63 protein-coding genes and 1 pseudogene (2 of these 64 cut by a window edge) are annotated in these 55842 nt (G+C 47.3%); 33 read left to right on the plus strand and 31 right to left on the minus strand.

Features of this window, described 5'->3' with window-relative positions; translation table 11 throughout:
- Window positions 1-112, plus strand: the 3' end of a protein-coding gene (locus LEPBO_RS0113215) for a DUF1997 domain-containing protein (RefSeq protein WP_017288048.1). The gene continues 467 nt to the left of window position 1, outside the view; only the last 112 of its 579 coding nucleotides appear in the window; its start codon lies off the left edge, out of view; it ends in the stop codon at window positions 110-112.
- On the opposite strand, the gene LEPBO_RS0113220 is transcribed toward LEPBO_RS0113215, so the two are convergent.
- Window positions 96-737, minus strand: coding sequence for a ribonuclease HII (locus tag LEPBO_RS0113220; RefSeq protein ID WP_017288049.1), 642 nt, complete (start codon window positions 735-737; stop codon window positions 96-98). The two genes, LEPBO_RS0113215 and LEPBO_RS0113220, sit on opposite strands and share 17 nt — an antisense overlap.
- Window position 738: 1 nt before the next feature.
- The gene (locus LEPBO_RS0113225; protein ID WP_017288050.1) at window positions 739-2874 is read right to left on the minus strand and encodes an Rne/Rng family ribonuclease; all 2136 of its coding nucleotides are present in this window, start codon (window positions 2872-2874) and stop codon (window positions 739-741) included.
- A 40-nt stretch (window positions 2875-2914) separates the two neighbouring features.
- Between LEPBO_RS0113225 and LEPBO_RS0113230 the strand changes: the two genes are divergently transcribed.
- The gene (locus LEPBO_RS0113230) at window positions 2915-3118 is read left to right on the plus strand and encodes a hypothetical protein (RefSeq protein ID WP_017288051.1); all 204 of its coding nucleotides are present in this window, start codon (window positions 2915-2917) and stop codon (window positions 3116-3118) included.
- A gap of 216 nt (window positions 3119-3334) precedes the next feature.
- Here LEPBO_RS0113230 and LEPBO_RS0113235 read toward each other — a convergent pair whose 3' ends face one another.
- From LEPBO_RS0113235 to LEPBO_RS0113245, 3 genes are all read right to left on the minus strand, one after another.
- Window positions 3335-5893: a TIGR03960 family B12-binding radical SAM protein gene (locus LEPBO_RS0113235; protein ID WP_017288052.1), complete on the minus strand. Its 2559-nt coding sequence runs from the start codon at window positions 5891-5893 to the stop codon at window positions 3335-3337.
- A 77-nt stretch (window positions 5894-5970) separates the two neighbouring features.
- Entirely contained in the window at window positions 5971-6306 is a 336-nt protein-coding gene (locus LEPBO_RS0113240; protein WP_017288053.1) for an STAS domain-containing protein, read from the minus strand.
- Between the two features lie 262 nt (window positions 6307-6568).
- A complete protein-coding gene (locus LEPBO_RS0113245; RefSeq protein ID WP_017288054.1) occupies window positions 6569-6928 on the minus strand; it encodes a hypothetical protein in 360 nt (119 codons plus the stop codon).
- Between the two features lie 243 nt (window positions 6929-7171).
- Here LEPBO_RS0113245 and clpS point away from each other — a divergent pair, with 243 nt between their 5' ends.
- The 4 genes from clpS to LEPBO_RS0113265 are packed head-to-tail and all read left to right on the plus strand — an operon-like array spanning window position 7172 to window position 10107.
- Complete coding sequence (clpS, locus tag LEPBO_RS0113250) at window positions 7172-7453, plus strand: ATP-dependent Clp protease adapter ClpS (RefSeq protein WP_017288055.1); 282 nt, start codon at window positions 7172-7174, stop codon at window positions 7451-7453.
- A gap of 15 nt (window positions 7454-7468) precedes the next feature.
- Complete coding sequence (locus tag LEPBO_RS0113255; RefSeq protein WP_017288056.1) at window positions 7469-8293, plus strand: CPBP family intramembrane glutamic endopeptidase; 825 nt, start codon at window positions 7469-7471, stop codon at window positions 8291-8293.
- Between the two features lie 9 nt (window positions 8294-8302).
- On the plus strand, window positions 8303-9193 hold the full coding sequence (gene lipA, locus LEPBO_RS0113260) for a lipoyl synthase (RefSeq protein ID WP_287455557.1): 891 nt from the start codon (window positions 8303-8305) through the stop codon (window positions 9191-9193).
- Entirely contained in the window at window positions 9190-10107 is a 918-nt protein-coding gene (locus LEPBO_RS0113265; protein WP_017288058.1) for an NAD(P)H-dependent glycerol-3-phosphate dehydrogenase, read from the plus strand. Before lipA ends, LEPBO_RS0113265 begins: the two co-directional genes overlap by 4 nt.
- 66 nt (window positions 10108-10173) lie before the next feature.
- Here LEPBO_RS0113265 and LEPBO_RS0113270 read toward each other — a convergent pair whose 3' ends face one another.
- Window positions 10174-10434 carry a hypothetical protein gene (locus LEPBO_RS0113270; RefSeq protein ID WP_017288059.1) on the minus strand — a complete coding sequence of 87 codons (261 nt, stop codon included), beginning with the start codon at window positions 10432-10434 and terminating at the stop codon, window positions 10174-10176.
- Between the two features lie 359 nt (window positions 10435-10793).
- Here LEPBO_RS0113270 and LEPBO_RS37040 point away from each other — a divergent pair, with 359 nt between their 5' ends.
- The gene (locus LEPBO_RS37040) at window positions 10794-11837 is read left to right on the plus strand and encodes an IS110 family transposase (protein WP_263970825.1); all 1044 of its coding nucleotides are present in this window, start codon (window positions 10794-10796) and stop codon (window positions 11835-11837) included.
- A complete protein-coding gene (locus LEPBO_RS44415) occupies window positions 11834-12055 on the plus strand; it encodes a hypothetical protein (protein ID WP_017288060.1) in 222 nt (73 codons plus the stop codon). Before LEPBO_RS37040 ends, LEPBO_RS44415 begins: the two co-directional genes overlap by 4 nt.
- A gap of 226 nt (window positions 12056-12281) precedes the next feature.
- Here the strand turns inward: LEPBO_RS44415 and LEPBO_RS0113280 are convergent, their stop codons facing one another.
- From LEPBO_RS0113280 to LEPBO_RS0113315, 8 genes are all read right to left on the minus strand, one after another.
- Entirely contained in the window at window positions 12282-12647 is a 366-nt protein-coding gene (locus LEPBO_RS0113280; protein WP_017288061.1) for a hypothetical protein, read from the minus strand.
- 441 nt (window positions 12648-13088) lie between these two features.
- A complete protein-coding gene (gene trpE, locus LEPBO_RS0113285) occupies window positions 13089-14615 on the minus strand; it encodes an anthranilate synthase component I (protein WP_017288062.1) in 1527 nt (508 codons plus the stop codon).
- Between the two features lie 137 nt (window positions 14616-14752).
- Window positions 14753-15175: a photosystem I reaction center subunit II PsaD gene (gene psaD, locus LEPBO_RS0113290; RefSeq protein ID WP_017288063.1), complete on the minus strand. Its 423-nt coding sequence runs from the start codon at window positions 15173-15175 to the stop codon at window positions 14753-14755.
- Between the two features lie 210 nt (window positions 15176-15385).
- On the minus strand, window positions 15386-17374 hold the full coding sequence (locus LEPBO_RS0113295; RefSeq protein ID WP_017288064.1) for a DICT sensory domain-containing protein: 1989 nt from the start codon (window positions 17372-17374) through the stop codon (window positions 15386-15388).
- Window positions 17375-17545: 171 nt separating this feature from the next.
- On the minus strand, window positions 17546-18025 hold the full coding sequence (gene ispF / locus LEPBO_RS0113300) for a 2-C-methyl-D-erythritol 2,4-cyclodiphosphate synthase (protein ID WP_017288065.1): 480 nt from the start codon (window positions 18023-18025) through the stop codon (window positions 17546-17548).
- A 161-nt stretch (window positions 18026-18186) separates the two neighbouring features.
- On the minus strand, window positions 18187-19590 hold the full coding sequence (locus tag LEPBO_RS0113305) for a TldD/PmbA family protein (RefSeq protein WP_017288066.1): 1404 nt from the start codon (window positions 19588-19590) through the stop codon (window positions 18187-18189).
- A gap of 258 nt (window positions 19591-19848) precedes the next feature.
- Window positions 19849-20124: an Npun_R1517 family heterocyst differentiation transcriptional regulator gene (locus LEPBO_RS0113310; RefSeq protein WP_017288067.1), complete on the minus strand. Its 276-nt coding sequence runs from the start codon at window positions 20122-20124 to the stop codon at window positions 19849-19851.
- A 971-nt stretch (window positions 20125-21095) separates the two neighbouring features.
- On the minus strand, window positions 21096-22244 hold the full coding sequence (locus LEPBO_RS0113315) for a histidine kinase (RefSeq protein ID WP_017288068.1): 1149 nt from the start codon (window positions 22242-22244) through the stop codon (window positions 21096-21098).
- A 272-nt stretch (window positions 22245-22516) separates the two neighbouring features.
- Between LEPBO_RS0113315 and LEPBO_RS0113320 the strand changes: the two genes are divergently transcribed.
- The gene (locus LEPBO_RS0113320; protein WP_017288069.1) at window positions 22517-24811 is read left to right on the plus strand and encodes a cation:proton antiporter domain-containing protein; all 2295 of its coding nucleotides are present in this window, start codon (window positions 22517-22519) and stop codon (window positions 24809-24811) included.
- A 17-nt stretch (window positions 24812-24828) separates the two neighbouring features.
- Here the strand turns inward: LEPBO_RS0113320 and LEPBO_RS0113325 are convergent, their stop codons facing one another.
- From LEPBO_RS0113325 to LEPBO_RS0113340, 4 genes are all read right to left on the minus strand, one after another.
- Entirely contained in the window at window positions 24829-25422 is a 594-nt protein-coding gene (locus tag LEPBO_RS0113325; RefSeq protein ID WP_026148620.1) for a pentapeptide repeat-containing protein, read from the minus strand.
- Between the two features lie 15 nt (window positions 25423-25437).
- Window positions 25438-25896, minus strand: coding sequence for a type II toxin-antitoxin system VapC family toxin (locus tag LEPBO_RS0113330; protein WP_017288071.1), 459 nt, complete (start codon window positions 25894-25896; stop codon window positions 25438-25440).
- On the minus strand, window positions 25893-26162 hold the full coding sequence (locus tag LEPBO_RS0113335) for a hypothetical protein (protein WP_017288072.1): 270 nt from the start codon (window positions 26160-26162) through the stop codon (window positions 25893-25895). Before LEPBO_RS0113335 ends, LEPBO_RS0113330 begins: the two co-directional genes overlap by 4 nt.
- 108 nt (window positions 26163-26270) lie before the next feature.
- Window positions 26271-26486, minus strand: a complete 216-nt coding sequence (locus LEPBO_RS0113340) for an Hfq-related RNA-binding protein (protein ID WP_017288073.1) — start codon at window positions 26484-26486, stop codon at window positions 26271-26273.
- A 78-nt stretch (window positions 26487-26564) separates the two neighbouring features.
- Between LEPBO_RS0113340 and dapF the strand changes: the two genes are divergently transcribed.
- On the plus strand, window positions 26565-27404 hold the full coding sequence (gene dapF / locus LEPBO_RS0113345) for a diaminopimelate epimerase (protein WP_017288074.1): 840 nt from the start codon (window positions 26565-26567) through the stop codon (window positions 27402-27404).
- A 57-nt stretch (window positions 27405-27461) separates the two neighbouring features.
- Here the strand turns inward: dapF and LEPBO_RS0113350 are convergent, their stop codons facing one another.
- Both LEPBO_RS0113350 and pdxA read right to left on the minus strand, forming a co-directional pair.
- Window positions 27462-27683, minus strand: a complete 222-nt coding sequence (locus LEPBO_RS0113350; protein ID WP_026148621.1) for a DUF4327 family protein — start codon at window positions 27681-27683, stop codon at window positions 27462-27464.
- A gap of 311 nt (window positions 27684-27994) precedes the next feature.
- The gene (gene pdxA, locus LEPBO_RS0113355) at window positions 27995-29014 is read right to left on the minus strand and encodes a 4-hydroxythreonine-4-phosphate dehydrogenase PdxA (RefSeq protein WP_051077796.1); all 1020 of its coding nucleotides are present in this window, start codon (window positions 29012-29014) and stop codon (window positions 27995-27997) included.
- Between the two features lie 82 nt (window positions 29015-29096).
- Between pdxA and petM the strand changes: the two genes are divergently transcribed.
- Window positions 29097-29201: a cytochrome b6-f complex subunit PetM gene (gene petM, locus LEPBO_RS0113360; RefSeq protein ID WP_017288077.1), complete on the plus strand. Its 105-nt coding sequence runs from the start codon at window positions 29097-29099 to the stop codon at window positions 29199-29201.
- 29 nt (window positions 29202-29230) lie between these two features.
- On the opposite strand, the gene LEPBO_RS0113365 is transcribed toward petM, so the two are convergent.
- The gene (locus tag LEPBO_RS0113365; protein WP_017288078.1) at window positions 29231-29608 is read right to left on the minus strand and encodes an ArsR/SmtB family transcription factor; all 378 of its coding nucleotides are present in this window, start codon (window positions 29606-29608) and stop codon (window positions 29231-29233) included.
- Window positions 29609-29797: 189 nt separating this feature from the next.
- On the opposite strand from LEPBO_RS0113365, the gene LEPBO_RS0113370 reads away from it, so the two are divergent.
- From LEPBO_RS0113370 to LEPBO_RS0113415, 10 genes are all read left to right on the plus strand, one after another.
- Entirely contained in the window at window positions 29798-30781 is a 984-nt protein-coding gene (locus LEPBO_RS0113370) for an SDR family oxidoreductase (protein WP_017288079.1), read from the plus strand.
- Between the two features lie 36 nt (window positions 30782-30817).
- Window positions 30818-31720 carry an NAD(+) kinase gene (locus LEPBO_RS0113375; protein ID WP_017288080.1) on the plus strand — a complete coding sequence of 301 codons (903 nt, stop codon included), beginning with the start codon at window positions 30818-30820 and terminating at the stop codon, window positions 31718-31720.
- Window positions 31721-31818: 98 nt separating this feature from the next.
- Window positions 31819-32508, plus strand: a complete 690-nt coding sequence (gene nblR, locus LEPBO_RS0113380; protein ID WP_017288081.1) for a response regulator transcription factor NblR — start codon at window positions 31819-31821, stop codon at window positions 32506-32508.
- A complete protein-coding gene (locus tag LEPBO_RS0113385) occupies window positions 32505-33017 on the plus strand; it encodes a DUF192 domain-containing protein (RefSeq protein ID WP_017288082.1) in 513 nt (170 codons plus the stop codon). The genes nblR and LEPBO_RS0113385 overlap by 4 nt, the downstream gene beginning before the upstream one ends.
- A gap of 499 nt (window positions 33018-33516) precedes the next feature.
- Window positions 33517-33714, plus strand: a complete 198-nt coding sequence (locus LEPBO_RS0113390; protein ID WP_017288083.1) for a DUF2949 domain-containing protein — start codon at window positions 33517-33519, stop codon at window positions 33712-33714.
- A gap of 17 nt (window positions 33715-33731) precedes the next feature.
- The gene (locus LEPBO_RS0113395) at window positions 33732-34862 is read left to right on the plus strand and encodes a glycosyltransferase (RefSeq protein ID WP_017288084.1); all 1131 of its coding nucleotides are present in this window, start codon (window positions 33732-33734) and stop codon (window positions 34860-34862) included.
- A gap of 91 nt (window positions 34863-34953) precedes the next feature.
- Entirely contained in the window at window positions 34954-36099 is a 1146-nt protein-coding gene (locus LEPBO_RS0113400; protein ID WP_017288085.1) for a glycosyltransferase, read from the plus strand.
- Window positions 36077-37159, plus strand: a complete 1083-nt coding sequence (locus tag LEPBO_RS0113405; RefSeq protein WP_017288086.1) for a glycosyltransferase family 4 protein — start codon at window positions 36077-36079, stop codon at window positions 37157-37159. The genes LEPBO_RS0113400 and LEPBO_RS0113405 overlap by 23 nt, the downstream gene beginning before the upstream one ends.
- 16 nt (window positions 37160-37175) lie before the next feature.
- Window positions 37176-38618 carry a polysaccharide biosynthesis/export family protein gene (locus tag LEPBO_RS0113410; protein WP_017288087.1) on the plus strand — a complete coding sequence of 481 codons (1443 nt, stop codon included), beginning with the start codon at window positions 37176-37178 and terminating at the stop codon, window positions 38616-38618.
- A 250-nt stretch (window positions 38619-38868) separates the two neighbouring features.
- Window positions 38869-39888 carry a pentapeptide repeat-containing protein gene (locus LEPBO_RS0113415; RefSeq protein ID WP_017288088.1) on the plus strand — a complete coding sequence of 340 codons (1020 nt, stop codon included), beginning with the start codon at window positions 38869-38871 and terminating at the stop codon, window positions 39886-39888.
- Between the two features lie 6 nt (window positions 39889-39894).
- Here LEPBO_RS0113415 and LEPBO_RS37045 read toward each other — a convergent pair whose 3' ends face one another.
- Window positions 39895-40935, minus strand: a complete 1041-nt coding sequence (locus LEPBO_RS37045) for a tetratricopeptide repeat protein (RefSeq protein WP_017288089.1) — start codon at window positions 40933-40935, stop codon at window positions 39895-39897.
- Window positions 40935-41627 carry an RNA polymerase sigma factor gene (locus LEPBO_RS0113425; protein ID WP_017288090.1) on the minus strand — a complete coding sequence of 231 codons (693 nt, stop codon included), beginning with the start codon at window positions 41625-41627 and terminating at the stop codon, window positions 40935-40937. Before LEPBO_RS0113425 ends, LEPBO_RS37045 begins: the two co-directional genes overlap by 1 nt.
- Before the next feature lie 183 nt (window positions 41628-41810).
- Between LEPBO_RS0113425 and LEPBO_RS0113430 the strand changes: the two genes are divergently transcribed.
- From LEPBO_RS0113430 to LEPBO_RS44835, 6 genes and pseudogenes are all read left to right on the plus strand, one after another.
- Complete coding sequence (locus tag LEPBO_RS0113430; RefSeq protein WP_026148622.1) at window positions 41811-42329, plus strand: VOC family protein; 519 nt, start codon at window positions 41811-41813, stop codon at window positions 42327-42329.
- 75 nt (window positions 42330-42404) lie between these two features.
- Window positions 42405-43025: a Uma2 family endonuclease gene (locus tag LEPBO_RS0113435; protein WP_017288092.1), complete on the plus strand. Its 621-nt coding sequence runs from the start codon at window positions 42405-42407 to the stop codon at window positions 43023-43025.
- Between the two features lie 70 nt (window positions 43026-43095).
- Complete coding sequence (locus LEPBO_RS0113440; RefSeq protein WP_017288093.1) at window positions 43096-43698, plus strand: hypothetical protein; 603 nt, start codon at window positions 43096-43098, stop codon at window positions 43696-43698.
- A 66-nt stretch (window positions 43699-43764) separates the two neighbouring features.
- Window positions 43765-43983 carry a hypothetical protein gene (locus LEPBO_RS0113445; protein WP_017288094.1) on the plus strand — a complete coding sequence of 73 codons (219 nt, stop codon included), beginning with the start codon at window positions 43765-43767 and terminating at the stop codon, window positions 43981-43983.
- Window positions 43976-44098: a hypothetical protein gene (locus tag LEPBO_RS45080; RefSeq protein WP_017288095.1), complete on the plus strand. Its 123-nt coding sequence runs from the start codon at window positions 43976-43978 to the stop codon at window positions 44096-44098. The genes LEPBO_RS0113445 and LEPBO_RS45080 overlap by 8 nt, the downstream gene beginning before the upstream one ends.
- Window positions 44099-44110: 12 nt before the next feature.
- Window positions 44111-44395: pseudogene (locus LEPBO_RS44835) on the plus strand (hypothetical protein); the annotation flags it as partial.
- A gap of 137 nt (window positions 44396-44532) precedes the next feature.
- Here LEPBO_RS44835 and LEPBO_RS40965 read toward each other — a convergent pair.
- Window positions 44533-45501, minus strand: a complete 969-nt coding sequence (locus LEPBO_RS40965; RefSeq protein ID WP_017288097.1) for a HEAT repeat domain-containing protein — start codon at window positions 45499-45501, stop codon at window positions 44533-44535.
- 54 nt (window positions 45502-45555) lie between these two features.
- The gene (locus LEPBO_RS0113465) at window positions 45556-46620 is read right to left on the minus strand and encodes a DMT family transporter (protein WP_017288098.1); all 1065 of its coding nucleotides are present in this window, start codon (window positions 46618-46620) and stop codon (window positions 45556-45558) included.
- 119 nt (window positions 46621-46739) lie between these two features.
- Between LEPBO_RS0113465 and sppA the strand changes: the two genes are divergently transcribed.
- Window positions 46740-47579, plus strand: coding sequence for a signal peptide peptidase SppA (gene sppA, locus LEPBO_RS0113470; protein WP_017288099.1), 840 nt, complete (start codon window positions 46740-46742; stop codon window positions 47577-47579).
- Window positions 47580-47657: 78 nt separating this feature from the next.
- Window positions 47658-48068, plus strand: coding sequence for a chorismate mutase (gene aroH, locus LEPBO_RS0113475; protein ID WP_017288100.1), 411 nt, complete (start codon window positions 47658-47660; stop codon window positions 48066-48068).
- Window positions 48069-48159: 91 nt separating this feature from the next.
- Here the strand turns inward: aroH and LEPBO_RS0113480 are convergent, their stop codons facing one another.
- Window positions 48160-48384 carry a chlorophyll a/b-binding protein gene (locus LEPBO_RS0113480; protein WP_347276257.1) on the minus strand — a complete coding sequence of 75 codons (225 nt, stop codon included), beginning with the start codon at window positions 48382-48384 and terminating at the stop codon, window positions 48160-48162.
- Window positions 48385-48614: 230 nt separating this feature from the next.
- Between LEPBO_RS0113480 and LEPBO_RS0113485 the strand changes: the two genes are divergently transcribed.
- Together LEPBO_RS0113485 and LEPBO_RS0113490 are read left to right on the plus strand one after the other, a co-directional pair.
- On the plus strand, window positions 48615-50051 hold the full coding sequence (locus LEPBO_RS0113485) for a folate/biopterin family MFS transporter (protein WP_017288102.1): 1437 nt from the start codon (window positions 48615-48617) through the stop codon (window positions 50049-50051).
- Between the two features lie 14 nt (window positions 50052-50065).
- A complete protein-coding gene (locus LEPBO_RS0113490) occupies window positions 50066-51586 on the plus strand; it encodes a carotenoid oxygenase family protein (protein ID WP_017288103.1) in 1521 nt (506 codons plus the stop codon).
- Window positions 51587-51633: 47 nt separating this feature from the next.
- Here the strand turns inward: LEPBO_RS0113490 and LEPBO_RS0113495 are convergent, their stop codons facing one another.
- Both LEPBO_RS0113495 and LEPBO_RS0113500 read right to left on the minus strand, forming a co-directional pair.
- On the minus strand, window positions 51634-52212 hold the full coding sequence (locus tag LEPBO_RS0113495; protein ID WP_017288104.1) for a rhomboid family intramembrane serine protease: 579 nt from the start codon (window positions 52210-52212) through the stop codon (window positions 51634-51636).
- 53 nt (window positions 52213-52265) lie between these two features.
- Entirely contained in the window at window positions 52266-53144 is an 879-nt protein-coding gene (locus LEPBO_RS0113500) for a M48 family metalloprotease (protein ID WP_017288105.1), read from the minus strand.
- A gap of 103 nt (window positions 53145-53247) precedes the next feature.
- Between LEPBO_RS0113500 and LEPBO_RS0113505 the strand changes: the two genes are divergently transcribed.
- A complete protein-coding gene (locus LEPBO_RS0113505; RefSeq protein ID WP_225885698.1) occupies window positions 53248-54078 on the plus strand; it encodes a DUF72 domain-containing protein in 831 nt (276 codons plus the stop codon).
- 25 nt (window positions 54079-54103) lie between these two features.
- On the opposite strand, the gene LEPBO_RS0113510 is transcribed toward LEPBO_RS0113505, so the two are convergent.
- The 3 genes from LEPBO_RS0113510 to LEPBO_RS0113520 form a co-directional block, all read right to left on the minus strand.
- Entirely contained in the window at window positions 54104-54364 is a 261-nt protein-coding gene (locus tag LEPBO_RS0113510) for a hypothetical protein (RefSeq protein ID WP_017288107.1), read from the minus strand.
- A gap of 68 nt (window positions 54365-54432) precedes the next feature.
- Entirely contained in the window at window positions 54433-54702 is a 270-nt protein-coding gene (locus tag LEPBO_RS0113515) for a hypothetical protein (RefSeq protein ID WP_017288108.1), read from the minus strand.
- A gap of 25 nt (window positions 54703-54727) precedes the next feature.
- Window positions 54728-55513, minus strand: a complete 786-nt coding sequence (locus tag LEPBO_RS0113520; protein ID WP_144056194.1) for a hypothetical protein — start codon at window positions 55511-55513, stop codon at window positions 54728-54730.
- A gap of 324 nt (window positions 55514-55837) precedes the next feature.
- Between LEPBO_RS0113520 and hpsJ-B the strand changes: the two genes are divergently transcribed.
- On the plus strand, window positions 55838-55842 hold the start of the coding sequence (hpsJ-B, locus tag LEPBO_RS0113525; protein WP_017288110.1) for a hormogonium polysaccharide biosynthesis protein HpsJ. 814 nt of this gene lie beyond the right edge of the window; only the first 5 of its 819 coding nucleotides appear in the window; the start codon lies at window positions 55838-55840; the stop codon falls past the right edge of the window.

Raw genomic sequence — 55842 nt, forward strand, 5'->3', positions numbered from 1 at the left:
GATTAAGCAAAGATTAATGCAGCAGTTATTGACTGATTATCGGAACTGGGTTGCAGTGCAAGTGGGAACTAATTCTGTGCAAGATTCGGTTGTGCTTAAGCCTCTAAATTAAGCTCGAATTGCTGAATGACTTTCTGTACCGGAGCATAAGTTTTGCGGTGATAAGGAGTAATTCCCAAGGATTGAATCGCGGCAAGATGCTGCTTTGTTCCGTATCCTGCGTTTTTCTCCCAGCCGTACCCTGGATATCGTTGTGCCAAACGGCGCATAAAGCGATCGCGTCTGACTTTAGCAATGATCGAGGCAGACGCGATCGCGTAGCAGGTCGCATCTCCGTCAATGATTGCAGTATGTGAGCCTAAAGCCGTTTGCCGAATTGGACGACCATCAATCAATGCGTGATCATAAGGTGCAACTCGGCTTAAAGCGCGTTGCATTGCGAGATAGGAAGCGCGGAGAACATTGATTTGCTCAATTTCTCGAACTGTGGCAATGCCAACTCCAATCGCGATCGCATTTGATTTAACTATGTCAAATAGTCGCTCTCTCTGAGATGCAGAAAGCAGCTTAGAATCTCTGACTCCGGCAATCATTTCGCAATGCACAGGTAAGAGAACCGTTGCAGCCACAATTGGGCCAGCAAGACATCCTAATCCGGCTTCATCTACACCCGCGATCCGAAGCAGTCCTTGCTTCCACAAAGACTGCTCGATTTCTAGGGTCGGATTCTGAGGCATCTTACTCGTTTGTCGAAGCAGACGATCGACGACGACGACGACGAACGGTCGTGTCTTCTTCGAGTTCCGCCGGAGCTTCCTCAACTGCGGGTGGCTCTGGTTCTGCAATTTCTGCAAATGTTGGAACTTCAAACGCAGGTTCTTCAAACGCAGGTTCTTCAAACTCTGGAGCTTCAAACACTGGTTCTTCAAACGCTTCGAGATCCTCTACTGGAGAAGAGTCTACGTCAACAGATGGTAGAGATTGAACTGCTTCAGGAGGTGGAACTTCACCGGGTAAAAGAATGGACACGATCGCATTTTTGGGATTCTTCACTTCTTGATTCGAGAGAATCAGCGGTGAAATTCCCATCCAGGCGTAAACATCCTGTTCATCGGGAGTCATTTCGACATAAACCGATTCGGGCGGTTCGGATGGCGTTTTATTAAAGCGATCGCGTCTTTGAGAACGTCCACCGCGACGTTCTTCGTATCGATTTTCGCGGGGGGCTTCTTCGGTTGGGGGTTCTGCAACGGGTTCTACGGGGAAATCGCTATTTGATCGCGACACCAAAGTGGGTGCAGAAACGGGGGGACGGCTGCTGCCGGATTCTTCCCAACGAGAAGGTCTGGGGGCAGATTCGCGCACAGGAGCTTCGGATCGACCCGATTCGCGTGGGGCATCTTGGCGACGATGACGTGTTCTTTTCGCGGATCGACCCCGTTCTTGATAACTCGGATGATGCAGAAGTTCGAGGTCAGAATCGCCCGAATCGCCTTCCAAATCGTCGCCTTCCCAGAATGACTCTGAAGCGGCTGGAGCTTCGCGACGTGATTCGATGCGACGAACTGAAGCATCTCGCTCAGTGTAACGAGCCGCCGGACGCTGCTCTAAAGTCTCAAACTCTTCAGCAGAATCGGTTTCACCCGGCAAGTGAACGACATGACCTAAACCGCCGCAGGTCGGGCAAGGACGACCAAAGAGTTCGTAAATGTTTTTCCCTTGACGTTTCCGGGTCAGTTCGACGAGTCCGAGTTCGGACAATTGAGAAATTTGCGGTTTTGCTTTGTCCGATCGCAAGGCTTTATTGAAATGCTCCAAGACCTGCAATTGGTCGCGGCGCGAGTCCATATCGATAAAGTCTACGATGATCACCCCGGCAATGTTGCGGAGCCGGAGTTGTCGAGCGATTTCGGTTGCCGCTTCGCAGTTTGTCCAGAGAACTGTTTCTCTTGCCGTTGCAGATCGCGTAAATGATCCAGAGTTAACATCAATGACCGTTAAAGCTTCGGTGCGTTCAATAATGATGTAACCGCCAGAAGGTAGGTCTACTCTCGGTTTGAGCGCTTCTCGAATCGCGGCATTGACCCGGAAATAATCGAGAATCGGAATGCGATCGCGGTGATGATCGATCAGAACTCCTTGCGGCGTTTTGCCACTGCCCCAGTTGAGCAGTTGTTGTTTGACGCGCTTCAGCCCGGTATGCGAATCGACCACAATCCGGTTCACGTCTGAACTGTAGACATCGCGCAGCACTTTTTGAATGAAGTCGTCATCTCGATTCAAGAGCGCCGGGGCACGGGTGGAGCTTGCTTCTTGCAGAATCGCTTCCCACTGCCGTTGCAGCGCTTCCAAGTCCTCGATGATTGCCTCTTCGGGCATTCCTTCGGCTTCGGTGCGGATGACAATGCCCATTCCAGCAGGCTTCACTAGAATTGCCAATGCCCGTAATCGGTTTCGTTCATTCTCGTTGCGAATCCGACGAGAGAGATTAACGCCGCGACCGTACGGCATCAAGACTAAATAGCGACCCGGCATAGAAATATTGCCCGTCAGGCGAGGCCCTTTATTTCCGGTCGGCTCCTTCATCACCTGAACTAAAACTTTCTGCTGCGGGGCAAGCAATTCGGTAATCGAACCTGCCGCACGCTTTAAACGTAAGGGGCCGAGATCCGAGACATGAATAAATCCGTTCCGTTCTGAATCACCGATGTTGACAAATGCGGCATCGATTCCGGGCAAGACGTTCTCAACAATTCCTAAATAAATGTCACTAACCTGATGACTTCCGGTTGCAACGATTAATTCTTGAATTTGATCTTCTGAAAATACAGCAGCGATTCTATGCTGCTCAGCAATCACAATTTGCTTAGGCATTCAATTTCCTCAAAACTGAGCGCGATCGAAGCTTTGAAGTTTGACTTCTTTCGCGTTAACAAACAAAAATACAGGCGCACAAAATCACACAAATCTGGGCGGTTTCTGGCTGAAGTGGTTTCTGAAAAACCGACAACCTCAAGCCACTTCTCGCCAAATGACGATAGGCATCCAACGAGTGAACTTCGATCAAGCTAGCAGCGGTGGTAAAGAGTTACGCATGCTGCATCCGGATGAAGAATAGCGAAAATCTGGCAGACAAGATGAGCAAAGACTCTAAGACTATCTCCCGACAGCATCTACGGGGATTCCTAGCTTGCTTCAGCTTGTGATGCAAAGCATTATAACGTGCGAATCTGCATCCGTACCATTTTTAACAATTGGATTCAAAAAGGGGGAGTAAAAGCGTGGCTTATGACCGTGTTCTTATTGCCTAACTCCCCCTTTTGGGGATGACAAATTACGCTAAAACTAGCTGAATTCGATGAATGGTTAACAAGTGGAGTTCTTGCTGGCTCACCTGTTCAAAGATTGAAACCAGTTGTTCAGGTTTCAACAATGTCCCGTCATTCTGACAGCTTCCGACATAACGAACGATCGCTCGATCTGAAGACGATTCGAGTAATTCCAATTCAAATAAGCGATCGCGCATGTTCAACGGATAGGTCTTACCCGATTTCGTCGTATGTTCTAGGAGAATCTCAGATTTCGCCAAAATTTGCTCGATCCAATCTTGCCAATTTCCCTGATCACCCGCAATTTCAAGCCGATATTCAGCTTTCTGTAGCAAAACTGCGGCGGCAGGTTGTTTCGGATCTACGTCTTGCACTTCATAGATGGGCATGTCAGCCGGAAGTTGAGCCGCGAGTTTAGTGCGGAATTCTTCGATCGACATTGGCTCAGTCAATTCAAAATCCACAATTTCACCAGAACTACTGACCCCAAGCGGCAACGCACTCGCGGGCACAATTCTAGGTTGAGGATGAAATCCGCCTGTAAAGGTAAGTGGAATCGAAGCGCGGCGAACGGCTCGATCGAATAATCGCATTAAATCCAAATGACTCAATAACGCCATTTCTCCTTCTTTGCCCATCCGTACCCGAATTCGTTGAGCGCGGGTTTGATTGGGAACAAAGTGCCCGGTGAACTCTGGAATTTCTGGTGGCGGAATCACAATATTGTGTCCAAAATCAACGCCACAAACGCCACAGTGAGAACAGCCTTCAAACGAGCAATCCGGCACGATCGCGGCTTCTAATGCCTTCTGCAAATCTTCTTGCAGCCATTTCTTATCGATTCCGGTATCCAAATGATCCCAGGGCAGAGGTGCATCGAGCGAAATGGATTCACTCGCCTCAAAAATATTCCACTCACCGCTATCGACTTGGCGATATTTCCACGTTAAGCCTGATTCTTCAATGGATTGTGTCCAAGCTCCAAATGCTTTTTCGACACTTTCCCACCAGGAATCCATCCCTGCACCGAGTTCCCAAGCCCGTTTCACAACTGGCGCTAATCGTCGATCGCCTCTGCCGACAAAATCTTCCATTGCCGAAATCCGCGTGTCGGTGAAATTGACCTTTGTGCCTCTAATCGCTCGAAACGCTTCTTTCAATAATTCTTGCTTGCGCTTGAATTCTGAGGTCGAAACAGAGTGCCATTGGAACGGCGTATGGGGTTTCGGTGTGAAATTAGAAATCGTAATGTTGAAATCCAACCGTCTGCGCCCCTGTTTACTGCACTCGCGGCGCAACCAGCGAATCGTATCTGCAATGCCCAAAACATCTTCGTCAGTCTCACCGGGAAGCCCAATCATGAAATAAAGCTTCACCTTGTCCCAACCTTGCTCAACGGCGGTCTTCACGCCTCTGAGCAGTTCTTCATTGGTCAAACCTTTGTTCACAATGTCGCGCATTCGCTGAGTTCCAGCTTCCGGCGCAAAGGTAATCCCGATTTGACGAGTTCCGCCAATGATATTGGCGATATTTTCATCGAAGCGATCGACTCTCTGACTCGGTAAAGACAACGAAATATTCTCACCGTGCAACCGATTCTTAATCTCAACCCCAACGGCTGGAAGGGCTAAATAATCCGAACAACTCAAGGAGAGCAGCGAGAATTCGTTATATCCGGTGGCTCTCATGCCGGATTCGATCGCTTCGACCACTTGTTCTGGTTCAACATCCCGTGCCGGACGCGTGAGCATACCCGGCTGGCAGAATCGACAGCCGCGAGTACAGCCGCGCCGGATTTCGATCGTTAAGCGATCGTGAACAGTTTGCACATAGGGCACTAAGCCAATCGAATACGCTGGAATCGGAGTTGCAACGCGTCTCAAAATTCGTTTGGGTACGTCTGGGCGATTCGGGTGCACCGAGCCATCTGCCGCCATGTCATAAAATCGCGGCACATAAACCCCTGGAATCTGTGCCAGATCGAATAAAAGGTCTTCGCGGCTCAGTCCTGCAAGCTTCCCTTCTTCAAGAACTAATCCAATCTCTGGGAGTAATTCTTCGCCATCGCCTAAAGCGACGAAATCAAAGAAATCCGCGTAAGGTTCGGGATTGGAAGTTGCAGTTTGTCCACCTGCAAAAATCAGGGGGTCAGATTCGGATCGTTCTCTCCAGGTCAAAGGAATGCCAGCGAGGTCGAGCATTTCGAGAATATTAGTTGCGCCCAATTCGTAGCTGAGGCTGAAACCAAGAATATCGAAATCGGTGAGAGGGCGACGCGATTCAACTGCAAAGAGTGGCGTTTGCGTTTCCCGAAGTTTTGTAGAGAGATCGGGAGCGGGGAGATAAGCGCGATCGCACAATTGACGCGGCTGGGTATTAAGAATGCTGTAAAGAATGATGTGACCGAGATTCGATGCCCCGACTTCATAAACTTCTGGGTAAGTCAGCACCCATCGAACGACCGTGGTTTCCCAATCTTTGTGAACTGCGCCCAATTCGTTCCCAAGATATCGAGCGGGGCGCAGAATATCGGTTGTTAAGAGGTTTTCTACTGCAATTGCCACGATTCCACCTTGCGTTCCTAAATCAGATGCGTTCGAGTCTTTTAGTATAGCGACGAACGCAAGGTGAATTCGGGAAATTAGGCTGCGGCAAGTTCAAATCCAGAAATGCTCTCGAAGATTTCAAATACGCGATCGAGTTGAGTCAGTTCAAATACGATCCGGACTGAGGAGGAAACAGAACACAGACTGAGACGCTTTTGATGCACTTTTGCTAAGTTCAAAGTGGAAACCAGTGCCATCAAGCCAGCGCTATCTAAGGCTTCAACCTGGCTCATATCAACCACAAGGGCGTTATTTTGCTCTGAGAGAACGGCTGCATTTAGTTGCTGTTGAAATTCTGCGGCATTCGCAGCATTGAGAGAACCGCAAGGACGGATGATGACAGCCTGTGGACGAACGAGCAAACTCTGCATAACTACTTACCCTTTAAGCTCTCAAACACAACTTTCATGTGAACGCTTTGACGATAACTGTCGGCATCCGCGAAAGCCTAGAGAGAACTACGAGTTTCGCAGAAACTTCACTTGATTACCTCAATTGTTTAAATTTTTCAGTAAGCTTGAAATCCAAAAATGTGTAAAATTACACATTTTGGCAGTAAAAGTATAAGCTAAATCGTTATATAACCAACTATTTTGGCTGAGATATTTACGTATTATTCACTACACCGTAGAGTTACTGAAATGCTTCAGGATGCGCTTGCCAAATCTCGTGGATGAATTGATGTAAATCTGAGGATTGAGGTTTAGAATCTTGCAGTTGATACAGTCGATCGAGTAAGGGCAATACCTCGGTATCTAATGCTTCATGAAAGAGACGAGCCGGACACATCAAATCGGAGCCATCTCGCAGATCTTGAATCATCCAGTACTGATAATCTGTCCACCTCTGTTCTGGATCGGTGACGAGTGCGATCGGGCGCACCCAGCAGAGCTGCCTTGACTCTACGAATTGCACCACTTCAGCATAGAGGCGTGAATGCTCGTGTTCGAGGAAAACAACTTGGGAGGCATGGAACTTGATCAGCGCGGTCATAGAAAACGGTTGAAGGTTGCTATTTCTAATTCTAGAGGTCTGAAAATTAGATCTGCTACTCTTGAGTCGCGTCTGGGAGCTTCAAGCTAGAATACGATCGCTAGATTAAATTTGTTTAAACCCGGATTGTTCAAATAATCCATCTGATTTCGCCAATTTTGGTCGAAGTCATTAAAATTAGGTGGGTGGATTTGCCCACAACATTGTAGTAAACCCCTAATTGCTTACCGAGAGGAAAGACTTGTGTCTGTTGAAACGATTGAACAGCGCTCAACAACCCGTAAACTTGCCCCTCGCTATCGTGTTTTGCTTCATAACGATGACTACAACACGATGGAATACGTGGTGCAAGCTCTGATGGAAACGGTGCCCAGTCTGACCCAGCCCCAAGCGGTCAATATCATGATGGAAACGCACAATAGTGGCGTTGGACTCGTGATCACCTGTGCTCAGGAACATGCGGAGTTTTATAGCGAAACGCTGAAAATGAAGGGCTTAGATAGTACGATCGAGCCTGACGAATAAACCTCAGAACTCGACTTGAAGCTTAATTTTGCCAACCTTGCTCACCGCCCAACTCCGATCCGGATTGGGCTATTTTTGCTGATGTTGTTGGCAATTTGGTTGCCTGTGAAGCTCCCAATCGAGTGGGTGATTTCTGTTCTTTATGGCGTAAATGATGCGGCTCGAAATCTTGCTTCGATCGTGACGCTGGTGATTTTGTATCTCGAATTCATTGTCTTAGTGAGAGTTTGGAGTCGAGCGGTTTACCACGAGAATCTCTTCAAAACATATGGACTCAGGCAGCCTCGTCAAACTATTCGCGATTTGCTGAAAGGACTCGCGATCGGGCTTGGCAGTTTGATGCTGATGTTTTTACTGCAAGGTCTGTTGGGCTTGGTGCAGTGGCAAACTCCACAAAGTTCGTTTCCCCGAATTCTGCTCGAAGGTTGGGTGATGGCGATCGCAGTTGGTTTTGCAGAGGAATTGCTGTTTCGCGGCTGGTTGTTGAATGAACTCGATCGGGATTATTCGCCTCGGATTTCCTTGTGGGTGAGTAGTTTAATTTTTGCAATCGTTCATGGCACTCGACCGCAGTTTTTTGCGCTGGTGCTGCTTGGAGTAGCTTTAGTTTGGGCGAAACGAGGAACAGAAGGGCGATTAGGTCGATCGATCGGACTTCATGCTGGATTGGTGTGGGGCTATTACTTAGTGAATGTCGGGCAATTGGTGAAGTATACGAATCACGCTCCGGAGTGGGTGACGGGAATGGATCGAAATCCGTTGGCAGGGCTGATTGGGATTTTGGCATTGAGCGCGATCGCGTTCAGTATCAAAAAAGCGAGTGTAAGAGCGTTAAGATAGATCACGCAAATCGCACATCGGGTTAAAAACGTGGTTGTTAAGCCAGAGTGGTTGAGAGTTAAGGCTCCGCAGTGGGAACGAGTCGGCAGCGTTAAAGAAATTTTGCGAGATCTCGAACTAAATACAGTCTGTGAAGAGGCATCTTGTCCCAACATTGGCGAATGTTTCAATGCAGGGACAGCGACGTTTTTGATTATGGGTCCAGCTTGTACGCGGGCTTGTCCGTATTGCGATATTGATTTTGAAAAGAAGCCGAAAGCGCTCGACCCGACAGAGCCAACTCGATTGGCAGAAGCCGTTCGGCGGATGAATCTGAACCACGTTGTCATTACTTCTGTGAATCGGGATGATTTGCCCGATGGAGGCGCATCGCAATTTGTTCGCTGCATTGAAGGAATTCGAGCCGTTTCACCGAAAACCACGATCGAACTGCTCATTCCTGATCTCTGTGGCAACTGGGACGCTCTGGCAACGATTCTCAGCGCATCTCCAGAGGTCTTAAACCACAATACTGAAACGATTCCTCGGCTTTATCGTCGGGTGCGTCCGCAAGGGGATTATGCGCGATCGCTAGAACTCCTGCAAAAAGTTCAAGAACTCAATCCCCACGTTTATACGAAATCGGGAATTATGGTTGGGCTTGGCGAAACCGATGAAGAAGTGCGCGAAACGATGCGAGATTTGAGAGCATCGAACTGCGATATTTTAACAATCGGGCAATATCTCCAACCGACTCAGAAGCATTTAGACGTAAAAGACTTCGTGACTCCAGAGCAATTCGATGCTTGGCGAGAATATGGCGAGTCGATTGGCTTCTTACAAGTTGTTTCGACTCCGTTGACTCGTAGCTCGTATCACGCAGAGCAAGTTCGTGCATTGATGGAACAATATCCGCGATGAAGATTGCTGTGATTGGAGCGGGGGCTTGGGGGTCAACGCTGGCAGGATTAGTCCGCGAGAATGGGCATGACGTGTCGATTTGGTCGCGTCGGAGTGAGCGATCGCTCAATGACACGATCGCGAATGCTGAACTGGTCATCTCTGCTGTGTCGATGAAAGGGGTGCGTTCTGTAATTGAACAGATCTCTACTCCGATTCCCGCAATTGTGACCGCTACAAAGGGGCTAGATTCACAATCAGGTAGCGATCAGGCTTTGCCATTGTTACCGTCCCAGGTTTGGCAATCTGCATTTGCAAAGAGCGCGATCGCAGTTTTATCAGGCCCAAATTTATCGAAAGAAATTCAGCAAGGTTTACCCGCTGCGAGTGTGGTTGCAAGCCAGGATCAAACGCTTGCAGATCAGGTGCAACGAGCATTTTCATCGAGTCGATTTCGGGTCTATACCAACTCTGATCCGTTAGGTGTTGAACTGGGTGGCACGTTGAAGAATGTGATTGCGATCGCAGTCGGTGCCTGTGATGGTCTGCAACTGGGCACAAATGCAAAATCAGCCTTGGTTACACGCGGATTGGCTGAAATGATTCGTTTGGGGACAACTTGGGGCGCGAAATCAGAAACGTTTTACGGATTGTCAGGATTAGGGGATTTGCTGGCGACTTGTAGCAGTGCGTTGAGCCGCAATTATCAAGTAGGGTTTGGGCTGGCTCAAGGGCGATCGCTTGATGAAATTCTCACAAATTTGGAAGGGACAGCCGAGGGAATTAATACCTCTCAGGTCTTAGTCAGATTGGCAACAGAGCAAGGAATTTCGATGCCGATTTCGACCCAAGTCGATCGTTTACTGCGAGGAGAAATTACGCCTCAACTGGCAGTGAATGAACTGATGCAGCGTGATAGTAAACCCGAGGGGTAAGAAAATTATTTAGGAACCTCGACCATCTGTGCGATCGGTGTTTGTAAGCGGGTGAAGTGCTTGGGATTAAGCGAGCGTTTGCTCTGAGTCAGCTTCCTCAAAACTTTGAGCGATCAGCGCATTGAAATCGATGTGATCAAGGGGGGCAGTATCAAAGACTAACATGCCTTCTTTCTCCCTAAGTCCTGTTTGAGAAGTTGAAGAAGATGGCTGAAGACGATTCGTTTCCTCAGTAGTGAGAGTCTGGATAATAAACTGCTCTGGAAAAATGCTCTGACTTTCAGCCATCTGTTCGATCGCGTGTAGAAGTTTTGGTGAGAGCTGCATCTAAACATCAGAGTCGAGGTACCCTCCTATTTTAGAAGAACTTTCCCGTTTCACCTACTGTCAAGATGTTTCAAAAATGTCCAATCAACACTTTTAGTCAGGGTGCAATAGGCTTTATGGGTAGACAAGGGCAGTACCGAAGAGATCAGAATTGCCCTGAGAATAGGCAAGGTCAGTGACGACTATGCAACGGGCGACAGCCAGATGACTTCTAACATATTGTCGCACTGACCTCGCTTCCTAGTCCTCAATGAACGAATCCTCAGGGACAGATTTTTATGTCTGCCATAATACTTTCGCCTGAAGACTGGGATTGAAACCAAGTTCATGATGACACATTCCTTCGGAGGTGGACTCAGATGACTGACATGCCTTATGTGGCTTTGATTGGTTTAGATTGGGCAGACCAAAAGCACGATGTGTGTTTGTATGATTGTGCGGCTCAAACTCAAGAACATTGCGTGATTGGCGCTCGACCAGAAGCGATTGAAGCCTGGGCAATGCAATTGCGGGTGCGCTATGGAGGACAACCGATTGCTGTTTGCCTGGAACAGAAACGAGGACCGTTGATCTATGCATTGTGTAAGTACGAGTTCCTTGTCCTCTATCCCGTCAATCCTCAAACCGTCTCTAAGTATCGTCAAGTCTTTACTCCGAGTCGTGCAAAGGATGATCCGACGGATGCAGCACTGCAGGTTGAACTTCTTCGGAAACACCGGGATAAACTGACGGTTTGGCAACCTGCCAGCCCAATGCTCAGAAAACTGCAAGCACTCGTCGAATGGCGACGCACGCTGATTGAAGATATTGGACGCACGACCAATCGTCTCGTCGATGTGCTCAAAGGATACTTTCCTCAAGCGATTGACTGTTTCGAGCATCGCGATACGATGGTGTTCTGTGACTTTCTCACACAATGGTCAACTTTGAGTGCGGTGCAGCAAGTCAGCGATGAACAGTTGCAGCAGTTTTTCTGTGAGCATCATTCTCGCTACAAAGACTGCAATGCTCGTCGAATTGAGTGTTTACGCAACGGTATTCCACTCACGCAAGATTCGGCGATCGTCGAATCGTCTCAACTCATGGTGCAAGCCTTGGTCAGCCAACTTCGTAGCTTGCTCACATCGGTGCGTCAGTTTGAAGCCCAAATAGATCGCGAATTCAATCAACTGCCTGATGCTGCGATCTTTGCGGCGCTCCCTCATGCTGGAACTAACCTCGCGCCACGATTGCTGCTGGCGTTTGGAGAAGATCGCACTCGTTATCAAACTGCCCAAGACTTGTTGCAGTATGCAGGCATTGCTCCGGTAACCGAACGCAGTGGGAAAAAGTGTTGGATACATTTGGGCGTTGGGGAGCACCGAGATTCTTACGCCAAACCTTTCATTGGAGTGGGCGAATGAATCGACGCAAAGCGTCCCTCTGGGCAAAGGCATTCTATCAAGCTCAGAAACAAGCTGGAAAGACGCATCAAGCTGCAATTCGAGCACTGGCGTTTAAGTGGATTCGGATTCTATTTCGTTGCTGGCAAGACCGAGTTCCGTATGATGAAGCCAAGTACCTCCTGGCATTGCACCAAAAAGGGTCACCCTTAGCACAGCAAATTCTTTCACAAGCATGAACGCGACATTTGTCATGGTGTGAATGTAGGAATGAAACTCAATGTAATTTAGATTTTCGATTCTAAACTTACCGAAGTTATCAGATTGAGAATCGATAGAATTGTGATGTCTAGAATGAATCTAACAATGATGGTAGAAGCACTTTTTCACATTCTTACTTGACTTAGAGAAGCTCAGGGAATATGTTATAAGCACTATACTAAACAGCCTTCAGAATTCTTAAAGTCAGATTATACAAACTGTCACAACCCTATCGTTCTCCCAATCATCTTTACTCAGCTCCAACACTAAATAATCGTCATCTATCTGCCCATCAAGTGTGCTAATCAATCGATAATGACCGATTTCCCTGCCGTTGGACGCTAAAAGTTTGAGGCGCGTATCAACATATATTAAGTCCCAGTCGGAACGTTGAAAGACAAGTGTGTGCGAGAAGAACTGCTTTTCTAAATCTTGGGGAATCCATCCATCTATTTCCCCACCATTGTTAGTGAACCAACAGTCACAACTTGCCATTGCTTGCTCGACTAGCTTATGGCGCAATGTCAGATCTAGTAGATATTCAACAACTTCCTTCTGAGTAATTGACAATCGCTATGGCTCCCATGCTTAACAAAGATTCAAATTAGATAACGGTTTCTTCAATAAGTACAGCTTAATAGCATCACAGATATGTTTTTAAACGCCCTCAATAATTAGGTCAAGCTATACGACGAACCAGACCACCTGCGGGCAGTGTCTAGTTCAGGGAGCCTTTGCTCAATGGGTCGACGGGATCGTATAGGGTCGCCGATCGTGCGGCTCGCGAGCACCTGCCCCGTACCGAGTCGCCCCGGTCGTGCCCTTTCAACCCGCCGTTGAGCTTCACGGCCGCGCCCCATTAAGCGGCCTGGTCGGGACAGTATCCTCGCAACAATTCAAGAGGGAGAAATTACGCCTCAATTGGCAGTCAATGAACTGATGCAGCGTAACAGCAAGCCGGAGCAGTAGATCGTAGGGGGCGGATGAACGATTCGCCCCCTACGATCGCGCTCAAGACTGCAAACATCGAATCGCTTCTAACAGGCCTCGTGCTTTGTTTAGAGTTTCCTGATATTCGCTTTCCGGGACAGAATCTGCGACGAGTCCGGCTCCAGCTTGCACACTCACGGTATGTTTGCCGTTGCCTTGCTCGCGAACAACCATTGTCCGAATCGCGATCGCGCTATTCAATTGCCCTTCAAAGTCATAGTAACCATACGCTCCAGAGTAAACTCCCCGCCGACAAGGTTCTAACTCATGAATAATTTCCATCGCTCGAATCTTCGGCGCACCGCTCACCGTTCCGGCAGGAAATCCAGCTTTGAGTAAATCCCAGGCGGATTTATCGGGTGAAAGCTGTCCAATCACATTACTGACAATGTGCATGACATGAGAGTAGCGCTCAATCACCATCAGTTCGTCAACTTTGACAGTGCCATTGATGCAAACCCGCCCTAAGTCATTGCGTCCTAAATCAACTAACATCACATGCTCAGCCACTTCTTTTGGATCAGCGAGTAAATCCTGTTCCAAGGCAACGTCTTCTGCATGAGTTTTGCCGCGTTTGCGAGTTCCTGCGATCGGGCGAACAGTAGCAATTCTGGGTTCAGTTGGATCGCTTGCTTGTTCTGCTTTCACTAGGACTTCTGGGCTGGAGCCAATGATCTGCCAATCGCCAAAGTTGAAATACGCCATGTAAGGCGAAGGATTAATCAATCTCAACGATCGATACAATGCAAACGGATCGCCTTCAAATTCTGAAGAAAGCCGTTGAGAAATCACAACCTGGAAGATGTCACCCGCTTTGATATAGTTTTTCGCGGTCTCTACGCTGGCACAGTACTGTTCTTTCGTCGTGTTACTCGTCCAATTCACCGAAGTATCATTCTTTGGTGTCCAAGACAGGAGGCGATCTTCCTCGGAAAAGGGAGCTTTGAGTTTATCGACGAGTTGAGAAACGCGATCACACGCTTGTTGATAAGCTGCCTTTAAATCTGTATTTGGATCACGCAAGTCGGCATAAGCGATCGCCCAAATTTTCCGCTTCACTTGATCAAAAATCAACACTTGATCGATCTGCATCCATAACCCATCGGGCAAATCGTCTTCTGTCGCCTGATAAATCGGGACACGTGGCTCAATCCAATTGATCAGTTCATATCCCCAGAACCCAAACAGTCCGCCGATTCCAGGCGGTAATTCTGGCACTTTTACCGGATGATAAGGCGCTAAACATTCAGACAATGTCGTAAATGGATCGCCCTCAAAAACTTGCTGAGTGCCATCTCGATGCGTTTGGGTTGTGCGATCGCCTTTCGCTTCTAAAATCCACAACGGATCGCATCCTAAAAAGCTATATCGCCCGATTGTTTCTCCGCCTTCCACCGATTCGAGCAAAAAGCTATAAGGCTGTCCGGCACAGACGCGATACCACGCGGAGACAGGTGTATCTAAATCTGCGACCCATTCTTGATAAACCGGGACAAAATTACCTTGTTTTGCAAGTTCGGCAAACTGAGAAAAATCAGGAGAAATCATAGAATCACGTTTGAGCTTGGCTTTAAAGAATACAAGCTTAATTAGCAGTTTGGTATGCCAGAAACAACAAGAGGAGCCAAACTTCAACCGAAACGGCTAAACTTTGGCTCCTAAAAGCACAACCAATAAAATTGAAATTAAGGATCGTAAGGGAGACGACCGCTAAACTTCAATTTTGCAGGTTCGGGGTTAGAACCGATGTTGCGCGGCACGCTATTCACGGCTACGCGACCTTCGTTCACCTTCTCAGGGAAAACACCATCTGCGGGATGCAAATACTGAATTTCGCCGTTGGGGAAGACACGGTAGATCTTGTAGTTGGTGATCTTAAACTTCGTGCGAAGTTGTCCACCGAGTGCAAGACAGTGTTCCTTGCGAGCTAAATACAGCAAGTTGTCACCTTGACGCATTTTGGCTGCACCACACATGGGCATTTCAAAGACTTGCTCTTTGGGGCTGCTCCATGTGATGGCATATTTCTCTTCTACTAAGGCTTTGGTAAGCAGTCCGCCTGTGCTGCCTCCGAACAAAGGTGCTTGTCCAGTAAGAGTTTCTGACATAGGTCTCGCTCTAAACGTTTTTGGCATCGTATCATCGGCTGTTTACAGGTTTAACGATTCCGTAACAGTTGTTAATAGGCGCTATTCCACGGTCTGTTCAGTCGGGTCGATTGATTAATTTTCTTAACAAAATAGGAAGTTTTTCTAGTGAATGGGCGTGTTGCTCAGCTTTAGATTCGGAGTTGGGTAAGCCGGAGAATAACCCGCCGATCAATCTCTCGATCGAGACGTTCTTTTCCGCTGTGCCGTTCTCTTTGTCTCGCCTGTAGCAACGATTGGAATCGTAAAGTGGAACTCACTGCCTAAATCTTTGCCGCTCGACTCTGCCCAAATCTTTCCGCCCCAATTCGTAATAATTTGGCGACAAATCGCAAGTCCAAGCCCTGTTCCGCCTGTCGTTCGACGGAGCGCGCCTTCCTCTTGGTAAAAGCGATCGAACACGGTTTCTAGGCGGTTTTCCTCGATTCCGCGTCCTGTATCGGAAATCATTACCTCCAGCATCGTGTCTCCGCTGCGCTGTGCTCGAATCGTCACTCTGCCAGTAGCGTCAGTGAATTTACAAGCATTATCCAGCAGTTTGGTTAAGACTTCGACGAGCCATTCGCCATCGACTTGTACCAGAGGCAATTCCGTTGAAAGCTGTGTGACAATTTGCGGCAAATTCGTAGTCATACGGCGAGTTTGCAGACTACTCAGCGCTAAATCGACGCATTCCCACAGAGGTAAGGGTTCAAATCGCCATTCGACTCGACCGCTTTCTAGGCGAGACAACGTGAGAAAATCCTGAATCAGCTTTCGCATCCGCTCTCCATCCACGAGAGCAGAATTCAGCATGACTTGCCGCAAGTCGGGGGACATGTCAGGTTCACTCGCTAGGCTTTCTAGACAGACTTGAATCGTTGAAAGTGGAGTCCGAAGCTCGTGTCCAGTAATCGCGATCAAATTGCTGCGCGTGCGATCGAGTGCCTCTAACTGCTGATTGAGATCTTCTAAATTCGCAAACGATTCGGCTTGAATCAGGGCAACCCCGATTTGAGTCGCGATCGCTTCTACCATTTCGACTTCATCGCGCTCTAAAACATGCGGTGTTGCACCCCAATAATGCAATTCCACCATGCCGAGCACTTGGTTTTGATGCAGAACCGGAACCATTAACCATGATCGAATATTCCAATCGAGCGTTAATGCCTGCAAGGTACGATCGCCATCCTTGATCATGGAGAATCGCGGATCGGTTTGCGTATCTTCAATAAAGACGGCTTCCTGGCGCTGAGCAACTTCTTCAAACAGAGGATTGCCTTGTAATGTCCAGACATGCCCTACTAAAGACGGCATGGATTCTGTGAGATATTCGTGACTTAAAGTGGCAGATAAATCAGTCGATTTGCACCGATAAATCAAACAGCGCTCTGCACCGAGAACTTTGCCGAGTTCTTCTGCCGCAACATTCAGAATTTCAGTTGGATTGAGCGATCGTCGAACTGCTGACGTGATCGAATTGACTAAGCGCTCTTTGCGTTCTTTTTCAGCGATCGAGCGATAGGCTTTCGCTAATTTGTACTGTCCTGCTTGTAAATAAGTCACTAAGCGATCGGCAAACGGAGCTGGATCGACTTGATTTAACTTAGAAACCATGCCTGTTGCCATCTGATCTAGCACAGGCGCAATCTTGGTTTGCAATTCAGGACGATATTGGAGAATGCGGTGCAGCAAAATCTCAGCGGCTTTGAGGACAATATCGCGATCGAATGTCCAAATGCCTTCAAATCGCCGCGATTGATCGACATGCAGCGGTGGAGCAGATTGATTCTCCGTCGTTAAATCCCGTTCTCGGCAAATCAAACACGATGCGTATTGTTCGCTCATGACGACTAAATGCCATTCTTGGCTGAGTCCATCCTCTGGCTCAAACGCGATCGTTTCATAATGCTCTGAGCGATTGGTGAAATCTGTCTCAGGAGCGGCAAGCACATAAACTTGATCCGTGCGGCTTGCAATTCTCAAATATCGATGCGCTTCTTGACGATAGAACCGTTCGCGCTGGAAACTCGCAATCACCAGTGGGCGATCGTGACCTGCTAAAACTTGGTCTTCCATGGCATGGGACAATGCCGTTAAGGAAGACTTGAAATAGATTTGAGGTCGCACCTGGGGAAGCGCATTCAGTAAGGCTTCCAGGACAGAATCAGTAAGAATCATCGATAATAATTAACCCGCCAACTGTGTAATTTTTTGTGCAATTTCCAGTTAGGTCGAGAAGCTGAGGTCGTTGAGGGTTCAGCCGACGACCCAGACCCATATAGGACTATATTCTCAGCCATTGTAAAGGTTGAGCGGGATCGATGACTGAATCATGTTTTGTTTCTTAACTCATGCTTGAATTAGTAAAACTACCGCATGGGATGCGATCGCTTGTTCGTTCCCGACTGCATCCATCTTTTCATTCGTGGTTGCTTTCACACCGACTTGATCAGGCGCGAGGTTTAAAGCATTGGCAAGACGCGATCGCATCGCTTCAATATGCGGCTTCAATTTCGGACGCTCTGCCACGATCACCGAATCAATGTTACTAATTTGCCAACCTTGATCTTGAATGAGTCGATGAACTTGTTCTAACAGCACAATGCTATCGGCTCCTGCCCATTTCGGATCAGTCGGCGGGAAATAATGACCAATATCTCCCAAGCTCAAAGCCCCTAGCATGGCATCCATAATGGCGTGAGTCAGCACATCTGCATCACTGTGACCGAGCAATCCGGTTTCATGTGCGATCTGGATGCCACCTAAGATTAAGTCTCGTCCGCTAACTAAGCGATGAATATCGTATCCGTTGCCAATGCGAAGCTTCATGAGAGTGTGAAATTAACGATCGATCACAATTTTTACAATATCGCAGTTTAGGCATTGGATTTGGGTTCCGATGATGCAGGTGCAAAAGTTACACCGTGCTGAACCTGAAAATCAAAACGCCCGAAGCATTGAGAATCTCAGGTGTTAGGCGACACACTCTGCTAATCGTCGATCGCTTCTCCCCCAACCACGACATCTCGAATTCTTAGACTCGGCCCGCCACATCCGACGGCTAATCCACTCTGTCCACCTTTGCCACAGCCTCCCGATTCATCCCAGAAGAAATCATCTCCGATCGCTTCAATGTCGGCTAGGGTCTTAAATGCATTACCTGAAAGCGTTACATCCCTTACGGGTTCAGCGACTTCCCCATTCCGAATCATCCAAGCTTCACCTGCGGTAAAGGTAAACATTTCGCCATTGGTCATGCCTCCGATCCAATTGCGGGCATAAACGCCTTCTTGAATATTCTGAAAGAGATCTTTGACGGGAGTCTTACCCCGCTCGATCCAGGTATTGGTCATTCTGACGATCGGGGGATAGTGATAGTTCAAGCAGCGTGCATTTCCTGTCGGCGCTTCTTCTAATTTTCCAGCGGTTTCCCTCGAATGCAGTCGTCCCACCAAAACGCCATCTTTGATCAGTTGCGTCGTAGTGGCTGGAACGCCTTCATCATCGTAGAAATAGCTGCCTCGATGTCCCTCGATCGCGGCTCCATCATAAATCTGCAATTCCGGCGATCCAAACCGTCGCCCTAGGCTCATCACTTCCAAAATGTCCGGATTCTCATATGCCATATCTGCTTCAGACAAATGCCCAAACGCCTCATGCACAAACAATCCAGACAGAATCGGATCAATGACAACGGTATACGCCCCACCTTTGACCGGGGGCAATGCGAGCGAGTTGACAGCGCGCTGCGCGGCTTCTTCAACTTGTCGATCGAGTCCCAGTAGATCCTCGTAAGCTTTCCGTGATCCAACCGTTTCGCGCCCTGTCTGCACAGTTTCGCCGTCACGGGCTGTCGCTGCAAATCGCATCTCCAGATCGACCCAAGACTGCTCGATCATGCTGCCGTCAGAAGTTGCCAAAATAATTTTCTGGGCGCTATCTCCATATCGCACCGAAATCGTCGCAATCCGAGGATCGACACTGCGAAGAATTTCTCCATAGTGCTGACAGAGCGATTTTTTCTGAGCAAGCGAAATTTGACGTGGATCGCTTCCTGTCAGGCGTAAAGCGCGATCGTCTTGAATCGGTGCAACAGGCGCCAAAATCGTTTCATCCATGCCGACTAATTTTGCGGCAGCGAGCGCATCTTCAACGCGCTCTTTCAAACTTGACAACTGATTAAAACTCGAAAACCCCCAACCGCCTTTATAGCAAGCGCGAACCTGTCCCCCGATTGAAATTCCTTCACTCAGCGTTTCGATCTTATGACCTCGCAATAAAATGTCGGTTCCTTCTGCCGCTTCGAGTCGAATTGCCAAATAATCGACCTGATGACGGTAGCGACTCATCAAATCAGAAATTAAGTTCTTAGCGTCAGATAATGCCGAATTCATAGGTGTTTTAGAAAATCACTAGATTAGTCGCAAATTCGATCGTCAAATTCCCCAAAATGATTCAGTCACTTCGTCGAGCGAGTTTCCCAACGAGAAAGCAGGTGACATAGCGGATTTAGGAGATGGCAGCCGCGAGTCATGAGGCTGCTAACCTATCAAATTCACTTCTTAATTGTGCGCCTAATCGCGCCACCCTGCAAAAAAGGAGCCACGGATTGTCGTCGGCTCCTTTTTTGTAGTATTCAATTTGTGAACGATTCAATCTTTCGAGTTGCGAAGGCGCATGAGACGGCGACGCATCTGAGGAGAAGCCGCCAGTTCAGAAATCTCCGTTGCCTTTACATCCACATCCAGAGGTTCTAAATATTCATCTGCTCCGCAGGAATAAGCATCTAAGAGAAACTCTAGAAGTTGCTCTGGGTTGCTCAAAGCGCCCTTCTCTTCAATCAGTCTAAACTTCAGTCGAACCTCACACTCGTAAACTCCAACCTCTGCTGGAGCTGTGACTTTACACTCTAAAGGATCGTAATTCATCTACGCAGGCAGTCCCAATGACGCGGTTAAGTTGGATAGGGTTTCAGAATTAGGCTGTTCGATTGGCAGATCGCCACGAAAAAGATGCAGATAAGTTGAGTGCTTCAAGAAATCACGCCGAAACAGCAATTAATCTAGAAGCAATCTGGTAGATGTTCCTTTAACTGCTTGAACTTAGCACTTTTAGGAAGTTAGTCAGATCAGCTATATCGCTGAATCAAATTCATCAATATCTCAGCTTCATTGAGAAGTGAACCTGATTTTCTCAGCCGTTCTCAAATCCTGCTTATGCTCAGTTATAGAGGAGTGATTTTGGAATTAGTACCGTAATAACACCAATCTTTCAGGCACTTTGAATTGGAGAGTCAGAAAGATTGAATGCAAAATTTTGATCGAGTCTGTCTTTGATTTTTTGATCTCAAATTTGTGTGATGCATTGATGAAGTTCTCCCTGATTCAGCAACCTGTAATTTCAATTTCTGAAGCTAGTAAATTCCCTTGTAGCCTGTATTACGATCCTTAAATCCTATACGTAAGGATTGCACAAATCTAAGCAATATCAGATTAGGTTGATTTCGATCTGATCTGAGTGGACTTCGCAAAACTAGAGCGAATCAGTTTTTAGAGAATGCGCCTTGAAACCCTCAATCTTGTTCTCTACGTATTTAACTAAATTTAATGTAATTAAAAATACATTGCCTGAAATTAAGCCTGGTTTTTTCTGAGTTGCCAAGTATCGATCGCACTTCAGTAGACGAGTTGTTTTAGACCATGAGTTTAAAGATTTTGTATAAGGCAAGATTCGGTTCTTAAATTCTGCTTTTTCGGTTCAGATCGCATTCTCCGAAATAGTATCTTTCTTGCTCAGATCCTTACATATTCAAGCATTCAAGCACATTGATTTTTGAACCAACGAAGGTTCAAAAACGATCATTCAGTACAACTACTGAAAACTCCGTATTCTCCACAGGCTAGGAGCGGAATATAGGCAGGGTAAAGTGAAAACAACTGCCTTGATTTGCGATCGAATCGACCCAAATCTGCCCGTAGTGCGCTCTGACAATCCTTTGGCATAAGGATAATCCAATGCCGTATCCGTCCTGAGCTTCATCGCGTTGCAGCCGATAATGATCCTCGAAGACGCGATCGCGATTTTCGGGTGGTACTCCAGGGCCTGTATCACAAATACTGACTTGCACTTTCTGAGCAGTGCGGTGCAAAATCGAAACCTGAATTTTGCCACCAGTCGGCGTGTACTTAATGGCGTTATCCAAAATATTGACTAACACCTGCCGAATTCGCTCTCCATCGGCATACACGATCGGCAGATCCGAAGGCATATCTGTTGCGATCTGCTGATTTTTAGACTGCATGCGATCGCCGAGTCCTGCTAAAACATCCTCACAAAGCGCTCTCAAATCAATTTTTTCAGGTTGAATATGCAACTCGGAACTTGTCCCTCTTGCCGCTTGCAGGATATCCGTGATCATGCGGTCGATCGTCCGGATTTGAGTGCGCCCATGCTTCAACAGGTTCGCAGTCATTTGCGGAGTGAGCCGAGAAGTTTGCCCGTCTGCTTGTTTGTACGCAATTTCTAAGGTTTCGATCGCAATTGAGGCGGCGGTCAACGGATTGCGCAAATCGTGCGCCAGCATGGAAATAATTTGATCCTTAAACTGAAGCTGCGCTTGGAGATTCTCGTTCTCGCGCTGCAACCGGAAAACTTCATCAGTAAGTTTAATTAATTCCGCAGAATAGCCGACAGAGGCAGAGGGTTCAGTAGAATCAGAAGGAAGAGTCTCTTCGATCGATTTTTGCCAGCGCGACCACCAATTTTTCAGCTGAACGATTAAATCACTTCCAGTTAAAGTCTGACGGGGTTCTGGATGAAGTTTGATTAGAGCAGGTGTAGCAATGAGGCGAAAATGTTCAGCGAGATAAGGCTGCTCACCGACATCGACAACTTCTAATTCAAATGGACATTCCGCGCTCCGGTCTTTGAGAAAACCGCGAATTTGTCTGATCTGTTCGCGGGACGCGGGTCGTTGATCGACGAACAGCAAAATTTGGAGTGTCACTTTGGGGTCAGTGGCTGGGTTAGAGTGTGCCTGCATCGTCATGAATGGGCTTCTCAGAACTGAAAGCGGGTCTGAAGACGAAGGTTAGAGTGCACGATCAAGGATATTAAATTAATCGAAACATCACGCAAAATGCGCGGAGCTTGCCCCCAATCCAATATCGATCGTACTCACTCTATATAGATAGATTACCGCATCACCTCCATTGTCGGGCGTTTCAGTTAGATTCTGCGTCAGTTCCCCTACAAACTGGTGATTCAATGTAAAGTAAAATTAATAAGCTGTCATAAACTTTCTAATAATTCTGGAAGCTCGTGCAAGAAGACTTTCGTTTAATCGTTGATCTCGTCTCAGTATTAGCGGCAGCAGCAGCGGGTGGATTATTCGCCGCACTATTGAAACAACCTGTGTTGCTGGGCTATTTGGCGGCAGGGGTGATTGTTGGTCCGACTGGCTTGGGGTTAATTAAAGAGATTATCCAGGTCGAAACGCTTGCCCAGTTTGGGGTGGCGTTTTTGCTATTTGCGCTAGGGGTCGAATTCTCATTTTCAGAACTGAAAAAAGTTAAAGTGATTAGTCTCGGGGGCGGGGGCTTGCAAATTGCGCTCACGATTCTAGTGACGACATTAGTTTCTTTGGCAATGGGATGGGTGACATCTCCCCCTCAAGGAGTCTTCCTGGGCGGGATTCTGTCGCTGTCTTCGACGGCGGTTGTACTTAAGTGTTTGATGGAGCGCAACGAGACCAGCACGCCTCATGGTCAAGTGATGCTCGGGATTCTGGTGGTTCAGGATTTAGCGTTGGGGTTGATGTTAGCGGTATTACCTGCGTTAGATCAGCCAGCGGAAGAAGTCGGTTTAGCGATCGGGTGGGCACTTCTCCAAACGGGTCTCTTTGCACTTGGAGCCGTTGCCGCTGGGATTTGGGTAATTCCACGACTTTTAAGATTACTGGCAAAAACTGAGAGCCGCGAATTATTTTTGCTGGGAGTGGTTGCGCTCTGTTTAGGTATTGCTTTATTAACTGAGCATTTGGGTCTGTCGATCGAAATGGGAGCCTTTGTTGCAGGCTTGATGATTTCAGATGCGGAATACGCAGATCAAACGCTGACTTATGTAGAACCCCTGCGCGATATTTTTGCGTCGTTGTTCTTTGCGTCGATCGGGATGTTGATTGATCCCGTCTTCCTCTGGAATAACTTGGAATTGATTCTCGGTTTAGTCACCCTTGTTTTCATTGGCAAATTCTTAATCGTTACGCCGCTGGTGCGAATTTTTCGATATCCCTTGAAAACCGCTTTGATTGCAGGGTTGGGACTGGCTCAAATTGGAGAGTTTTCATTTGTTTTGGCGAGTGAAGGACAGACATTAGGATTAGTTTCGCGTCGAGTTTACCTTCTCATTTTGGGAACGACGGCGGTGACTTTGGTTGTGACTCCATTTGTATTGAGACTCGTTCCAAAATTATTTGCTTGGGGCGAATCGATCCCCTGGTTGGCTAAATTCTTAGAACAATCTGATGAACCGTTAGCGATTTCTGAGGATCTGCCGATCAAAGATCATTTCATTGTTTGTGGATACGGTCGAATTGGACGAAATATTGTGCGATTGTTGCGCGATCGCAATCATCCGGTTCTGGTGATTGATCAATCCGAGTCTCAAATTCAAAAGGTTCGAGACGCTGGAATTCCCTATATTTACGGCAATGCTGCAAGTTCCTATGTTTTAGAAAAAGCAGGCGTTGCAGAGGCGAAAGGCATGGCGATCGCACTTCCTGATCCAATGAGTACAAGATTGTGCGTGAAGCGATCGCTGGAAATTTCCCCAGATTTAGATTTAGTGGTCAGAGCTAACAAAGACAAAGACATCGAATTGCTCTATCAGCTTGGAGCGCGCGAAGTCGTCCAGCCTGAATTTGAGACGAGTTTAGAGCTTTCGGCTCATTTGCTGGCGGGAATCGGCATCCCAAGTCCCGCAGTACAACGAGAAGTGCAGATGATTCGCAATTCTCATTATTTAGAGTTTCGCCCAGACCAAGCTTCTGAGGAAATCTCGCGAGACCTTAAAGCGGTCACAGGTGAAATGAATAGTCGTTGGTATGCGTTGCCAGAAGAGTCTCCATTACTAGGAATGTCGATCGAAGAAACAGATATTCGCCGTTTAACGGGTGTGTCTGTGATGGCGATTCGTCGTGCGGGCGGGTTGACGATCGATTATCCAGAGAGTTTGACGACATTGGAACAAGGCGATCGCTTATTGATCGTCGGTGAAACCGATGAAGTTGCTGCATTTGACCAACTGGCAAGAGGCGAAGCAGCAGTGCCTTCGACGAATTCTTCTTGCCAGTGGCTACAAGTGCCTTCAGAAAGCCCTTTGATCGGTAAAACGCTCTTAGAACTTGAACTTCAGCAGCGTTATAAAATCACAATTCAGACAATTCGACGCGATGGAAAATTGATTCGATTCCCCGAACCTGACGCAGAGATTCAGAATGGCGATCGCTTATTACTCTGCGGCGGATTCCATGCCCTGACTCAAGCTCAAGAAGCTCTCTCCCCAAAGACAGAAGTGCCTTTGATTACGACATCAATTGCTGAGGCAGAAAGCTAGGAAATATCTCTACAAAGTTAGAAAATTCGTTCCTGAATGTCTTTAAATCTTTCTCCAAATCGCGGAATTTCTCCACTGGGTAGCCTGGTATTCAAAAGTTCACACCTTCTCAAACGAGTATTTTTAACAATAGCCTCGCTCAAGTCTACGTCGATGAGAAGAGTTTGGTCAGCAGGAATTGGATATTCGGGTTCCCAAATGTGTTCCTCGAAGATAGTATTGGTCAGATCAGTATCTCTAAAGCTGGTCTGAATCAAAACGCTGCCTCTAAAAACAGAATTCTCCAAGCTAGCGCCACTAAAATTGCAGCTATCAAACCTGCCACCCTGAAAGTTAACGTTTTGAATCAGAGCATTTCTTAAATCGGCGTTGAAGAAAGAAGATTCATAAAGTTCAGCACCGCTCAAGTTAGCATTACTGAGGTTAGCGCCCGTAAAGGCAACTTCAACCAGGCAACTTTCTGTCAAGTTAGCATTACTGAGATTAGCTTCAGCAAATAAAACCTCCTGCATCTGCACTCCAGATAGATCAATCCCCATCAAATTCAATCTGGAGAAATCTAATCGTCCACCTCCGGAGTCATAAAGATCCAACAATTCCTCACGGGTCATTTGTGCAGCCTCTAACTATAGATCTGGTAAAGCCGGTATGGGAAAATTCGTAAACAGTCGCACGTCAAAGCCACTGGATGATAAAGAATTGACCAGTCGATTGTCTAGCGTCAGGAATGGCGCACTAACAAGGCGTGACAGCGCTACATAGGAACCGTCATAAGCGCTAATTCCATAATTCAAGCCAATTTCAACTGCTTCTTCCATCAAGTTTTGAGTTGAAGCCACCTGTAACCGCAACGCCTTTAAACTAGCGAGATCGGCTTTGACTTGAGTAGCGGTGTACAAATTTGCTCGAACATATTTCCAGAGAACATTCGCGCATTCAATGTAAAACAGATCAGAAATAAAAAACTCTGTCAACGGATTGCTCAGATGATCAAATAATTGATTGACTTTTGGAGTCAGTGGATCGGCAATAAACTGCTTGATACAAACATTCGTATCTATGACGCATCGTAGCGAAACCGTCATCTATTTCGATCCTCTTGAATCAAAACGGTGCTATCCGGCAGCCCAAAATCACTTGGATTGACTCTAGGGCGACTCCGAATTTCTTGCAGAATCTCTGACATTGATTTAGCGTAATGCGCCCGATCTTTCTCCGTTTCATTTGTCTGACATGCTTGCTCAAGTAAGTGAATTACAGCCTCATTGAGCGTGACATTATTCTCAGCAGCCAAATCCTGAATCTGGCTGTACAACTCATCGGGTAAGTTCTCGATTTGAAAAGTCGCCATTGCAGTGTCAGAGTAGCTTAGTGATTGAATTGTAGCTTTGCATCAGTAGTGATTGCAAAACAAAACCCGCCAGAAGCGGGTCAAAAAACAAAATTTGAAATCGTTTTTCTACATCTTTGGCTTCACAAAGACGATCGACTGTCGCCAGACGATCGTGGGCTGGTCGTAGTGATCCATGATGCAGATACAATGAGGGTCTTGCCAGCGAACCTTTCCCGTGAGTAAATCTCCGGTAGAAAGTTTCATCTCAACTTCTTTTTCTTCACGAATAATCGTCTGAATCTGACGAGTACTTGGCAATCCGGTATCTAGTTCAATACTCATTGGGGAAAAGTCCTCGATCGAAATCGTTCTAATTTACTAGAGTGCCTCAATTCACCACATCCTATACAGTCTTGCACTATGGCGATCGAATTTACAAAGTATCACGGGCTTGGAAACGACTTTATTTTGATTGACAATCGGGCTTCGACAGAACCAAAACTAACGCCGGATCAAGCGATCGCATGGTGCGATCGACATTTTGGCATCGGAGCAGATGGAGTCATTTTTGCACTTCCCGGTCAAGATGGCACAGACTATACGATGCGGATCTTCAACTCAGATGGCTCTGAGCCAGAGATGTGTGGCAATGGCATTCGCTGTATGGCAAGATTCCTCGCCGACTTAGAAACGGCTGAGACTGGAAAATTTCAAGAAAAATATCGCATTCAAACTTTGGCAGGTATAATAACGCCCAAGTTTGAATCCAATGGTCAAATTACCGTAGATATGGGTGAACCCCGTCTCTTGGCAAGTGAAATTCCAACCACCTTAACGGGTGAGAAGGTAATTGATCAGCCGTTGGAAGTCGCAGGAAAATCCTGGAATGTGACTTGTGTGAGTATGGGAAACCCACATTGCATCACATTCGTTGATGACGTTGCTGCGATCGAACTAGAGAAAATTGGCCCGCTGTTTGAACACCATCCAGTGTTTCCACAACGCACCAATACGGAGTTCATTGAAGTCGTCCGATCGGACTACCTAAAAATGCGAGTTTGGGAGAGAGGAGCCGGAATCACGCTGGCGTGTGGCACGGGGGCTTGTGCGTCCTTGGTCGCAGGTGTTCTCAATGAGAAATGTGATCGACGCGCAACGATTGAATTACCGGGTGGATGTCTCGACATTGAATGGGCAGCCGATGGTCGAATTTATATGACCGGAGATGCAGAAAAAGTGTTTTCAGGTAGTCGAAGTTAGAAAGACAGAGGATGGAGAGAAATGGAACCCGCTTTTGTTCCTGATCTCTCCATCTCCCTAATCGTTATCCCAACACTCCTGAGCCATCAAATCGCCAATTCGGTCACGCAGCAAGAAGTCGAACCGCTCTAACTCAGTTTCAAAACGTACCCATTCACGCGCCGGAATGTGCTTGCAAAGGGTGTAAATGGGCTGGTGGCGGCTCACAACACCTCGATCGATAAGTTGACGTACCTCGTCTTGAATCATGCAAAGCGAGTACTGTGCTGTCTGAAGCATGGGTCTACCTTCCTGAGAAATCTGGGATCGAAGATTGAAATCTATTTGGGGGACAAACCAAGTAGCAAAAGTTCGGAACATCAATCCTCAATACAATCAGCCATTACTCTCCTCAAAACGGCTGAAATCTGTAGTGAGATATACTGAATTCTCTCTATTTTCTAACTCATTTTGGGGTCAAAAGTTTACGAAGTGTCTCTAAAGTTATGAGATTCTGACATTGTTTAGCCATGTTACCCCTACAAAATTCAGCTCAAAGGCTGTGCTGAACGCGGGTCTGACGGATTGTGTTGCAGATAACTGTTTTTGGCTTAGATTCCCTTCATGGATTGAGACAATGCTTTACGTTTCGCAAGTCTAATTGCGAACTCGATCGCGGCTTTCATACTGGTGGCATCTGCAATGCCTTTGCCTGCGATGTCAAAGGCAGTCCCGTGATCCGGTGATGTCCGAATAAATGGCAGTCCGATCGAGGTGTTGACAGCACGATCAAATGCCATCAGTTTCACCGGGATCAACCCCTGGTCATGATAGAGCGCTAGATATCCATCGTGAGCGTTGACCTGTCCCAACCCAAACCAAGCCTGACCCGGTTTCACCCACATCGTATCTGGTGGCGATAACCCGTCGAGTTGCGCCTGTGGGAAGCGATCCCGCATCGCTTCAAGCCAATCGGATATCCAGTCGATTTCCTCGCGTCCTAGTTGCCCCTGCTCGCCGCTGTGGGGATTTAACCCGGCGATCGCAATTCGCGGCTGAGTGATCCCAAACGAATCTTGCAGCGATTCAATCAACAAGTCCAATTTGAGCGTTAAAACTTCTGGGGTTAATTTCTCCGGTACTTGGGATAAAGGAATGTGCGTGGTTGCCAACAGAGCGCGAAGTTCCCAGTCGGTATGTGGCGATCGCGCAACAAACATCATGCCGAATCGATTCACACCCGCTTTTTCTGCTAAAAGTTCTGTCTGTCCTGGATAAATGTGTCCTGCGGCTTTCCAGGCGGATTTTGCAATCGGAGCGGTCACGATCACATCAAACTCGCCGCTTAAAGTGCGGTCGATCGCCGTTTCCAAATATCGAAATCCGGCTTCACCACTGGCTGCATTTCCGGTTCCAAGTGTGATTGAACCGGGAGTTTCGATGTGAAGCAGGTTGAGATTCTCAGGATTCGCGGCGCTGTCTAAGCGATCGTACGTTTCGAGGAGAATATTGCGATTTCCAGCGATCGTAATTTCGGCTTGTTGTGAAATGGCTGGATCGGCTAAAGCTTTGAGGATGACCTCTGTACCGATTCCGGCAGGGTCGCCCATGGAAATAACTAAACGTGGCATTGGGTTCTAAGGCGTGACTGAACTGCTTTACAATACTTAGAGATGACCCACCTAATTGCTGTTTAAGAGGAGAATTCAAACAATGGCTGGCGAAATTTTTAACACTGCATTTTTAGCGTCCACCCTAATCTTAGTTGGGTTGTCGCTCGGTTTCTTACTCCTCAAACTCCAAGGTGGAGAAGAATAGAAATCAAACGCGAGAGTGGGGGAAATCCTTCACTCTTCTTCGTCTAAATGTTCAGCAACCTCGCGATAAAGATTGAGAACGTGATGATCTTTGAGCGAGTAAAAAACATTCCGCCCTTGTTTGCGATAGCCCACTAAGCGCATCGATCGCAGCGCTCGGAGTTGATGCGATACCGCCGATTCCGACATTTTGACGGCTGCTGCCAAATCACACACGCATAATTCCTGAACTGCCAGTGCCGAGAGAATTCTAAGGCGGTTTGCATCGCCTAGCAAACTGAAAAACTCCGCCATGCGCTGAGACTTCTCTACACTCAGTAAGTCCCGGTGGAGAAAGCGAATATTATTTAAATTCACAGGATGCTGAACCGCACATTGCTCAGTTTCAGCCGGATTAGGGTTTGCCATATTCAGTTACAAGGTTGAGCGATCGCTTTATTTAGCGTAGCGTACGGAGTCAGGTTACATCCCTTAATCCAGGTTACGATGAGGGATGTTCGACTGGGGATCTGGAATTCGTTCTTGCTTTGCGCGACTCAACGCCAAGATTTCTGATAGAATTTATCGAAAAGTTAACAATTTGTCACATAACTCCTCATGAGCGTATTGATAGTAGGTGCGACTGGCACTTTAGGAAGGCAGATCACTCGGCGCGCCCTAGATGAGGGATACAAAGTTCGCTGTTTGGTACGTAGCCCCCGCAAAGCTGCTTTTCTAAAAGAATGGGGAGCCGAACTCGTGACCGGAAATCTCTGTTATCCAGAGACGCTTCCGGCAGCGCTAGAGGGTGTGACAGCGATTATTGATGCTGCAACTGCACGAGCAACCGATTCGCTCAGTATCAAAGAAGTCGATTGGACAGGCAAGGTCAATCTGATTCAAGCCGCGAAGAAAGCGGGAATTGAGCGATATATCTTCTTTTCGATTCTGGATGCAGAGAAATTTCCCAAGGTTCCTCTGATGGAAATTAAGACTTGCCTTGAGAAATTCTTAGCAGAATCGGGATTAAGCTACACAATTCTTCGCCCTTGCGGATTCTTACAAGGCTTAATCGGACAATATGCCATCCCGATTTTAGAAGGGCAAAGCGTATGGGTGATGGGGAATACTGCCCCCACGGCTTATATGGACACGATCGATATTGCAAAATTCGCGGTTCAAGCCTTAAAAGTCCCAGAATCAATTGGCAAAACCCTTCCGGTTGTCGGTTCAAAAGCCTGGAGCGCGGACGAAATTATTAAAGTTTGTGAGCGGCTGTCCGGCAAACAGGCAAAAGTGACTAAAACGCCGATCGCAGTTGTGCGGATCTCGCGGCGGATTGCTCAATTCTTTCAGTGGACTTGGAATATTGCCGATCGCTTAGCGTTTACGGAAGTCGTGGCAACAGGCAGACCGTTAACGGCTTCAATGGATGAAACGTACGAAGTTTTGGGATTAGATCCTCAAGAAATGACGACGCTAGAATCCTATCTACAAGAGTATTTCAGCCGCATTTTGAAGAAGCTGAAGGAAGTCGAATACGCCCAAGAGCAAGCCAAGAAAAAGAAAGAGCGTACAAAAAAAGCGTATCCCCGCTTTTAGAATTAGAATTCATCACCATTTCACAGGGTTTTGCGCGTGCCGAAAGCTGGCATTATCTACAACGATGACAAGCCGATCGCTTGTCAAGTTGCGACCGATCTCGAAGCGAAGCTGACTTCGCTAGGCTGGGATGTGGCATTGGCAACGGGTGCAGGCGGAATCCTCGGATATGCTTCACCTGAAAGTCCAATTTGTCACACCCCGATCGATCGCTTGGTTCCGCCTGGGTTCGATTCTGAAATGAAATTCGCGATCGTCTTAGGTGGCGATGGCACAGTTTTGTCTGCATTTCGTCAGGTTGCACCCTGCAACATTCCACTGTTGGCGGTCAACACGGGGCACTTGGGATTTTTGACCGAGATTTTATTGAATCAATTGCCAGCCGCGCTCGACGCGCTGCTCTCTGAAGACTACGAAATCGAAGAGCGCACCATGCTGCATGTGCAAATCATTCGAGAGGAGGCCATGCTTTGGGAAGCCCTATGTCTGAATGAGATGGTGCTGCATCGTGAACCTTTGACCAGCATGTGCCATTTTGAGATCAGCGTCGGGCGACACAATCGCGTCGATATTGGTGCAGATGGAATTATTGTGTCCACGCCAACTGGCTCAACGGCGTATGCTTTATCGGCAGGTGGGCCTGTGATTGTTCCCGGTATTCCCGTGATGATTCTGGTTCCGATCTGCCCACATTCTTTAGCTTCGCGATCGCTCGTATTTCCCAATCGCGATCCGGTCACGATTTATCCTGCAATTCCGCATCGCCTCGTTCTGACCGCCGATGGCAACGCCGGATCATACGTGTTGCCAGACGATCATGTCTGTGTGAAAAAGGCCCCATATCCTGCAAGATTTGTCCGTTTACGTCCGCCTGAATTCTTCAGTGTCTTACGAGAAAAACTTGGCTGGGGCGTAGCGCATGTTGCCAAACCGACTTAGAGTCTGAGGACGTTATTTAATTATTTAATTGGGGCACTTTTCCCAAAATTGCCGTCTATGGTTAGAATAGGCTGAATTTCCATGCGAGGCTCTGCGGAATGAGTATTGCCGATGTGACTCCGTGCGTTTTGATTGTCGAAACTGATGCAGCACTAGCAAATCATGTGAGTTTGGATTTGCAAGAATCGGGCTATGAAACGATCGTGGCTCATGATGCGCATATGGGATTAAGACAAGCGATCGAGAAACATCCCGCGCTGATCGTTGTCGATCGTTTACTCGATGGCGATTCTGGACTCTCGTTTTGTCACAATCTCCGAACCAGTGGTACTCGAATCCCAGTCTTGCTCTTGATGGCACGCGATGCCGTTGAAGATCGCGTCGCGTGTATCGAAGCCGGAGCCGACGATTATTTTCTCAAGCCTTACCGGAGTGAGGAATTTCTCAAACTGGTGAAACTTTATCTCAAGCCTGATATTCCGAGTACTGAGCAACTGAAGTTTGGCGACTTGGTTCTAGATTTAGCGACTCGTCAGGCGTTGCGAAATGGTCGAGCGATCGACTTAACGATGAAAGAGTATGAATTGCTCAAATACTTGATGGAGCATCCGCGCGAAGTTCTGACCCGTGAGCAAATTTTAGAGAACGTTTGGGGCTATGACTTTGTTGGCGAATCCAATGTCATCGAAGTCTACATTCGGTATTTGCGGCTCAAGATTGAAGACGAGGGTGAAAAGCGCCTCATTCAAACCGTTCGTGGAGTCGGCTACGTTTTACGAGAGTCATGAAAAATCGATTTTTTGCCTGGTTAAGTTTGCTTGTGTTGCTGGCAAGCTGTTCCACCACAACACAAGCAAAACCCTCACCCACTGAATTGCCGCGCAGCAGTTCGCCCGCTGCGCCTCTGGGGCAAGTCTTGCCGCTCTCCGCATTTTTTCAAGTTGCAGATCAAACCATTCAACTCGAAGTTGCCCGAACCCCCGCAGAACAAGCGATGGGGTTGATGTATCGCACCAGTTTGGCAGACGATCGCGGCATGCTTTTTCCCTTCAAGCCAGCTCGCCCCGCCCAATTCTGGATGAAGAATACGCTCATTCCTTTAGATATGCTGTTCGTGCGAGATGGCACAATTCGATTTATCTCTGAAAATGTTCCGCCTTGTAAAGCTGATCCCTGTCCAACTTATGGATCACCGACAATCGATATTGATCAAGTGATCGAGCTACGAGCAGGACGAGCCGCTGAATTGGGGCTAAAAGTGGGCGATCGCATTTTTATTAAATCGCTTAAAAAATAGCAATGCTTGTCACAATCTCTTAAACTACTAAGGCTAATTCTTAACTCTTCTGGAAGAAACGAAAGGGTTCGAGGATGTGGTATTCACTCATCTCGTTAACATTTGTTGTAAACCTTGTTTATAAATGAATGAACATAACGATCTGTGTGACGGCAGGCAACCTAACTTCAGATAGAGACACTTTCCGCTATCTCGATTTACGCTAGAAGCCTGTTCTTGTGGCAGCTTGAGCTTGCGCTATTTAGCTTGAATCTGTGAAACTTTTACGCAGCTTCTATCTAATAACAGTAAGAAAACCTTAAGATCTGCTGATTCCAACTCAGAATTGCCTTGATACTCGGACTGACAAACTTAATGGAAACGATATGTTCAGTATTTCTCAACTGTACTGACCGCTTCGTACACTGGCTACTCTCATAGGTCAAGCTAGCTTGGCTTTTCCATAATTAGATTCACTTGACCCTGTGTAAAACCCGTCTACTCCAGAGGTATTTGTCTGATGTTGACTGCAACCCATTCCAAGTTCATCCGGTTTTTACAAGAAGAACTGTCGCTATCTACTTCTTCGATCGCGCTGGCATTGCGCTACCGTGAACAAAATCCAGGACCTCTGCCGATGATTCTCTGGCAGTATGGTCTCGTTACGATCGAACAGCTCGACCGAATCTACAACTGGCTAGACTCATCCGAAAGGTAGGTTTCTCAGGTTGTGGCGTGAAAAGACTCTTATTTTTAGACCAGACAGGTAAATCCGGAGGTGCAGAACTGTGCCTACTTGATATTGCAAGAGCGTATCGAGATTCTTGCTTGGTTGGGTTGTTTGAAGATGGTGACTTCCGAGAACGGCTTGAGCAAGAGCAGATTCCGGTTCAAGTTTTAGCGAAAAAGTCGATTGCTGTACGTAAATCAAGCGGCGCGATCGCAGGTTTCCTGGGTTTGGGACAATTAATTCCTTTAGCAATGCGTGTTGCTACCCTCGGTCGTAGCTATGATGCAATCTATGCGAATACGCAAAAAGCTTTAGTTGTTGGTGCGATCGCGAGTGCCTTGTCAAACCGACCTTTGGTGTATCACCTGCACGATATTCTTTCTCCTGAGCATTTCAGTAAAACGAATCGACGCTTGGCAATTCTGATGGCAAATCGCGCCAAGCTGGTGATTGCAAATTCTCAAGCGAGTAGAACTGCATTCATCGAAGCAGGTGGAAATCCCGATCTAGTTGAAGTTGTTTACAACGGATTCGCGCTGGAGCCTTATCAGACTGATGTGCGATCGCCAATTGGATTAGAAGAATTAGAAGGGCGCTTCGTCGTTGGGCACTTCAGCCGCTTATCACCCTGGAAAGGGCAACATGTATTACTCGAAGCGTTGCAGTACTGTGACGAAAGCGTGAGCGCAATTTTTGTCGGTGATGCATTGTTTGGCGAACAAGATTACGTTCAACAATTACAAAATCAGGTGCAGCAATTTCAACTGCACGATCGCGTCAAATTTCTCGGGTTTCGCAATGACGTGACGGCACTAATGAAATCTTGTGATGTGATCGCGCATACCTCGATCGCAGCAGAACCCTTTGGACGAGTGATTGTTGAAGCTATGCTTTGTGGCATACCGACGATCGCAGCTAAAGCAGGGGCAGCCACAGAACTGATTGATCCCGGAGCCACAGGATGGTTCACTTCTCCAGGCGATGCGAAAGAATTAGCACGTGTGATCGAGCACTGTCGCCAAAACTCGACTGAAGCCGCTCGAATCGCGGCAAAGGCTCAACATCAAGCCAGCCAGAAATTCCGCCTGACAGAAACGAACGCTCAAATTCAGCAGCATCTCCAAGCTCGGTTGTAGTTCGTTTTCCATCACTGTAATTTCAAACTATGGAGAGATGACCTTGCAGAAAACTTCCTTCATGCTATCAACCGCCGTTCTGTAAAACAGCATGTCTACTCCCAGACCTTTACTCAGCATATTTTTACCGGCTCTGGATGGGGGCGGAGCTGAGCGTGCCATGCTTTATCTCGCGATTGGTTTCGCTAAGCGAGGCTGGAAAGTTGATTTAGTTTTGGCAGAAGCTAGAGGAGCCTATCTCGATCTCGTTCCGCCCGAAGTTCGCATCGTTGATTTGAAGGCAAAATTTCCCGTTCTGATTACAAAAACCTTGGCACTGCGTCGATATCTGCAAATCGAACAACCTGCCGTTCTATTCTCTGCATTAGATATCTTAAGTTCAGCGTTATGTGCGCGCGGTAAGGCTCCGACTCGAATTGTGATGTGTGTCCAGACTTATTTATCTGAGCAGTTTAGAAATCATCAAGGTGCAACCTTTGGCAAAGTGCGATCGCGCATGGTGCGCTGGCTCTATCCCAAATCCGATGCGATCGTCGCTGCTTCTTTAGGAACTGCAAAGGATGTTGCTGAACTTACCCAAGTTCCAGTCGAACAAATTCAAGTCATCTACAATCCGGTGGTCACGCCCGATGTATTTCAGAAAAGCCAAGAACCGATCGATCACCCTTGGTTTCAGCCTGGAGAACCTCCTGTGATTTTGGGAGTCGGACGATTGGTCAGCCAAAAAGATTTTTTCACGTTAATCGAAGCTTTTGCTCAAGTTCGGGTGACTCGTCCCGCACGCTTGATGATTCTGGGTGAAGGCGAACAACGTGCTCTATTAGAGGAACGAATTCGGCAACTCGGACTCGAACAAGACGTCGCCTTGCCCGGATTTGTGGAAAATCCCTACGCCTACATGGCAGCATCAGCTGTATTTGTTTTGTCCTCGAAATTTGAAGGCTTTGGAAATGTTGTGGCAGAAGCCCTCGCTTGCGGTGTTCCGATCGTGGCAACAGACTGTCCCAGCGGACCTGCGGAAACTCTAGCAGCGGGAAAATACGGTAAGCTAGTAAAAATTGCTGATCCGGCAGAAATGGCAACCGCGATTCTGGACACGCTGGATAGGTCGATCGATTCGACGCTTCTCAAACAGCGCTCTCTAGACTTTGAGCGCGATCGCATCGTCGATCAATACCTCACATTTGTGGAAACCCTGTTGCAGACTAGCTTAGATGCGGATTCTTCACATCCTTAACCACGCTCAAAATATTGGAAACGGGATTGTCAATGCTGCAATCGACCTCGCCTGTGCTCAAGCTCAAGCAGGTTTTGAGGTCGCGATCGCTTCGGCGGGCGGTGAATATGAATGTTTGATGAAGCAATTTCAAATCCAGCATTTCCCGCTAAAAGTTTCTCGCTCTCCGATAGAAGTATTAAACGCTACCAAGAAATTTAGAAAAATTACGCAAGAATTTTCACCGAATATTGTCCACGCCCACATGATGACTGGCGTGATTTTAGGGAAAGCTTTGCGTGGAAATGCCGATTATGCTTTGGTTTCAACCGTCCACAATGAATGGCAATTTCATGCAGTTTTGATGGGAGTTGCCGATCGCGTCATTGCAGTCAGCCAAGCAGTTGCGCGCTCAATGCAACATCGGGGTATTCCAGTACGGAAACTCCATGTGGTGCCGAATGGAACGATTGGCAGTCTGAGACAGACCCCCCTGGATCGGGTCAAACCCTTATTGTTAGAGCGTCCTGCCATCACGACTATCGCCGGACTCTATCACCGCAAAGGAATTGAAGACTTACTTGAAGCCTTTGTGCAGATAGCTGACGAACATCCAACCGCCCACTTATATTTAGTAGGAAATGGTCCGCAACGGGCGGCGTTCGAGCGTCGAGCCAGGAAAAGTCCTCACCGGAAACGGATTCACTTTGAGGGTTTCCAAGCGGAACCGCAGCGATATCTGCTTGCAACGGATGTGTTTGTACTCGCCTCTCGCCGAGAACCTTTTGGGTTAGTGCTCTCTGAGGCACGGGAAGCTGGATGTGCGATCGTCGCCTCCAATGTCGATGGCATTCCAGAAGTCCTCGACGGTGGAAGCGCCGGAAAACTCATCCCACCCAAAGACATCACCGTTCTTTCTAAGACACTTTCCGGGCTGTTGACTCGGCGAGATGAATTAGAAGATTGGAAGCAGCGTGCCCAAACCAATTTAGATTGGTTACGGGTGGAACGTGTTCATCAGGAAACGCTTGGGGTGTATCAAAGTGCGATCGCAGAACTGACTCGGACTGTTTGTGCTTAGGAGATTTATCAGATCTATGGATTGGAAAAAGGCTCAGCCTAACCCGCTGATGATGGCAACACTACTCGGATTGACCGCGATCGCGACTCCTGCAATCGCCCAGACTGCGCCCACTCGCCCTGCCCCAGCGGCTGCGAGTCCGGCTCCGGTTCGAGTAGATGAAGGGTACTTACTTGGCTCCGGTGACAGAGTGAAGATCGATATCTTCGGTGTCCCAGAATATAGTGGCGAATATCAAGTCATGTCGGATGGCTCGATCAACTTGCCGCTAGCAGGTGGAGTCGTGGTGCAAGGATTAACGATGCGGCAGGCATCTGATACGCTGGCACGACGCTACAGCGAATATCTGACTCGTCCCGTGATTACCGTCAGCTTGTTGACTGCTCGTCCCATTCAGGTGGCAGTATCCGGCGAAGTGGCACGCCCAGGAACCTACACTACGACGCTGGGGGATGTTGGTATTCCCACCCTGAGCCGCATGGTGCAGATGGCAGGTGGAATCAAGCAGTCAGCAGATCTCAAGCAAGTCGAGATCGTCCGTCGTCGCCCCGGTGGTGGTGGAACACAGACATTCAAGGTTGATTTAGCCAAACTCTTGAGAGGTGGTGATTTAGGTCAAGACGTGCAGTTGCGCGACGGGGACAGTGTATATGTGCCTGCAGCGGCCGCGCTAAATTTTGATCAATCGAGTGAACTGGCAAACTCTAGTTTAGGCGCAAGCTTCGATCGACCAATCAGCATTATTGTTGCCGGGGAAGTGAATCGTCCTGGACCTCAAACCGTGCGCGGTGAAACAATCGCGGTCTCCGATACAGGTGCGACAACCCCTGCTCCTGGAGCCACCACAGCAGCACAGCGCCTGAGAGCACCCACTGTTACCCGAGCACTGCAACAAGCAGGCGGTATCACTCAGCGAGCCAACATTCGCGATATTGAAGTGCGGCGGACGGTTGCCAACGGAGCCGAACAAACCATCAAAGTGAATTTGATGAGCTTGTTGAGAGAGGGCGACGGCAAGCAGGACATCATCTTGCAAGAAGGCGATCGCGTCATTGTGCCTCTGGCAACGGCTTCGATTACTCCAGAAGATGCCGCGATTATGGGTCGTGGGGTCATCTCGCCTGAACTGATCACGGTCAATGTGGTCGGGCAAGTAGAAAAACCTGGTGCAGTTCAGGTTCCACCTTACACGACGATGAACCAAGCCCTTCTTGCGGCAGGTGGCTTTGCTCGGGGAGCGCGTAAGAGTTCGGTTGAATTTATTCGCCTTCAGCCGAATGGAGCAGTTGATCGTCGTCGGGTCGATATCGATTTCTCCCGCGGCATTGATCAAGCAAAGAATCCTCCTCTGCAAGCCGGAGATACGATCGTGGTCGGTAAGACTGGACTTCAAAGTGTCGCTGAAGGAATCGGCAGTTTCTTAGGGCCGGCACTTGGTATCTTTGGGATTTTCCGTTAGGTTTCGGTTCCATCTCAAGCTGGGGAAACAAGGCTCTGCATATAAGGTCTGAGCCTTGTTTCTCTTTTTCCCGGCTATTTATAAATTTAATCAATGGGTTAACGAGATTAAATCACTCTTTATTCCGAGACAGGCGACCGAAGAACCGTTTACACTGAATCAAAGCAAGCTTTCTACTTCATTCTTCATTGGAGAATGAGTGAGTGAGTAATCACAGTTGGCTATCGGTCGAAGCGGGATGGTGAAGTAGATGGGTGAGCTAGAACGCTGCTATCAACTATTAGGATTAGAGCCTGGGGCATCGATGGAAGAGGTGACCCAAGCTTATAAGGACTTAGTGTTTATTTGGCATCCTGACCGTATCCCCAAGGATAATCCCCGCTTAGTGCAAAAAGCCGAAGCGAAAATCAAGGAATTGAATCAGGCACGAGATACCTTGCGATCGCACCATAAAAACGGCGCAACTCCAAAACCTGCAGCGGCTCAACCTAAGCCTGCGCAGCAAACTTATTATCAGTCCTACTATTACCGTCCTCCGACCCAATCTTCGACGGGCTACCACAGTGGGCAGACCTCCAGTGGACGGCAAACCAATGGGCATTCGACCAATGGGCATTCGACTAGCGGGCACTCAAATAACGGGCACTCAAATAGCGGGCACTCAAATAACGGACATTCGGAAAAGCACACCGCGAATTCGCGCCCAAATTACCAAACCTATCAGCCTTATCCCCGTCCAAATTATCATCAGACTTCGGATGCCAATCGCTCTGAACAGGCAAAATCGGCTGATGCGAATCCGCATAAATCGACGAATGATCAAAACTATTATCGTCAATCCCACTATCGCGCTGAATATCACCAGCCTCCCAAAACGCCCGCACGTCCCCACATGACAGATATGACGGGGAAAGATTTGAGCGGACAGAACTTAAAAGAGAAAGATTTGTCTGGCTATAACTTGAGTCGTGCGAATTTAACGCGTGCCGATCTCAGTGATGCGTTTATGCACAAGGCAAACTTGGAAGGTGCGAAATTAGAGAAAGCGAATTTGTTCCGCGCGAATTTGCTGGAAGCAAATTTGTGTGGGGCAGATCTGCGGGAGGCGAATCTAATCGGCGCTGATTTAAGTGGGGCAGACCTGCGGGGCGCGAATTTAGAGGGTGCGAAAGTTGGCTTTGAAGATCGAGTCATGGTGAAACTCACGGGAGCAAATCTTCAGGGCGCAATTATGCCGAATGGAAAAGTCCACGGGGTTAAGACTTCTTGATGTGTCTTATCGCGCTTGCCAACGGAATTTACGCGATCGCAAAAACCCGAGTTGTTCTCTCAAAAAGGTCTGTTCCCGGGCTGCATTCAATCTCTGAGCCACCGAATAAGCTTGCTGATAATAGCCCTCAGCCGCAGTGAGTTTGCCCTGCTGCTGTTGATGCTGCGCCACCATTTTCAAAGAGTTCAGCATTTGCCAAGCGTCGTTACTCCGATTTGCCATTGCTAAACGCTGATTTAGCATCTCGGTGAAGCGATTCTCTTGACCCATGCCTCGATTTGCGAGCATCATGCCATCAAACGCTCGAAATTGAGCCGCTTGGTCGCTTCCTGTCTGTGCGAGCGTCATCGCGCGATCGTGGGCTGCATAAGCGAGCGCAAAAGATCCAACCGCCCGATAGGCATCGCCTAAGTTATTCAAAGTATTCGCTGCACCAATGGGATCTTTTGCCTGATCTCGGAACTTGCGGGCTTCTTCGAGAAATGCGATCGCGGCTTGATATCGCCCTTGGGCATAAGTTGCTAATCCCAAATTGCTCAGCGATAATCCCAGTCCTGCATCATGTTTCGCTTGGCGAGCGATTCTCACACCTTCTGCAAAAGAATTCGCGGCTTCAACGGTTTGCCCACGTTGCAGAATCACCTGTCCGACGTTGTTATAGCCGTAGATTTGCCGAATCGTATTGCCTTCATCGCGGGCTGCACCCAAACTGCGGCGGAAAGCATTCTCAGCATTGTTCAATTGATTGAGTTGGATATAGGTCATGCCGAGCAAATCATAGACCCGCCCCTGCGCTGGGATTTCGCCAATTTGTTGATAGAGGTCAAGAGCGCGATTCCAATCCGCGATCGCTTGATCGAGTAAACCGCTTCGTTGCGCTTGAATTCCAGATTCCACGATGCGGTCTGCGGTTTGTCGCGCACTGCCTTGCGTGCCGTTATTGTACTGAACACGAAGCTGGTGATTGAGTGAAGACGCGAAGCTAGGAGCAGCCAGAGCGCTACTGACCAACAGGCTGAGCGCGATCGAGGGGACGAGTTTCAACATTAGAAAAATTCAATTTCTTCTAGGCTTGGATCGAAATCAGCCTCCAATTCGGAAACCGATTCTTGATCTAAAGCATTCCCACCCAGATAGATCGTTCTAATGTCATCCGGCAAAAGTTTCTCTAAAGCTTTGTAGCCTGCCTGCAAATGTGCTTTGACTTGCTCCGCATCAATTTGTTCACCCTCTGCTTGCAAATACGCAGCAATTCGAGTTTCTCCCCAGTGAAAGGTTTGAGCCATGACGATCGTCAAACGTGTCAAAGGTGGCAACTGTTCTAAAGCACGATCGAGATAACACCAAAATGGCGGAGAAACCCGTCGAATGTCATAATGAATTTCCTCAACAGGCGGCAATTCTGCTTCGTTCATCCCCGATGCCGTCACAGCTAAAAGCCAAGTTTGAAAGGTTGAGCCACTTTGGCTAAACACTCGCAAATCAACGCCTGCCAATTCGTGAAAGACATGTCGCCAAATCAATGCCAAGAGATACTCAGCTTGCACAGGCGAGCGGGCGGAGCGCTGAATTAACGCATAAACCATGGGACTGTAGCGACAAAACAGCGCTGTAAAGAATTGCCCAGAGTCAGGATAGCGCTGAAACAAGGTCAGCAATTCCTGATCGCTGTGATGAAACAATGCTTTAACGATTGGATGATTTGCTTCTGGAAAAGTTGGAACCGCTACAGCTTTCATAAGAATGTCAAGGTCGGATTAATAACTATATACAGGCTGAATCGAAAATGGCACGTTTTTTTAGAGGTCGATCGCCCAAAAAAATTGTGATTTTCTAAAGCTTGCGGATGGTTTCAGAATCGTATTGATAGAATAAGTGGACTGATTCTGTAACTCAGCCCGTTGCGTTAGTCTTTTTAATCTATGGATAGTTTATTCTCAACTCAAGGCATCATGGTGATGTTGCTCGGCGCATACGCTGTAGCAATGTGGCTTTTCCTGACGAGCGCTCCCAAGGTTCATACTGTGATGGTTTCAGATATTGAGAGCGCCCGCGATTTTTACGAAGGGATGTTGAAGCTAGCAGTGGCTGAGATTCCCCTGCATTATTACTATAATTACGAACAGTCATTGGGAACGGCAGGCGTGAACCCAATGTATCTTACTGGTTCGATGGGAAGTACGACGGCGCGTGGTAACGGCAACGATGGACTGTGGTATCAGCTTAAGAAAAATACTCAACTGCATGTGATTTCTGGTGCAACCTTGGGCGAGAAAGACCGACAACGGCATGTTTGTTTCGATCGAGATTGTCTCGATCAGATCCTTCTCCGCATTCAAACTCGCGGCATCAAGCACAAAATCCGTCGTGAAAAGCCTTTGAACTTTTTAGCAAAAGACTTTACCGGGCAAGTTGTTGAGTTTGCAGAAGTTGTGAACTAGCAAAGTTCGATCTAATTTCTAGAGCGAGGAGTTAACCTAAGGCTTGCTCCTCGTTTTGCGATTGAAGGGAAATTTATGACACCTGCAATTCAGAGCCAAACGCTGACATTTGAAGATTTTTTGATTTGGGATGATGGCAGTGATCGTAATTTTGAACTAATTGATGGAATTCCTGTGCCACTTGTTGAACCGAATGCTGCTCATGAAGATGTTGCGGATGAATTGTGCGATCGCTTAAAGCAACATTGCCAAGAGCGAGATTTGCCCTATGTTCCAAAACGGTTGAAGCAGGTCAGGATGAACACTGAACCTGGAGAGAAAGAGAAAAGCCGTAAACCGGATATTGTGGTGTTCGATCGTGCAGAATGGCAGAGAATGCGTTCTCTCTCAAGTCCTGCTGCTGCCTACACTTGTCCGCCGCTTGTGATTGAAGTCGTGAGTACAAATTGGCAAGATGACTATCTGATCAAGCTGGCAGAGTATGAGAAATTAGGCATCCGAGAATATTGGATTGTAGATTATGCAGCGCTTGGGGGACGACTTTACATTGGTAATCCTAAGCAGCCAACGATTAGTATTTACACCCTAGTTGATGGGGAATATGAGGTTCAGAGATTTCGGGAGAGTGATCCTATCACCTCTTCCACCTTCAGAACGCTAGATCTGACAGCCAGCGAAGTTTTCCGAGCAGGATAAGCCGTTACTCTATCTCTCTCTACATTATCGATACGGGAATTATCGATGTTGGTCTATTCGGAACCAATCTATGGGTACTGATATCAATTTGTATGCAGAAATATACGTGCATGGAAAATGGGAGCCAATTCCTCAGCCTCAAGCAACATCATGGTCAAAAGGAAAGGTTGTGCCTGTAGAAGCTATTGAAATTGGACGACCGTTTAGGTTATTTGCGGCTCTGGCTGGTATCTGTCAAGATAATCTACGATCAACAATGTACGCTGTCATAGAGCCTATTTCAGAACCACGGGGTTTCCCGGAAGATATGAATGATCTTTACAAGAAGCATTTTGTGGAATCCGCCGTTGGTTGCTGTTTTGGACATTCCTGGCTATTGGCTCAAGAAGTTATAGACTACGACTGGGATGGTCAATATGTGAAGCAGTGGGCGTATGTGAAACACCAGTATGCTGATTTATTTGATGGGGACAGTGCGCTTCCGATCGCTTTTCCAGAGGGGGAAAGTCTGTATTTTGTTCTTCCCAATTGGAAACAAGAACCTGGCACTACTGAAGTATCGTGGGTAACGAGTTATCGAGACTACATAGGCTGTTCTGAAGAGTTTATTGAGGCATTGCTTAAGTTAGGCGATCCAAATGAGATTAGGATAGTTTTCTGGTTTGATGGATAAGTTCACCCAAGATAGAGCAACGATTCGGAATCGAGGTCAATCAACTTTAGAAAAGAAAACTTTCATATGTCATTACCTGAGCTAATGTCACAAATCCAAGAACTGCCAAAACTTGACAAGCTGAAACTGATGCAATTTTTGGCAACAGAACTCGTCAAAGAAGAAGATGCAAACTTCTTTGTTGCAGGTCAAGAATATCCTGTTTGGTCGCCGTATAACTGCTCTGAGGCTGCGAATGTTTTGATGGATCTCCTGGCAACGAAACAGCAGGAACAGAATGGTTGACGCTCAGAAGTTCCCCTACAAAATTATTGATACCCGTCTTGGCATGGTCGATCGAATGGCATATTTGCCATTGATACTCAGTCTGAATAATCAAGCTCTAAACGTCGAAGGCTGATTAGATACAGGGGCAAGCGTCAATGTTTTGCCTTATGAGTTGGGGCAACAGTTAGGCTTAATTTGGGAGAATGAGACGCTTTCGGTTGTCTTAGCAGGGAACTTGGCTCGATTTGAAGCTCGCGCAGTCGTGGTGAATGCTCAAATTAGTTCGTTCCCAAGAGTTAATCTAGCGTTTGCTTGGACACAAGCAAATAATGTGCCCTTGATTTTGGGACAAGCCAATTTCTTCTTTGAGTTTGAAGTTTGTTTCTTCCGTGCGCGTTCTGAATTTGAGGTTCGCCCGAAACAGGTTTAATAGGAATGCCATTTAAAAAAGAATAGCTCCCGCAAGGGAGCCGAAGTTATGGTGATTTGACTCTAGGACACAATCGTAATTTTGACGGGATCTAGGCGAGAAATCTGTATCGAAGATTGCTCAAATCCCATTCATGCCTATGGCAAACTTTCAGGAGGACTGACTGAATTTTTCAAGACAGGTAGATTGTCACCCGGAACCTGACGAATGCGATTCAATTGACCCAAAGCCCATTTTGCTGTTTCTTGCACATCTTTGTCTGAATCCTCAGTGGCTTTGTGCAAGAGATTGCTGATTTGCGAAACCATGTCATAGACGCGCGTCAAATCTCGAATGGCATTTTTTCGCACTTCTGCATTTTCATCTTGCAATGACACTGCTAAAGCGCGGGTCATTGGTTTGAGGGTGCGAGTCCCAATCTCTGACAGAGTTGAGAGAATTAAACTTCGCTGTTTAGAATCGGAATCAATCAGCAAATCGACGAGCGGCTGAACGGCACGAGTGTCGCCTCTTTGTCCCAACTCCCAAATCACTTTGCGGCGCTTAACTGGATCAGGCGATCGCAGATCTTGAATCAGTTCATCGACGATATTGACTTTCGCAAGTCGCGTCGTTTCCTCAAGCTTGGGCTGAGATTCTAGCTCCGTAGGCTTTGGAGAATCGACAACCTGAGTTAGCGGCTCAGCAATCTCAGATTGGAGAGTTGTCTGCGATCGACCATTGCCATTTTGAGAGGTTGGGCGAGAGTTTGCTAGCTCTGACTTGAGAGTTGAACCGTTCAACGTTGGAACACTCAATGGCAAGGATGGGGAGGCTGGTAAGGATGGGGGGGCAGGGTTTAAATCAGGCGTAATCGGCTCTAGGATGTCAGGCGTTGTTTGTCCCATACGCTTTAAGGCGATAACAACTGCAACTCCCACGATCGCGACTGCTCCAGCGCCTCCTAGCACAATTGGAGAAGCCCAAAGCGGTGGGTTTGCTGGCTGACCTGTTTTTGCCAAAACGGGTGAGGCTAAATTTTGAGCTTGACTTGCCTCGACCGAACGCGCCGACACACTGAGACAAGCTGCACAAGTGACAATCAGGAGACTGGGGCGTGGGATCATAAACAAATCCAAAACTGCAAATCGCCATTCGACTCCTAGAATGCCCGAATCGATTTAGCGATCGAGGTTAGAGTCCGAGATGGTTGTAATTTCACTGAGATTCGAGTCGGCTTGCGGTAGCATTTGCCTATTCTCGGCTATGTTACCCTGAACTTCTTCGATCGACTCAGAAATTGATCCACTCAAGACATCGCGTTGATTGATTAAGTAAATACTGATAAGGGTTAGAGCAACGCCAATCCACTGAATCGGACTGAGGACTTCAGCTAAGAAAAGGTTGCCAAACAGCAAAGCGAATACGGGTGTCAAAAATGTCAGAGAGCTTAAACTAGTCAAGCTCCCACTCGCAGCAAAATAGAAAAATAAACCGTACGCAATTGCACTGCCAAAAATTGTGGAATAAGACAACGACACCCAATTGGCTGCACTTAAATTCGTCCACTGATCAGTTTCTAACTGGCTCGACAATCCAAACAGGGGCAATCCGCCTAAAATCATGTGCCAGCCTGTGGCTGAAATCGGATCTGCATATTGGCAAACATAGCGAGAAAGAATCGTTCCAACTGCCATTGATAGAGCAGCAAGTAACATAAGCCATTGCCCGTTATCGAATAAGCCAGCGAGCAAGTCAGCAAATGAGCCGATATCGACAAAAGCTTCTCCTAAACGTGATCCTGCTGAAAGAATGAATTCTTCAGGCAAGCCGAGCAGACTGATGCCGCAAACGCCTATTGCTAAGCCCAGCCAGCCCCACACTCCAATCTTTTCCCCAAAGAGCCATAACGCCATCAGCGCGACCGCTAAAGGCTGAGAATCAATCATCACTGATCCCAGTCCTGCCCCAGTTCTCACCAATCCTTGCGCCAAAAAACCCTGAAACAGTGCGCCATCGACTAGGGCGAAGAAACTAATCCAAAGCCATGCTGCCCACCCTTGTGGTTGCGATCGCTTCATCCAAATTGCTGCCAATAAAACCAGAATTCCCGCAGGGAGTAAACGCACCCCTGCCATAAAAAAAGGCGTGGTATTGGGAATGACTCCTTTCATCGCGACCATTGCAGTTCCCCATAGGAAAAAAGGTGCGATGAGCAGGAAAGGCGATCGAGATTTGAGTGACATGGGCAATTAGGAATGAGGCTACTCTAATCTTAGTAAATTATGTAGATTCGTTAAGTATTCTTTATAGCGATGGCGATCGGATTCGTTAGAATCAAACATACTTGTGATGGTTGAAATTTATGGTTCGGTTCTTTAGAAAACGTGGGTCACGAAAACAGATTGCTCGAATTGAGGTGAAAGGCGCGATCGCAGGTGCAACTCGAAAAAGAGTGCTTGAAAATCTCAAAGTGATTGAGGAAAGAGAATTTCCAGCTCTATTGCTGAGAATTGATAGCCCGGGCGGAACCGTAGGCGATTCTCAGGAAATTTACGAAGCGCTGAAACGATTGCGCGAAAAGGTAAAGATCGTTGCGAGCTACGGCAATATTTCGGCTTCAGGTGGCGTTTACATTGGCATGGGCGCACAGCACATTATGTCGAATCCTGGAACGATTACAGGTAGTATTGGCGTGATTCTGCGTGGGAATAATATTGAGCGTCTGCTCGAAAAAGTTGGCGTTTCCTTCAAAGTGATCAAATCAGGTCCGTACAAAGATATTTTGTCGTTCGATCGAGAACTGACTGAGCCTGAGCAAAAAATCCTACAAGAACTGATTGATATTAGCTATTCTCAATTCGTTCAGACCGTTGCAGAGTCACGAAACCTCCCAGAGGAGACGGTCAGAACGTTTGCAGATGGGCGGATTTTTACCGGACAGCAGGCACTCGCTTTAGGAGTTGTCGATCGCTTGGGAACTGAAGAAGATGCCCGTCGTTGGGCTTGTGAATTGGTTGGGCTTGATCCTGAGAAAACCAAGACATTTAACTTTGAAGAGAAGAAGTCGGTTGTGAGTCGATTCACGTCGAACGATCGCTTAGACGGACTAATTGGAGCCTTGCCGCCGTTGGTTGTCGGAATGGATTGGTTGGAATTTGAACTTGAGACTTGTGGGTTGCCTCTGTGGTTATACCGCCCTTAAGCGTAAAGAATGAAGCAATGATCCGGATTCAATCTATATCCCTTCGTTGATAAGCTAGTGGATTGAGACGAGCAAGATATGGAGGATACCCACGTGCATTGGCGAGTACGAGCAATTCGGGGAGCGACCACCGCTTCAGAAAATACGATCGAGGCAATTCGGGAAGCGGTGACGGAGTTATTAGACGAGTTGGAGGCTTACAACACGTTAGACCCTGATGAGATCGTCAGTGCTACGTTTACGGTGACGAAAGATCTTGATGCGATTTTTCCGGCTGCGATCGCTAGAGAACGCGCGCATTGGGCAAATGTGCCGCTAATCGACGTGCAGCAAATGTATGTGAAGGGGAGTTTAGAGCGGTGTATCCGGTTTTTGATTCATTTCAATACGCCTGATCCGAATGTGAAAATTCACCACCCTTATCTGAGACAAGCAAAAAATCTTCGTCCAGATTGGACGATCGCTCAAATTGCTGGAACGCAAAGTTAGATTGCAAAAAAAACTGGGCATCTCTGGTAGAGATGCCCAACAGACTAGCTTTCAAGGTTGACCAGAATTTAAAAGAAAGATAACGATACGATTACATCAGACCCAGGAAGCGCAATACGCCGCTACCTGTTAAATATTCAGTGATCAAAGCAGCCACAAAGCCGATCATTGCTAATCGACCATTCCATAGTTCAGCTTGCGGAGTGAAGCCAAATTTCCAAGCGTTACGATCCTCTACAGCAGGTGCTGTAATCTTTTGTGTGTCTTGCATGGTAAGTACTCTGAACGCATTAGCTGTAAATATATTAACTAATATTACAAAAAGTGTCAAAGTATTACGAATATGGTTAAGTGCGATACATAAAAGTTGCCTTAGAGAAATTTACAGGCGTAGAGACTTTAGAATTGCTAAAACAAGGATTGCTAGAACAGCGCAGATTCTCTTTTCCATACGGGAGAGAATGCAGCCTGAGGAGAAAGACTCGTAAATCAGTAAATCGCAACTTTCCGCAGGTCGGATAATACCCGGCTTCTGGATCTAGCGATATGATTAAAGACATTGATATTTGTAAAGAAACGTCAATGATTGTTTCTGACTCTGGTTTATCCAAACTCAAGGCATCCGTGACCGAGAAACTCTTCTTTGGGCATGAGCCATCTGCTGAGTTAATCGCGATTCTGCTGGTCTATTTTGTCCAAGGGATTCTCGGATTAGCTCGATTGGCTGTGAGTTTCTTTCTCAAAGACGAGCTACATCTCAATCCGGCTGAAGTCTCAGCACTGCTGGGTATTGTAGCGCTGCCCTGGATGATTAAACCTCTATTTGGGTTTATCTCGGATGGCTTACCGATCTTTGGATATCGTCGTCGTCCTTATCTGATTCTGTCTGGACTCATTGGAACCACAGCTTGGATTCTCCTGGCAACGGTTGTACATTCCGCTTGGGCGGCAACGTTGGCAATTTCATTAGGGTCTTTGTCTACCGCGATCGCAGATGTCATTGTCGATTCCCTGGTTGTCGAACGAGCCAGAGGCGAATCTGTAAGTGGCGCGGGTTCGTTGCAATCCCTAAGCTGGGGAGCTTCTGCATTGGGTGGTTTGATGACTGCCTACTTCAGTGGGGCATTGCTTCAGCAGTTTGATACTCGAACGATTTTCTTAATCACCGCCACATTTCCGCTGATTGCTTCATCTGTGGCTTGGTTGATTGCAGAATCTCCAGTTACCTCGAAGCCTGATTGGTCAGTTGTGGGCGATCAATTGAAGCAATTGAAGCAGGCGATTACGCAGAAATCGATTTGGCTGCCAACTGCGTTTTTATTCTTGTGGCAAGCGACTCCAACGGCTGAATCTTCGTTCTTTTACTTCTCAACGAATGAATTGGGATTTGAGCCGGAGTTTTTAGGGCGAGTTCGACTTGTCACGAGTATTGCCTCGATCGTTGGAATTTGGGTGTTTCAACGATTTCTCAAAGGGGTGCCATTTCGAGTTATTTTTGGCTGGTCTACCGTCATTTCAGCCGTTTTAGGATTGTCGATGATCCTGCTCGTGACGCATACCAATCGAGCATTGGGAATTGACGATCGCTGGTTTAGCTTGGGCGATAGTTTGATTCTGACGGTGATGGGACAGATTGCTTTCATGCCTGTGCTCGTGCTTGCAGCAAGACTCTGCCCGCCGGGAGTGGAAGCGACCTTATTCGCGTTGCTAATGTCGGTTGTTAACTTGTCTGGATTAGTCTCATACGAGTTTGGAGCGTTACTGACTCACTGGTTTGGTGTGACCGAGACAAACTTCGATAATCTATGGATTTTGGTCTTGATTACGAATTTGAGCACGTTGTTACCCTTACCTTTACTCGGTTGGCTGCCTGGGGCAGATGCGACGACTTCTGAGCCGATCAAACTTGCTGAGCCAGTTGGACAAGCTTTGGTTTCGGTCGGTAGCAGTGAAGTCGTTGAAGTCCAGAAAGATAGTGTTTAGGAATTGATTGGATAATGCAAGGATTTCAGCTTTTTGAACATGCAGCGACGGTTCCGACCCGTTCTTACAACACAGAAGAATGGCAACGCGGATATCGATCGCTGAAAGAAGAACATAGTTATTGGATTGAAGAGATTGAAGGCGAAATCCCGACTGAGCTAAACGGAACCTTGTTTAGAAATGGGCCTGGATTGCTTGATATCAATGGAGAACGGATTCAACATCCGTTTGATGGCGATGGCATGATTAGCGCGATCGCATTTCACAACGGTCGTGCTCATTACCGCAATCGATTTGTTAAAACTGAAGGCTACTTAGCAGAACAAAAAACTGGAAAAATTCTCTATCGAGGCGTATTCGGCACTCAAAAAGCGGGTGGCTGGCTTGCGAATGCTTTTGATACTCGTATTAAGAATATTGCCAACACACAAGTGCTTTACTGGGGCGGTAAATTACTTGCCCTTTGGGAAGCCGCAGAGCCGCATCGGCTTGATCCGAAAACATTAGAGACGATCGGGTTAGAGTATTTCGATGGCGAACTCTCGAAAGGCGCACCGTTTGCAGCACATCCTTGGATTGATCCATCGAGTCAATTTGATCAGGGCAACCCTTGCTTAGTCAACTTCTCGATCAAGGCTGGATTATCCTTCACCATTAGCATTTACGAATTGGATCTTGATGGCAAAATTGTTCGGCATCATGAGCATCCAGTTCCGGGATTTGCGTTTATTCATGATTTTGCTATCACGCCGAACTATTGCATCTTCTTCCAAAATCCAGTTGCGTTTAATCCTTTGCCGTTTTTAGCAGGACTGCGATCGGCAGGTGAATGTATCAAATTCCGCCCGGATCAACCCACAAAAGTTCTGATTATTCCCCGCGATCCAGCCCTCAAAGCGAAACCGAAAATTCTTGAAACGCCTTCTGGTTTTGTGTTCCATCATGCGAATGCTTTCGAGCAAGATGGCGAAATTGTGCTTGATTCGATTTGCTATGAGAGCTTGCCTTCTGTTGAACCGGGTTCAGACTATCGCGAAACTGATTTCGATGCGCTTGCACCGGGTCAGTTGTGGCGATTCCGCATGAATTTGGAATCGGGTACGGTCGATCGACAACTGCTCGAACCTCGCTGCTGTGAATTTCCTTTTATTCACCCTGCGCTCGCTGGACGACAGCATCGCTATGTTTATCTCGCTGCGGCTCATGCTGAAAGCGGGAATGCTCCCCATCAAGCGATTCTCAAAGTTGATGTTGAAACTGGAGAACGTCAGACTTGTAGTTTCGCACCCGATGGCTACGTTAGCGAACCTGTCTTTGTGCCGCGTGGAAAAGCTTCAGAATCTGGACTTTACACCGAAGTGCAAGGTGCAGAAGATGATGGATGGCTTATTGCAGTGGTCTTTGATGTGAAACGAGATCGCTCAGATGTGGTGATTGTTGATGCAAAGGATTTGAGTGTTGTTGCAAAGCTCCATTTGAAGCATCATATTCCTTACGGGCTGCACGGCTCGTTTACGCCGCATTACTTTGAATAGATTGCAACGCAAAAGAGCGATCGAATAATTTCGATCGCTCTTTTGCATCAGCGTCGTGAAAGTTCTCTTGCTGCGTAAATCCCGCCCAAGAAACCGAAAAGGTGTCCTTCCCAGGAGATACCGAAGCGACCCGGCAGCACTCCCCAAATCAAACCGCCATAGAGCAAGCCGACAGCGAGAGATAGCGCGATCGATAAACTACTCCGTTCAAAATAAGCTCGTGAGAGTAGAAAGCCGAAATAGCCAAAGACGACACCACTCGCCCCAATATGTAATCCTGCTGAACCAAATAACCAAGTTCCGATTCCGCTTGCTAAAGCGACGATCACACTGACTTTGAAAAATTCAGGAATGCCGCGCAGCATCACAAACCAGCCCATGACAACGAAGGGAATGGTGTTACTAATGAGATGCTGAAAGTTCAGGTGTAGAAATGGGGCTAATAAAATACCTCGCAGCCCAATCGTGCTACGAGGATAGATGCCCAGGTAATTTAATCGACCGCCTAAAGCAATATCGACAAATTCCAGCAGCCACATCGCGGCAACGATCGTGCCAAGGATTGCAATATGAGCTTTGATTTCATCACCGATTCCGTTGGGATCGTTATAGTCGCGTCGCGTCATAGCGGTTTTTTGTGTTGAGATATTTCTGTTCTAGCACAGAGTTCTCAACGAAATTAAGCCGCGATCGCCGATGAGCGTTGAGCCGCGAGTTCCATTAAGCGACGAATTCGTTCTTCGGTTGCAGGGTGAGTGCGGAAGAGAGACTGTAACCCTTGGGTTGATAGCGGATTCACAATTAAGAGCGGTGACATTGCCGGATTTCCATTCATGGGGATTTGATGCCCAACGGTCTCCAATTTCTCTAGCGCACTTGCAAGAGCTAACGGGTTGGCAGTGAGTTCAGCAGAACCTTGATCTGCTGCAAACTCACGAGTTCGAGAAATTGCGAGTTGAATCAATGAAGCGGAAAGGGGGGCAAGAACAATCAGAAATAAGATGCCTAAAGGATTGTTGCCCCGGCGATTATTTCCGTAAACTGGCCCATATAGAGCGCCGAAGGTCAAGATGCGACCGAGAAAAGTGATGGCACCTGCGATCGTACCTGCAACCGCTTGCGTCAGCGTATCGCGATTCTTCACGTGAGTTAATTCGTGAGCGAGAACGGTTTCTAATTCTTCTGGAGACAGCAGATCAACAATTCCTTCTGTCACTGCTACAGAAGCATGTTCTGGATCGCGTCCGGTTGCGAAGGCATTGGGGGATTTAGTGGGAACGAAAAAGATTTTGGGCATGGGAATTTCCGCTCGATCGCTGAGTCGTTTCACCATGTCAAAGAGTTCGGGGGATTGTTCACGTTCGAGTGGCTGAGCAGCATAGGATGCAAGCGCAACTCGATCGGAGTAATACCATGACCCAAAGCTCGTGAAAGCTGCAAAGATTAGTCCTAAAATAAGACCTTGCTCATTTCCGACAAGATAGTAACCTGCTAAAACTAGGATTCCGCTTAAAAGTCCTAATAGTCCTGCTGTTTTAACTTGATTGATACCTAGCATGTTGATCAAATTTTGAAGGGGCAGTCTGATTGTCTAAATTTACGTTGTGATTTGACTCTATCTGATGATTGAATCCTCTTTCTCCGACAGAACGAAATTTCGGATGGGTTGTGCAATATGGGCATATAAGCAATGGGTAGGCGATCTGTTTCCCCCGAAAAGCAAAGCCTCTGATTTTCTGAATCTCTATAGTCGTCGTTTTGCTTGTGTCGAGGGCAATACGACGTTTTATTCCATTCCCGATCGCGCTACAGTCGGTCGCTGGAAATCCGAAACGCCTCTTGGCTTTAAGTTCTGCCCAAAGTTGCCGAAAACATTGACTCATTCTGGAAAACTTGCCTCGTCGATATCAGGAGCCTTGAAGTTTTTGGAACTCATGCAGGGACTCGACGATCGCTTAGGGGTCTTGTTTGCTCAATTACCTCCAAGCTATAGCCCTGCGAATTTTGCAGATTTAGAAACGTTTCTTCGCGGCTGGAAGGGTGCAGATTTGGCGTTAGAAGTTCGACATGCCCGATGGTTTCAAGAACCGCATCGCAGCCGCTTGAACGAGCTATTGCAAGAGTTAAAGATTGGGCGAGTGTTGCTAGATACACGTCCAATCTATGAATGCGAAGATGATCCGCAGTTGGAGAGCGAACGCAAAAAGCCGAAAGTTCCATTGCAGCCGGATGTGACTGCACCGTTTACTTTGATTCGATATATCAGCCATCCAACTTTGAATCAGCAGTATTTGGAAGAATGGGTAAAAATTGTCGATCGCTGGCTACAACAAGGCACAGAAATTTACTTTTTTGTTCATTGCCCTGTTGAAGAACATTCACCCCAAAACGCCCGCCAATTCCAAAGATTACTAGAGCAGCAAGACGTGAATGTTCCGCCTCTTCCCTGGGATTTGATAGAACAACCGCCCTCACAGATGTCCTTGTTTTAATTTATTTCGTAGCTGTCGAGGAGCATTATTCGTCTCGTCCTGGGATGGAGCAGTCTTCACGAATTTCATGCTGCCATGCGATAGGATCAATCCCTGAAAAAGCGCGATTTGCTGATAATCTCTCCAACACTTCAGCCATTTTTTGACCACGAGTAGCAGCATCTAAGCCTGTAGTTTCTTCTAAGACAGTAATATGCACTGGAATCGATTGCTCTCCCAATTCAGGAGCTTCATCAAGCCACTCGATCGAATTGCCCTTTAAAACAGCCTTAAATGTTTGAAGCATGAGGACACTTGTGATCTACATTTCTGTATTATCTCGCTTTTAAGTTTGGCTCAATTCGTTTGGTCAAATTAGTACCAATTTTGAAGAACTCGCTTAAGAATATCACCAACGGAAGCGCCTACAAAAATGGCAAGAATTGAACTGGTGAAAGCAATCACCAAAATATCAATAAATGGATTTAATGTTGGGAACTGCGATTTGTAGCCGATTACCGTAGCAAACCAAATCGAGGCAGCAATCCAAATTCTCAGTTGTTTCCGAACTGAACCAGTTGACAGCGTTGGAGCTTGTTCAGATTCTATTTCAATGCCTGATTCGATTTCAGAGGGGTCTGTCATATTTCTCCTAGTTCTAACGATCCCACTAGACTGAAATTCTCAACAAGAATCCTCCGTTCGTCGTGACAATCAAATCCTTCTCAAACACTACGATGCCCGACGGAATTTGATATTTTGCTGTTTTCACATCCGCGATCGTCGAAACTTTTCCCGCTTGATCGACTGCGACGACTAACCCTGCATTCGTCGTCGCCACAATTTGATCGCGCCAAATCGCCACATTAAAGGGCAATCCAAACCCTGCCTCTTGCAAATTGACGATCGCTTTCACGTCTCCTTTCTCGCTCACCCGCACCAAATGCCCACTCGACTGCGCCACAACCACAGAATCGCCTTGCACGACTAGCCCAAACGGATTCTTAAACTCAGTCAAATTCGCGATCGCTTTCACTTCCCCTTTTTGGCTCACTCGAACCAACTCACTTGTCGATTCGATCACATCCGTCGAGACTGTGACCCAATACTCATCTCGAAACACCGTCACCCCAAACGGCGCACCATAAGCCCCACTCTGACGAGATAAATCCGCGATCGTCTCTACTTTGCCATCGGGTTTCACCCGCATTAAATAATGCTGAGGCAGAAAACCTGATACCGTCGCAATCACATCATTGCCTTGAGCGGTCATCCCAAACGGGACACCTAACTCATCCTTCATAAAATTCGCGATCGCCGAACTTTCTCCCTGGGGTGTCACTCTCAATAGTTGCCCATCTAACAACGGCACAATCAGATCCCCTTGCCTCACCGTAATATTCTGAGGGGTATAGATATTTAGCTTTTGAGAAATCACGGAGAGAGTTGCCATCATCTCAGAAAGTTTAGAAAAGTTGATAAGAATTCAAGCAGAAGGAACTCCGCTAGTATTCTGGGGTCAAAAAAGCTTGTGATTTCTAAGCGTAGCAATGTTACCCTCTACATGCGGTGCAAACCTCAACTTCTATTTAGAATTTGATTCATTGACCTGACGTAGACATCCTCGGTATTCCTGCGCTTGAATCGCCATATAACTCATGTAAAATAACCAAGTTTCCAAAGTCACTTTACATTGAAGAAAGAAATCGCGCAGATCTAACCCGATGAGGTTTGAGTAATTTGCAATCCGTAGACAACCGTTAAATTTCTAGAAAGCCCGATGAA

This window comes from Leptolyngbya boryana PCC 6306, from assembly GCF_000353285.1.
Lineage (GTDB): Bacteria > Cyanobacteriota > Cyanobacteriia > Leptolyngbyales > Leptolyngbyaceae > Leptolyngbya > Leptolyngbya boryana.

Coding starts and splice junctions, on each gene's coding strand:
- LEPBO_RS0113220 (WP_017288049.1), bottom strand. CDS start 737: ATGCCTCAGAATCCGACCCTAGAAATCGAGCAGTCTTTGTGGAAGCAA.
- LEPBO_RS0113225 (WP_017288050.1), bottom strand. CDS start 2,874: ATGCCTAAGCAAATTGTGATTGCTGAGCAGCATAGAATCGCTGCTGTA.
- LEPBO_RS0113240 (WP_017288053.1), bottom strand. CDS start 6,306: ATGCAGAGTTTGCTCGTTCGTCCACAGGCTGTCATCATCCGTCCTTGC.
- LEPBO_RS0113245 (WP_017288054.1), bottom strand. CDS start 6,928: ATGACCGCGCTGATCAAGTTCCATGCCTCCCAAGTTGTTTTCCTCGAA.
- LEPBO_RS0113265 (WP_017288058.1), top strand. CDS start 9,190: ATGAAGATTGCTGTGATTGGAGCGGGGGCTTGGGGGTCAACGCTGGCA.
- LEPBO_RS0113270 (WP_017288059.1), bottom strand. CDS start 10,434: ATGCAGCTCTCACCAAAACTTCTACACGCGATCGAACAGATGGCTGAA.
- LEPBO_RS37040 (WP_263970825.1), top strand. CDS start 10,794: ATGACTGACATGCCTTATGTGGCTTTGATTGGTTTAGATTGGGCAGAC.
- LEPBO_RS44415 (WP_017288060.1), top strand. CDS start 11,834: ATGAATCGACGCAAAGCGTCCCTCTGGGCAAAGGCATTCTATCAAGCT.
- trpE (WP_017288062.1), bottom strand. CDS start 14,615: ATGATTTCTCCTGATTTTTCTCAGTTTGCCGAACTTGCAAAACAAGGT.
- psaD (WP_017288063.1), bottom strand. CDS start 15,175: ATGTCAGAAACTCTTACTGGACAAGCACCTTTGTTCGGAGGCAGCACA.
- LEPBO_RS0113295 (WP_017288064.1), bottom strand. CDS start 17,374: ATGATTCTTACTGATTCTGTCCTGGAAGCCTTACTGAATGCGCTTCCC.
- ispF (WP_017288065.1), bottom strand. CDS start 18,025: ATGAAGCTTCGCATTGGCAACGGATACGATATTCATCGCTTAGTTAGC.
- LEPBO_RS0113305 (WP_017288066.1), bottom strand. CDS start 19,590: ATGAATTCGGCATTATCTGACGCTAAGAACTTAATTTCTGATTTGATG.
- LEPBO_RS0113310 (WP_017288067.1), bottom strand. CDS start 20,124: ATGAATTACGATCCTTTAGAGTGTAAAGTCACAGCTCCAGCAGAGGTT.
- LEPBO_RS0113315 (WP_017288068.1), bottom strand. CDS start 22,244: ATGACGATGCAGGCACACTCTAACCCAGCCACTGACCCCAAAGTGACA.
- LEPBO_RS0113325 (WP_026148620.1), bottom strand. CDS start 25,422: ATGACCCGTGAGGAATTGTTGGATCTTTATGACTCCGGAGGTGGACGA.
- LEPBO_RS0113330 (WP_017288071.1), bottom strand. CDS start 25,896: ATGACGGTTTCGCTACGATGCGTCATAGATACGAATGTTTGTATCAAG.
- LEPBO_RS0113335 (WP_017288072.1), bottom strand. CDS start 26,162: ATGGCGACTTTTCAAATCGAGAACTTACCCGATGAGTTGTACAGCCAG.
- LEPBO_RS0113340 (WP_017288073.1), bottom strand. CDS start 26,486: ATGAGTATTGAACTAGATACCGGATTGCCAAGTACTCGTCAGATTCAG.
- dapF (WP_017288074.1), top strand. CDS start 26,565: ATGGCGATCGAATTTACAAAGTATCACGGGCTTGGAAACGACTTTATT.
- LEPBO_RS0113350 (WP_026148621.1), bottom strand. CDS start 27,683: ATGCTTCAGACAGCACAGTACTCGCTTTGCATGATTCAAGACGAGGTA.
- pdxA (WP_051077796.1), bottom strand. CDS start 29,014: ATGCCACGTTTAGTTATTTCCATGGGCGACCCTGCCGGAATCGGTACA.
- petM (WP_017288077.1), top strand. CDS start 29,097: ATGGCTGGCGAAATTTTTAACACTGCATTTTTAGCGTCCACCCTAATC.
- LEPBO_RS0113365 (WP_017288078.1), bottom strand. CDS start 29,608: ATGGCAAACCCTAATCCGGCTGAAACTGAGCAATGTGCGGTTCAGCAT.
- LEPBO_RS0113370 (WP_017288079.1), top strand. CDS start 29,798: ATGAGCGTATTGATAGTAGGTGCGACTGGCACTTTAGGAAGGCAGATC.
- nblR (WP_017288081.1), top strand. CDS start 31,819: ATGAGTATTGCCGATGTGACTCCGTGCGTTTTGATTGTCGAAACTGAT.
- LEPBO_RS0113385 (WP_017288082.1), top strand. CDS start 32,505: ATGAAAAATCGATTTTTTGCCTGGTTAAGTTTGCTTGTGTTGCTGGCA.
- LEPBO_RS0113390 (WP_017288083.1), top strand. CDS start 33,517: ATGTTGACTGCAACCCATTCCAAGTTCATCCGGTTTTTACAAGAAGAA.
- LEPBO_RS0113400 (WP_017288085.1), top strand. CDS start 34,954: ATGTCTACTCCCAGACCTTTACTCAGCATATTTTTACCGGCTCTGGAT.
- LEPBO_RS0113405 (WP_017288086.1), top strand. CDS start 36,077: ATGCGGATTCTTCACATCCTTAACCACGCTCAAAATATTGGAAACGGG.
- LEPBO_RS0113410 (WP_017288087.1), top strand. CDS start 37,176: ATGGATTGGAAAAAGGCTCAGCCTAACCCGCTGATGATGGCAACACTA.
- LEPBO_RS0113415 (WP_017288088.1), top strand. CDS start 38,869: ATGGGTGAGCTAGAACGCTGCTATCAACTATTAGGATTAGAGCCTGGG.
- LEPBO_RS37045 (WP_017288089.1), bottom strand. CDS start 40,935: ATGTTGAAACTCGTCCCCTCGATCGCGCTCAGCCTGTTGGTCAGTAGC.
- LEPBO_RS0113425 (WP_017288090.1), bottom strand. CDS start 41,627: ATGAAAGCTGTAGCGGTTCCAACTTTTCCAGAAGCAAATCATCCAATC.
- LEPBO_RS0113430 (WP_026148622.1), top strand. CDS start 41,811: ATGGATAGTTTATTCTCAACTCAAGGCATCATGGTGATGTTGCTCGGC.
- LEPBO_RS0113435 (WP_017288092.1), top strand. CDS start 42,405: ATGACACCTGCAATTCAGAGCCAAACGCTGACATTTGAAGATTTTTTG.
- LEPBO_RS0113440 (WP_017288093.1), top strand. CDS start 43,096: ATGGGTACTGATATCAATTTGTATGCAGAAATATACGTGCATGGAAAA.
- LEPBO_RS0113445 (WP_017288094.1), top strand. CDS start 43,765: ATGTCATTACCTGAGCTAATGTCACAAATCCAAGAACTGCCAAAACTT.
- LEPBO_RS45080 (WP_017288095.1), top strand. CDS start 43,976: ATGGTTGACGCTCAGAAGTTCCCCTACAAAATTATTGATACCCGTCTT.
- LEPBO_RS40965 (WP_017288097.1), bottom strand. CDS start 45,501: ATGATCCCACGCCCCAGTCTCCTGATTGTCACTTGTGCAGCTTGTCTC.
- LEPBO_RS0113465 (WP_017288098.1), bottom strand. CDS start 46,620: ATGTCACTCAAATCTCGATCGCCTTTCCTGCTCATCGCACCTTTTTTC.
- sppA (WP_017288099.1), top strand. CDS start 46,740: ATGGTTCGGTTCTTTAGAAAACGTGGGTCACGAAAACAGATTGCTCGA.
- aroH (WP_017288100.1), top strand. CDS start 47,658: ATGGAGGATACCCACGTGCATTGGCGAGTACGAGCAATTCGGGGAGCG.
- LEPBO_RS0113485 (WP_017288102.1), top strand. CDS start 48,615: ATGATTAAAGACATTGATATTTGTAAAGAAACGTCAATGATTGTTTCT.
- LEPBO_RS0113490 (WP_017288103.1), top strand. CDS start 50,066: ATGCAAGGATTTCAGCTTTTTGAACATGCAGCGACGGTTCCGACCCGT.
- LEPBO_RS0113495 (WP_017288104.1), bottom strand. CDS start 52,212: ATGACGCGACGCGACTATAACGATCCCAACGGAATCGGTGATGAAATC.
- LEPBO_RS0113500 (WP_017288105.1), bottom strand. CDS start 53,144: ATGCTAGGTATCAATCAAGTTAAAACAGCAGGACTATTAGGACTTTTA.
- LEPBO_RS0113505 (WP_225885698.1), top strand. CDS start 53,248: ATGGGTTGTGCAATATGGGCATATAAGCAATGGGTAGGCGATCTGTTT.
- LEPBO_RS0113510 (WP_017288107.1), bottom strand. CDS start 54,364: ATGCTTCAAACATTTAAGGCTGTTTTAAAGGGCAATTCGATCGAGTGG.
- LEPBO_RS0113515 (WP_017288108.1), bottom strand. CDS start 54,702: ATGACAGACCCCTCTGAAATCGAATCAGGCATTGAAATAGAATCTGAA.
- LEPBO_RS0113520 (WP_144056194.1), bottom strand. CDS start 55,513: ATGATGGCAACTCTCTCCGTGATTTCTCAAAAGCTAAATATCTATACC.